The 56856-nt window shown below is 71.5% G+C and carries 49 protein-coding genes (1 of these 49 cut by a window edge); 26 read left to right on the forward strand and 23 right to left on the reverse strand.

Features of this window, described 5'->3' with window-relative positions:
* Positions 1-271 precede the first annotated feature (271 nt).
* From OG254_RS17920 to OG254_RS17930, 3 genes are all read left to right on the forward strand, one after another.
* A complete protein-coding gene (locus OG254_RS17920) occupies positions 272-622 on the forward strand; it encodes a hypothetical protein (protein ID WP_405582926.1) in 351 nt (116 codons plus the stop codon).
* Between the two features lie 63 nt (positions 623-685).
* On the forward strand, positions 686-1006 hold the full coding sequence (locus OG254_RS17925; protein WP_405582928.1) for a hypothetical protein: 321 nt from the start codon (positions 686-688) through the stop codon (positions 1004-1006).
* 63 nt (positions 1007-1069) lie between these two features.
* Positions 1070-1390 (forward strand): hypothetical protein, encoded by a 321-nt coding sequence (locus OG254_RS17930; RefSeq protein ID WP_405582930.1) that lies wholly within the window; start codon positions 1070-1072, stop codon positions 1388-1390.
* A 334-nt stretch (positions 1391-1724) separates the two neighbouring features.
* On the opposite strand, the gene OG254_RS17935 is transcribed toward OG254_RS17930, so the two are convergent.
* Complete coding sequence (locus tag OG254_RS17935; RefSeq protein ID WP_405582932.1) at positions 1725-2030, reverse strand: hypothetical protein; 306 nt, start codon at positions 2028-2030, stop codon at positions 1725-1727.
* Positions 2031-2180: 150 nt separating this feature from the next.
* Positions 2181-2843, reverse strand: coding sequence for a hypothetical protein (locus tag OG254_RS17940; protein ID WP_405582934.1), 663 nt, complete (start codon positions 2841-2843; stop codon positions 2181-2183).
* Positions 2844-3178: 335 nt separating this feature from the next.
* Between OG254_RS17940 and OG254_RS17945 the strand changes: the two genes are divergently transcribed.
* From OG254_RS17945 to OG254_RS17980, 8 genes are read left to right on the forward strand one after another with little or no spacing between them, the layout of a single operon-like run.
* A complete protein-coding gene (locus tag OG254_RS17945) occupies positions 3179-4318 on the forward strand; it encodes a glycosyltransferase (RefSeq protein ID WP_405582936.1) in 1140 nt (379 codons plus the stop codon).
* On the forward strand, positions 4315-5799 hold the full coding sequence (locus OG254_RS17950; RefSeq protein WP_405582938.1) for an exopolysaccharide biosynthesis polyprenyl glycosylphosphotransferase: 1485 nt from the start codon (positions 4315-4317) through the stop codon (positions 5797-5799). The genes OG254_RS17945 and OG254_RS17950 overlap by 4 nt, the downstream gene beginning before the upstream one ends.
* Positions 5800-5847: 48 nt before the next feature.
* Positions 5848-7173 (forward strand): O-antigen ligase family protein, encoded by a 1326-nt coding sequence (locus OG254_RS17955; RefSeq protein WP_405595052.1) that lies wholly within the window; start codon positions 5848-5850, stop codon positions 7171-7173.
* The gene (locus OG254_RS17960; protein WP_405582940.1) at positions 7170-9011 is read left to right on the forward strand and encodes a lipid II flippase MurJ; all 1842 of its coding nucleotides are present in this window, start codon (positions 7170-7172) and stop codon (positions 9009-9011) included. Before OG254_RS17955 ends, OG254_RS17960 begins: the two co-directional genes overlap by 4 nt.
* Positions 9001-9792, forward strand: a complete 792-nt coding sequence (locus OG254_RS17965) for a polysaccharide deacetylase family protein (RefSeq protein WP_405582942.1) — start codon at positions 9001-9003, stop codon at positions 9790-9792. The genes OG254_RS17960 and OG254_RS17965 overlap by 11 nt, the downstream gene beginning before the upstream one ends.
* Positions 9789-10931, forward strand: coding sequence for a glycosyltransferase (locus OG254_RS17970; protein ID WP_405582944.1), 1143 nt, complete (start codon positions 9789-9791; stop codon positions 10929-10931). Before OG254_RS17965 ends, OG254_RS17970 begins: the two co-directional genes overlap by 4 nt.
* A complete protein-coding gene (locus OG254_RS17975; protein ID WP_405582946.1) occupies positions 10928-11593 on the forward strand; it encodes a lipopolysaccharide biosynthesis protein in 666 nt (221 codons plus the stop codon). Before OG254_RS17970 ends, OG254_RS17975 begins: the two co-directional genes overlap by 4 nt.
* Positions 11590-12744 (forward strand): GNAT family N-acetyltransferase, encoded by a 1155-nt coding sequence (locus tag OG254_RS17980; protein ID WP_405582948.1) that lies wholly within the window; start codon positions 11590-11592, stop codon positions 12742-12744. Before OG254_RS17975 ends, OG254_RS17980 begins: the two co-directional genes overlap by 4 nt.
* On the opposite strand, the gene OG254_RS17985 is transcribed toward OG254_RS17980, so the two are convergent.
* Positions 12704-13948 (reverse strand): glycoside hydrolase family 26 protein, encoded by a 1245-nt coding sequence (locus OG254_RS17985; RefSeq protein WP_405582950.1) that lies wholly within the window; start codon positions 13946-13948, stop codon positions 12704-12706. The two genes, OG254_RS17980 and OG254_RS17985, sit on opposite strands and share 41 nt — an antisense overlap.
* A gap of 124 nt (positions 13949-14072) precedes the next feature.
* Positions 14073-15995, reverse strand: a complete 1923-nt coding sequence (locus OG254_RS17990; protein ID WP_405582952.1) for an AMP-dependent synthetase/ligase — start codon at positions 15993-15995, stop codon at positions 14073-14075.
* Between the two features lie 139 nt (positions 15996-16134).
* Between OG254_RS17990 and OG254_RS17995 the strand changes: the two genes are divergently transcribed.
* A complete protein-coding gene (locus tag OG254_RS17995; RefSeq protein WP_405582954.1) occupies positions 16135-16746 on the forward strand; it encodes a chorismate mutase in 612 nt (203 codons plus the stop codon).
* On the opposite strand, the gene OG254_RS18000 is transcribed toward OG254_RS17995, so the two are convergent.
* Positions 16716-17249, reverse strand: coding sequence for a winged helix-turn-helix transcriptional regulator (locus tag OG254_RS18000; RefSeq protein WP_405582956.1), 534 nt, complete (start codon positions 17247-17249; stop codon positions 16716-16718). The two genes, OG254_RS17995 and OG254_RS18000, sit on opposite strands and share 31 nt — an antisense overlap.
* A 112-nt stretch (positions 17250-17361) precedes the next feature.
* On the opposite strand from OG254_RS18000, the gene OG254_RS18005 reads away from it, so the two are divergent.
* Positions 17362-18156, forward strand: coding sequence for an SDR family oxidoreductase (locus tag OG254_RS18005; protein ID WP_405582958.1), 795 nt, complete (start codon positions 17362-17364; stop codon positions 18154-18156).
* A 26-nt stretch (positions 18157-18182) separates the two neighbouring features.
* The gene (locus OG254_RS18010; protein ID WP_405582960.1) at positions 18183-18542 is read left to right on the forward strand and encodes a nuclear transport factor 2 family protein; all 360 of its coding nucleotides are present in this window, start codon (positions 18183-18185) and stop codon (positions 18540-18542) included.
* A gap of 48 nt (positions 18543-18590) precedes the next feature.
* Here OG254_RS18010 and OG254_RS18015 read toward each other — a convergent pair whose 3' ends face one another.
* The 3 genes from OG254_RS18015 to OG254_RS18025 form a co-directional block, all read right to left on the reverse strand.
* Complete coding sequence (locus OG254_RS18015) at positions 18591-20168, reverse strand: von Willebrand factor type A domain-containing protein (protein WP_405582962.1); 1578 nt, start codon at positions 20166-20168, stop codon at positions 18591-18593.
* A gap of 148 nt (positions 20169-20316) precedes the next feature.
* Entirely contained in the window at positions 20317-21180 is an 864-nt protein-coding gene (locus tag OG254_RS18020; RefSeq protein ID WP_147999367.1) for an ABC transporter permease, read from the reverse strand.
* Positions 21177-23828 carry a CocE/NonD family hydrolase gene (locus OG254_RS18025; protein ID WP_405582964.1) on the reverse strand — a complete coding sequence of 884 codons (2652 nt, stop codon included), beginning with the start codon at positions 23826-23828 and terminating at the stop codon, positions 21177-21179. The genes OG254_RS18020 and OG254_RS18025 overlap by 4 nt, the downstream gene beginning before the upstream one ends.
* On the opposite strand from OG254_RS18025, the gene OG254_RS18030 reads away from it, so the two are divergent.
* On the forward strand, positions 23827-24225 hold the full coding sequence (locus OG254_RS18030) for a GNAT family N-acetyltransferase (protein ID WP_405582966.1): 399 nt from the start codon (positions 23827-23829) through the stop codon (positions 24223-24225). The two genes, OG254_RS18025 and OG254_RS18030, sit on opposite strands and share 2 nt — an antisense overlap.
* A gap of 25 nt (positions 24226-24250) precedes the next feature.
* On the opposite strand, the gene OG254_RS18035 is transcribed toward OG254_RS18030, so the two are convergent.
* The 6 genes from OG254_RS18035 to iolC form a co-directional block, all read right to left on the reverse strand.
* Entirely contained in the window at positions 24251-25648 is a 1398-nt protein-coding gene (locus tag OG254_RS18035) for an APC family permease (RefSeq protein WP_405582968.1), read from the reverse strand.
* Positions 25649-25852: 204 nt separating this feature from the next.
* Positions 25853-27355, reverse strand: a complete 1503-nt coding sequence (gene mmsA, locus OG254_RS18040) for a CoA-acylating methylmalonate-semialdehyde dehydrogenase (RefSeq protein WP_405582970.1) — start codon at positions 27353-27355, stop codon at positions 25853-25855.
* A gap of 103 nt (positions 27356-27458) precedes the next feature.
* A complete protein-coding gene (gene iolD, locus OG254_RS18045; protein ID WP_405582972.1) occupies positions 27459-29345 on the reverse strand; it encodes a 3D-(3,5/4)-trihydroxycyclohexane-1,2-dione acylhydrolase (decyclizing) in 1887 nt (628 codons plus the stop codon).
* Positions 29342-30190, reverse strand: a complete 849-nt coding sequence (iolB, locus tag OG254_RS18050) for a 5-deoxy-glucuronate isomerase (RefSeq protein WP_405582974.1) — start codon at positions 30188-30190, stop codon at positions 29342-29344. The genes iolD and iolB overlap by 4 nt, the downstream gene beginning before the upstream one ends.
* 7 nt (positions 30191-30197) lie before the next feature.
* Positions 30198-31088, reverse strand: a complete 891-nt coding sequence (locus tag OG254_RS18055; RefSeq protein ID WP_405582976.1) for a deoxyribose-phosphate aldolase — start codon at positions 31086-31088, stop codon at positions 30198-30200.
* Positions 31085-32035, reverse strand: coding sequence for a 5-dehydro-2-deoxygluconokinase (iolC, locus tag OG254_RS18060; protein ID WP_405582978.1), 951 nt, complete (start codon positions 32033-32035; stop codon positions 31085-31087). Before iolC ends, OG254_RS18055 begins: the two co-directional genes overlap by 4 nt.
* A gap of 629 nt (positions 32036-32664) precedes the next feature.
* Between iolC and OG254_RS18065 the strand changes: the two genes are divergently transcribed.
* Positions 32665-32865 (forward strand): MerR family transcriptional regulator, encoded by a 201-nt coding sequence (locus tag OG254_RS18065; protein WP_351199987.1) that lies wholly within the window; start codon positions 32665-32667, stop codon positions 32863-32865.
* 65 nt (positions 32866-32930) lie between these two features.
* Positions 32931-33497, forward strand: a complete 567-nt coding sequence (locus tag OG254_RS18070) for a GNAT family N-acetyltransferase (protein ID WP_405582980.1) — start codon at positions 32931-32933, stop codon at positions 33495-33497.
* On the opposite strand, the gene OG254_RS18075 is transcribed toward OG254_RS18070, so the two are convergent.
* Both OG254_RS18075 and OG254_RS18080 read right to left on the reverse strand, forming a co-directional pair.
* The gene (locus OG254_RS18075) at positions 33478-34521 is read right to left on the reverse strand and encodes a zinc-dependent alcohol dehydrogenase family protein (RefSeq protein ID WP_405582982.1); all 1044 of its coding nucleotides are present in this window, start codon (positions 34519-34521) and stop codon (positions 33478-33480) included. The genes OG254_RS18070 and OG254_RS18075 overlap by 20 nt on opposite strands.
* Before the next feature lie 121 nt (positions 34522-34642).
* Positions 34643-36886 carry an MMPL family transporter gene (locus OG254_RS18080; protein ID WP_405582984.1) on the reverse strand — a complete coding sequence of 748 codons (2244 nt, stop codon included), beginning with the start codon at positions 36884-36886 and terminating at the stop codon, positions 34643-34645.
* Positions 36887-37046: 160 nt separating this feature from the next.
* On the opposite strand from OG254_RS18080, the gene OG254_RS18085 reads away from it, so the two are divergent.
* The 3 genes from OG254_RS18085 (at position 37047) to OG254_RS18095 (ending at position 40613) form a co-directional block, all read left to right on the forward strand.
* Entirely contained in the window at positions 37047-37739 is a 693-nt protein-coding gene (locus tag OG254_RS18085) for a TetR/AcrR family transcriptional regulator (RefSeq protein ID WP_351199996.1), read from the forward strand.
* Positions 37740-37980: 241 nt separating this feature from the next.
* Positions 37981-38220: a heavy-metal-associated domain-containing protein gene (locus OG254_RS18090; protein WP_351199998.1), complete on the forward strand. Its 240-nt coding sequence runs from the start codon at positions 37981-37983 to the stop codon at positions 38218-38220.
* Positions 38221-38228: 8 nt separating this feature from the next.
* The gene (locus tag OG254_RS18095; RefSeq protein WP_405582987.1) at positions 38229-40613 is read left to right on the forward strand and encodes a heavy metal translocating P-type ATPase; all 2385 of its coding nucleotides are present in this window, start codon (positions 38229-38231) and stop codon (positions 40611-40613) included.
* A 1013-nt stretch (positions 40614-41626) separates the two neighbouring features.
* Here the strand turns inward: OG254_RS18095 and OG254_RS18100 are convergent.
* From OG254_RS18100 to OG254_RS18110, 3 genes are all read right to left on the reverse strand, one after another.
* A complete protein-coding gene (locus OG254_RS18100) occupies positions 41627-42916 on the reverse strand; it encodes a citrate synthase (protein WP_405582989.1) in 1290 nt (429 codons plus the stop codon).
* Positions 42917-43182: 266 nt separating this feature from the next.
* Entirely contained in the window at positions 43183-45438 is a 2256-nt protein-coding gene (locus OG254_RS18105) for an ATP-dependent RecD-like DNA helicase (RefSeq protein WP_405582991.1), read from the reverse strand.
* Between the two features lie 64 nt (positions 45439-45502).
* The gene (locus OG254_RS18110; RefSeq protein ID WP_405582993.1) at positions 45503-45868 is read right to left on the reverse strand and encodes a hypothetical protein; all 366 of its coding nucleotides are present in this window, start codon (positions 45866-45868) and stop codon (positions 45503-45505) included.
* A gap of 231 nt (positions 45869-46099) precedes the next feature.
* Here OG254_RS18110 and OG254_RS18115 point away from each other — a divergent pair, with 231 nt between their 5' ends.
* The 5 genes from OG254_RS18115 (at position 46100) to rbsD (ending at position 51954) form a co-directional block, all read left to right on the forward strand.
* Positions 46100-47119, forward strand: coding sequence for a LacI family DNA-binding transcriptional regulator (locus OG254_RS18115; protein ID WP_147999405.1), 1020 nt, complete (start codon positions 46100-46102; stop codon positions 47117-47119).
* Positions 47116-48645, forward strand: coding sequence for a sugar ABC transporter ATP-binding protein (locus OG254_RS18120; protein ID WP_405582996.1), 1530 nt, complete (start codon positions 47116-47118; stop codon positions 48643-48645). The genes OG254_RS18115 and OG254_RS18120 overlap by 4 nt, the downstream gene beginning before the upstream one ends.
* Positions 48635-50590, forward strand: coding sequence for a substrate-binding domain-containing protein (locus OG254_RS18125; protein WP_405582998.1), 1956 nt, complete (start codon positions 48635-48637; stop codon positions 50588-50590). The genes OG254_RS18120 and OG254_RS18125 overlap by 11 nt, the downstream gene beginning before the upstream one ends.
* 75 nt (positions 50591-50665) lie before the next feature.
* Positions 50666-51568: a ribokinase gene (locus OG254_RS18130; protein ID WP_405583000.1), complete on the forward strand. Its 903-nt coding sequence runs from the start codon at positions 50666-50668 to the stop codon at positions 51566-51568.
* Positions 51565-51954, forward strand: coding sequence for a D-ribose pyranase (gene rbsD, locus OG254_RS18135; protein ID WP_147999409.1), 390 nt, complete (start codon positions 51565-51567; stop codon positions 51952-51954). The genes OG254_RS18130 and rbsD overlap by 4 nt, the downstream gene beginning before the upstream one ends.
* A gap of 165 nt (positions 51955-52119) precedes the next feature.
* Here the strand turns inward: rbsD and OG254_RS18140 are convergent, their stop codons facing one another.
* From OG254_RS18140 to OG254_RS18150, 3 genes are read right to left on the reverse strand one after another with little or no spacing between them, the layout of a single operon-like run.
* Positions 52120-52956, reverse strand: a complete 837-nt coding sequence (locus OG254_RS18140; RefSeq protein ID WP_405583003.1) for a sugar phosphate isomerase/epimerase family protein — start codon at positions 52954-52956, stop codon at positions 52120-52122.
* Positions 52953-54104, reverse strand: coding sequence for a dihydrodipicolinate synthase family protein (locus tag OG254_RS18145; protein WP_405583005.1), 1152 nt, complete (start codon positions 54102-54104; stop codon positions 52953-52955). Before OG254_RS18145 ends, OG254_RS18140 begins: the two co-directional genes overlap by 4 nt.
* Positions 54101-55258 (reverse strand): Gfo/Idh/MocA family protein, encoded by a 1158-nt coding sequence (locus tag OG254_RS18150; RefSeq protein WP_405583007.1) that lies wholly within the window; start codon positions 55256-55258, stop codon positions 54101-54103. The genes OG254_RS18145 and OG254_RS18150 overlap by 4 nt, the downstream gene beginning before the upstream one ends.
* A gap of 335 nt (positions 55259-55593) precedes the next feature.
* Between OG254_RS18150 and OG254_RS18155 the strand changes: the two genes are divergently transcribed.
* A complete protein-coding gene (locus OG254_RS18155; RefSeq protein ID WP_405583009.1) occupies positions 55594-56640 on the forward strand; it encodes a LacI family DNA-binding transcriptional regulator in 1047 nt (348 codons plus the stop codon).
* Positions 56641-56675: 35 nt separating this feature from the next.
* On the opposite strand, the gene OG254_RS18160 is transcribed toward OG254_RS18155, so the two are convergent.
* A protein-coding gene (locus OG254_RS18160) for a hypothetical protein (RefSeq protein WP_405583011.1) crosses the window boundary here: on the reverse strand, positions 56676-56856 show its 3' portion. Its footprint extends 164 nt past the window's final position; only the last 181 of its 345 coding nucleotides appear in the window; its start codon lies off the right edge, out of view; the stop codon is at positions 56676-56678.

Genomic DNA, 56856 nt, shown 5'->3' on the forward strand with positions numbered 1-56856 from the left:
CAACTGTCCGGCCCACCGGCTCTCCCCTCGCCTGTGGGCCGGACGCATGTCCGCGCCCGGGCCGCCCGGAATCCATTCGGCCGACCGGCCGGACATTTCCAAGGGCCTTCCCGAGGAATGAACGTAAAGCCGGATCCGCCGCACGGTACCTGGCGTTGCGCCATCCGATGGAATCTGCCCAGGTTTGAATGTTCGCACCGTGACTTATGCACGCATATAGGGGTTTCCTTTTCGTAAGCGTGCGCAACCGTGAATTCAGGAAGGAACCGAGTTGCCCAAGAAGTTCGCGGTCATCACGGCCCTCGCCCTCAGCACCGTCGTCAGCACCGCAGGCATCGCCTCCGCCGGTGGCTACGGCAACGGCGGCAACAGCACCAGCGGCACCACCACGACCGTCAAGGGCGGCGACGGCTTCTCGGCGTCCCCGGTCGTTGTGAAGGCCCCTCAGCAAGGCGTTCTCGTCGTCAACGGCACCCTCGTCGACGGTCGATGCCTCGCCCCGTGGTCCAACGGATCCGTCCTCGGCGGCGTAGCCGCGCCGAACTCGAAGTACGCCTCCTGCAACACGGGCAAGGTCGAGCAGGCGCGGAACGCCGCCTACGCGGGCGGCCTGTTCTTCTGACCCCTGCTCCGAGCTATTCGGATCAGGCGAATCACCCAAACGCCACCCGGAAAGGCGCAACTCATGCTTAAGAAGGTTACGGCCATCTCCGCCCTCGCGGCAGGCATCGCTCTCGCGGCCGGGGGCACCGCAACGGCCGACACCGACACCACCACCGTCAAGGGCGGTAGCGGCTTCTCGGCGTCCCCGGTCGTCGTGAACGCGCCGCAGCAGGGAATCGCGATCGTCAACGGCACCCTCGTCGACCTGCGCTGCGCCGTGCCGTGGTCCAACGGCGCCGTCCTCGCCGGCACCGTGGCCCCGAACTCGAAGTACGCCGCCTGCAACACGGCCGACGTCGAGCAGGGACGCAACGAGATCCACAGGGGCGGTCTGTTCTTCTGACCCCTGCTCCGAGCTATTCGGATCAGGCGAATCACTCAAACGCAGCCCGGAAAGGCTCAACTCATGCGTAACAAGGTTACGGCCATCTCCGCCATCGCCGCGGGCATCGTTCTCGCGACCGGTGGCTCCGCCGCGGCCGACACCGACACCACCACCGTCAAGGGCGGTAGCGGCTTCTCGGCGTCCCCGGTCGTCGTCAACGAACCGCAGCAGGGCATCGCCGTCGTCAACGGCGCCGTCCTCGACGCGCGTTGCCTCGCCCCGTGGTCCAACGGCGCCGTTCTCGGCGGCACCGTGGCCCCGAACTCGAAGTACGCCTCCTGCAACACCGCCAAGATCGAGCAGGGGCGGGGCTCGCTGCACTTCGGCGGCCTCTTCTTCTGAGCAGTGCTTCGCCCGATGGCGGTCCGCCGGAATCCCGGTGGACCGCCATCGGCGTTTCGCCCACCACGTGTCCGGGCAAAGCCGTGGGCCCTGTCCGCATCGGAGATGCGGACAGGGCCCACAGTCATTTCGAGAGGCGCCGGCAAGGAGGAAAGAGCGCCCATTCACAGGGACCAACGCCGCCACCCCGCCTGCGGTCACCCTGAGTCGTCCATTCGGCCCAATGCGGCCGTCGAAAATCACACTCCGTCACATCCTCATGGCCGGACATGCCGAAGGGCCGGCTCCGAGGGTTCGGAGCCGGCCCCGGGCATCGAGCCGACGGGCGGTGAACTCACCTGTTGAGCGGAAGTCCGCCGAGCAGCTGGCCGTCGACGGGGTTGGGCAGCGTGCCACCGAAGACGGGGGTCTTCACCACGCCCGACTCCTTCACACCCGTCTTCACCTTGTCCGCCGTGCGCTTCACGTTGTTGCCCACGTAGCCGGTCGGCACCTTGGCGGCGGTGGGGAGACTACGGGCGACCGTCTTACCGTTGTCGACGAGGCCGTGCCCCGACATGTCCACCGCGGATGCGGGAACAGCGGCGCCGGCAATGGCAAGGGAGCCGGCGACAACGGCAGCAGCCTTCAGGTTATTCATCGTGTTCCTTTCCAGGTAAATCCGGTCCTCGTTCTCCCGGGCTAACGAGAGGGGCACCGCTCGGAAACCCCGCGGCCTCAAGTTCCTGGAACTCATACGAAAAGACCCGTTGCACCGACAACGGCCGGCACAACGGGTCGGGTCCCGCTGTCAGGCGTGGGGCAGGCCGCTGTCCTTCAGGGTGGCGGCGGAGACGTCCACCAGGGCCTTGAGCACATTGTCGGCAGAGGTGTCCACCTCCTCGGACAGGCCGGAGGTGAGCGCGCCCAGCAGGGCGTCGAGGGCCTTGCCGAGGGCGCCGAGGGCATCCTCGGCGGGTTTCCTCGACGGGGTGGCCGCCGGTGTGGTCGCAGCGGCCTCGATGTCCGCCTCGGCCTCGGCGAGCGCCTCCTTCCTGATCTCCTCGGCCTCCTTCATGGCCGCGTCGAGCTCCTTCTCGGCCTCGGCGAGGGCGTCCTTCCTGGCCTGTTCTGCCTCCTTCCGGGCCTGCTCGGCCTCCTTTCTGGCCTCGGCGACGGCTTCCTTCGCGGCGTCGGCGAGCTCCTTCGCCTCGGCAGCCGTGAGCGGGTCGTCGTCCGACTTGAGGGCGCCGTCCAACAGGCGTGTCACCGGAGTCAGCACCGTGCCGAGGCCGGCCAGCACGTGCGCCTGGTCCTGGAGCGCGGTGCGCGCCGGGACGGGGACCTCGGACACGGGGCGGGGGTCGGCGCGGCCGGAGTCGGGCGGGGCCGCGAGCGCGGGGGCGGCCATGCCCAGGAAGAGGGCCGCGCACAGGGCCGTAGTGGCGAGGTGTCGGGTGTTCGGTGAGGGCATTCAGTTCCCCTAGTACGAGTTTCGGATCGTGCGATCACCGTTAAACCGGCACGGCGTGCCCGCAACCGGTGATCTCTGCGTAAAAACACACCGGACGGCGACTCCGAACGGGTGGTCCCACGCGGGAAACAACTCGGAAAACGCTGCCGCTCCAACACTGTTGACCGGATAGAAGATAAATATGGATAAGTGGCTGGTACTGCTTATCTGCTGAACCCACGAAGCCGGTTGAAGCGCAGACCCTCTCGAACAGGCGCGGGATCTTATATCGGGAACGCGAGCCACACATCGTGTTACTGGTTCGGACTCATTTCTTCGGAAGGGCAGCTTCGGTCATGCGCATCGCGCCGCACATCCTGCATGTCGCCCAGCCCGTCGAGGGGGGTGTCGCACGGGTCGTGACGGACCTGGCCGCGGCGCAACTCGCCGCGGGGCTGCGGGTGACCGTGGCCTGTCCGAGAGGCGGCACGCTGGCGTACGACGTACGCGCGCTGGGCTGCCGGGTCCTGCGCTGGGACGCGACCCGCTCACCGGGGCACCGGCTCCCGGGCGAGGTACGGCGGTTGGCGCGGCTGGTGCACGATGCGCGGCCGGACCTGGTGCACGCGCACAGCGCGAAGGCCGGACTCGCGGCCCGGCTCGCGGTGCGCGGCGCCCTGCCCACCGTCTTCCAGCCGCACGCCTGGTCGTTCGAGGCCGCCGACGGAGCCGTCACGCGGCTGGCGCTGGCCTGGGAGCGGTTCGGCGCGCGCTGGGCGGCGCGGGTGCTGTGCGTGAGCGAGGCCGAGCGGCGTACCGGCTACCGGGCCGGCATCACCGCCCGGTGGCGGGTGGTCCCCAACGGTGTCGACACCGACCGGTTCCGGCCGGAGGGGGACAGCGCGCGGTCCGGGGCGGGTCCGCTCGTGGTGTGCGTGGGCCGGCTGTGCCGCCAGAAGGGGCAGGACGTGCTCCTGCGGGCCTGGCCCGAGGTGGTACGGCAGGTGGCCGGGGCCCGGCTGGTGCTGGTCGGTGACGGCCCGGACGCGGCGCGGCTGCGCGCGGAAGCGCCGGCGTCGGTGGAGTTCGCCGGCGGGACGCCGGACACCGCCGCCTGGTACCGGGCCGCCGATGTCGTGGTCCTGCCGTCGCGCTGGGAGGGCATGGCGCTCGCCCCGCTGGAGGCCATGGCGTGTGCCCGGCCGGTCGTCGTCACAGACGTGGACGGGGCGGCCGAGAGCCTTCCGCCCGCCCATCGGCCGGACTGCCTGGTGCCGTCGGAGGACCCCGGGGCGCTGGCGCGGGCGCTCACGGCGCTGCTGTGCGACGAGCCGCTGCGCTCGGCGCTGGGCGCGCGGGGCCGCTCGCATGTGCTCCACGCCCACGATCTGCGGCGGGCCACGGACGCAGTGACCGACGTGTACCGCGAGCTGCTCGGCGTCTCCTCCGCGCAAGCCGCCGGATCCAACGAGGGCAGGAAGTGCATCCCCACATGACCGCGGAAAGTACCGTTGCCTCGCCGGCGGGGCCGCAGCGGGCGGCCCAGGGCGCCGTCTCCGTCCTCGCCCCGCGCGGCCAGGCCGCCGGACGCCGGGGGACCGCCGGGCGGGGACCTCGCCGTCCGCAATGGACCTCCCGCGCAACCCGGGCCTCCCGGACGTCGCTGTGGCTCGTCGACGGCGCCGCGGCCCTGCTGGGCGCCCTGGTCCTGCCCGCGCCGCACCGGTACCCGCTGGTCGTCGCCCTGCTGATGCTCGGTGTGCTGTGGCTGAACCGGCGCGCCTCCCTCTACGACACCTCCGCGGCGACCGGCGTGCTCGACGAACTGCCCGCCGTCTGCGGCCGGATCGCCGTCGGCTGGGCCGTCGTCGTGGCGCTCTCCCCGCTGCGGTCGGAGACGCCGGCCCTGCCGGCCGCCGTGGTCGCCGCGCACTGCGCGGCGGCCTGCGCCGGCCGCACGGCGGTGCACGGGCTGCGGCGCCGGGCGCTGCGCCGCCGGCCCTGTCCGGCCCTGGTGGTCGGCCCCCTCGCGGCGGCCCGCCGGGTGTCGGCGGCGCTGCTGCGCCAACCCGACTGCGGGGTACGGCCGGTGGGGCTCGTCGCCGACGACCCGGAGGTCCTCGGCGAAGCCGACGACGAGCTCGGGCTGCCGGTACTCACCACCGCGCCGGCGGCGCGCCGCGCGCTCATCCAGAACGGTGTGGGCACGGTCCTCGTGGTGGGGGCCGCCACCCGGGTGGAGAAGGCCGCGGTGCTGCGGGCGCTGGCCGCGCACGGCTGCGCGCTGTGGGAGCTGGACGCGGATCCGCCGTCGTACGGCTTGGCCGGGCACCGCCCGGAGTCGGGGCATCTGGCCGGGTTCTCGCGCCGGTTGCTGCGGCCGGAGGGCGGGCGGCGCCGCGGCAGCGCGGGCAAGCGGGCGCTCGACGTGGTGCTCTCCGGGGCGCTGCTGGTGCTGGCCGCGCCGGTGCTGCTGGTGTGCGCGCTCGTGCTGCGGGTCACGGACGGGCCGGGCGTGGTGTTCCGGCAGGAGCGGGTCGGCAAGGACGGGCGGCCGTTCACGATGCTGAAGCTGCGCACCCACCGGCCCGCCAGCGCGCACGAGGCGGCGACCCGCTGGAGCGTGGCGAACGAGCAGGACATGAGCCGCTTCTGCCACTTCCTGCGCCGCACCTCGCTGGACGAGCTGCTCCAGCTGTGGAACGTCTTCCGCGGCGACATGAGCCTGGTCGGGCCCCGGCCCGAACGGCCCTATTTCGTCGCCGAGTTCAGCCAGACCCACCCCGGCTATCCGGCCCGCCACCGGATGCGGACCGGGATCACCGGGCTCGCCCAGATCCAGGGGCTGCGCGGCGACACCTCGATCGAGGACCGGTGCCGCTACGACAACGCCTACATCGACAACTGGTCGCTGTGGCAGGACGTCTGCATCCTGCTGCGCACGGCGGCCCAGTTCGTCCGGCCGACGGGGAGCTGAGCGCCGGTGAGCACTGATACGGCAGCCCCTCCCCGGCCGGCGCTCAGGATGTCGCCGTCGGCGCGGCGCCGGGTCCGCTCCGTGCGGCCCGTCCTGTCCGTGCTGCCGGTCGTCGCGGTCGTCGTCCTGCTGGGGCTGCCGGTCGTGCCGGACAGTTCCGCGAATCCCGCCGACGCCGCCTCGGCGCTCGTCGTGCTGTGGGCGCTCGTCGACACCGTGCTGCGGGCGCGGCGACCGCTGACGCGGACCGCGGCGGTGGTGTTCGGGCTGCCCGTGGTGGGCATCGCGGTCGCCGCGGCGGGTGCGGTGACCGCCTCCGACGCGATCACCGGACTGGCCCGCTATCTCCAGGTGTTCGTGCTCCTCCCGGTCGCGGTGATGCTGCTGGTGCGCGACCGGCGAGGGGCGCGGCTGCTGCTCTGGTCCCTGGTCGGCCTCGCGCTGTGGCAGGGCGCGATCGGCGTGAAGCAGTACCTCACCGGGACCGGAGCCTCGTATCAAGGGGCCTTCATCCGGGCCGTGGGCACCTTCGGGCCGTCCGACGTGATGGGCATGGCGATCGTCGTCGCCCTCGGGGCGGTGGCCGCGACCGGGCTCGCGCTCGGGGCGCCGCAGCGACGGCAGCGGATCCTGGCGACCGGATGCGCGCTGGCCCTGCTGGTGCCGCTCGCGCTGTCCTTCAGCCGGGGCGCCTGGATCGCGACGGCCCTGGCCTGCGGGGCGCAGCTGCTGACGGCGGGAGTGCGGCGGGCGGCGAAGGTGTTCGCGGCGGCCATCGCGGCCTCGGTGGTGCTGGTCGGCGGGCTCGGCGTGGGCGCGAGCGCCTTGCAGGAGCGGCTGACCAGCATCACGCAGGTCACCGACGCGCCGGACCAGTCGGTCGTCGACCGCTACACCATGTGGGCCGCGGCTGCCGGCATGTGGCGCGAGCACCCGGTGACCGGCGTGGGCCTGAAGGCGTTTCCGGCGTACCGGGACGGCCATGCCTCGCTCGCGCTGTCGTCGGGCAGCGACACGGAGGGAGCGGGCCAGGCCTACCGGCGCCAGCCCTTGCTCTCCCCGCACAACATGTATCTGCTGCTGCTGAGCGAGCAGGGCATGGTGGGCCTGGTCACGGTCGCGGGCAGCTGGCTGGCGCTGCTGGTGTGCGCGGTGCTCCGGCTGCGGCGCAGTAGCGGGCTCGCCCGGGAGTGCGCGGTGCCGATCTGCGGGCTGCTGCTGTGGCAGCTCGTCAACTTCCTGTACGCCGACATCGGCGGACCCTCCACGGTCCTGACGGCCATCTGCTTCGGCATGGCCGCGTGGTGGGGGCTGGGGCACAACGAACCGAGCGCCCCGGTGACGGCCCCGGCCACGGAATCGGGCGCACGATGAGTCCCGGCCCGGCGACGCCCGGGGACGCCCTCGCCGCGACCGCCGGCTTCCGGGCCGACGGCGCCGACGCCACGCCCCCGGCCGACGTGAGCACCCCGCACCCGACGGGCACGAGAGCCCGGGTGGGCAGGCCGCGCCCCGACCATGCGACCGACCCAAAAGCCCCCCACCCGACCGGCGAACACCCCGCTCGCCCACCCGCCCCCCACACCCGACCCCACTCCTCGACCTCCCGCCGCCCCAGCGCTCCCACCCGCCGCTTTCTCGCTCGGGCGACCCTGTTGTCCGCCGCGCTGTCGATGGCCGGGGCGGTGCTCGGGCTCGGGCGGGATCAGGTGCTGGCGCATCTCTTCGGTGCGGGTGCGCAGAGCGACGCGTTCCTGGTGGCCTGGACGGTGCCGGAGATGGCGTCCACGCTGCTGATCGAGGACGGCATGGCGTTCGTGCTGGTGCCGGCGTTCAGCCTGGCGCTGGCCCGCCGGGCGGCGCACGGACCCGGCTCCCCCGACCCCGTGCGGGCCCTGGTCGCCGCCTCGCTGCCGCGGCTGTGCCTGGCCCTCGCCGGTGCGGCGGCCCTGCTCGCGGCCGGGGCGCCGCTGCTGGTCTCCCTCCTCGCGCCGGGCCTGTCCGACCCGTCCCTGGCCGTGTCCTGCACCCGGCTCACCGCGACCTGCGTGCTGAGCTTCGGGCTGGCCGGCTACTGCAGCGCGGCGCTTCGGGCCCACCGCAGCTATCTCGCCCCCGGCGCCATCTACATCGCGTACAACATCGCGATCATCACCACGATGTTCGCCCTCGGCGCGCGCTGGGGCGTACGGGCCGCCGCTCTCGGTGTCGCGCTCGGCGGATGCCTCATGGCCGCCGTACAGGCGCCGTCGCTGTGGCGGCGCATCGCCCGGCGGCCCGAGCCTGCGGCGCCGGCGCCGGCGTCCCCGTACGAGGGGGACGGTGGCCGGACGGTCGCGCTCGGGCTGGTCTGCGCGGTGCTGCTGTTCGCCCTGTGCCGGCAGTCGCAGGTCCTCATCGAGCGGTTCCTCGCCGCCGGGCTGCCCGCCGGGGCGATCTCGCACCTCAACTACGCCCAGAAGGTCGCCCAGTTGCCGATGTCACTGTCGATGATGGTGTGCGTCGTCACCTTCCCGGTGGTGGCGCGGGCCATCGCCGAGGGCGACACACGGCGGGCCGGTGAGCGGGTCGAGCGGGACCTGGCGCTGATGGCCTGCCTCGTCCTGCTCGGCGCCGCGGTGGTCGTCGCCGGAGCCCCGCAGATCGTCCAACTGCTGTTCCAGCGCGGCGCGTTCACCGCGCAGGACACCGCCGCCACCGCCGCCGTCATGCGGGTGTACGCGCTCGGCCTGCTGGGTCAGACGCTGGTGGGGGCGCTCGTGCGGTCGTACTTCTCGACGGGCCGCACCACCTGGTTCCCGCTGGCCTCGATGGGCGCGGGCGCGCTCGCGACCGCCGGGATCGGCCTGTGGGCCGTGGACCCCTGGGGCGCGCGCGGCATCGCCGCGGCCAACGCGGCCGGCATCACCCTCACCGCGCTGCTCCTGCTGCTGGGGCTCGGGCCGCGCGCCGTGCCCGTGCGCGTTCGCCTCGTCGTCGCCGAACTGTCCCGGCCGGTGCGCGCGGCCGTCTGCGCCACCGTGGCCGGGCTGGTGTGCGCGCGGCAGTTCGACTCGCCCGCGGCCTGCGTCGCCGCCTGCTGTCTGTCCGTGACCGCCGTCTTCGTCCTGCTGGCCTGGGTCCTCGACGCGGCCGGCGCCCGCTCCCTCCTGCTTCCCGTCGCGCATTCCGTCCGTAGCTCCGTCACACGAAAGCTTCGCCATGGTCGCTGACATCACGGCCGCGCCACCCGCGGCCGAACCCCTTCCCGCCCCGGTCCCGCAGGGACGCCCGAAGCGGCCGCCCGCCGCCTGGGTGGCCATGTACCACTCCGTCTCGAACTGCCCGGACGACCCGTACGACATCACCGTCACCCCCGGGCGCCTGGAGCGGCAGTTCGCCTGGCTGGCCGCGCGCGGACTGCGCGGCGTGAGCGTCCGCGAGCTGCTCGCGGCGCGCGCCCACGGTCAGGAGCGCGGCCTGGTGGGCCTCACCTTCGACGACGGGTACACCGACTTCGTCACCACCGCCCTGCCCGTGCTGCACCGCTGGGGCTTCACGGCGACCGTGTTCGTGCTGGCGGGGCTGCTCGACGGCGAGAACGCCTGGGAGCTGATCGGCCCGCGCAAGGCCCTGCTCGACGCGGACGGCATCCGCTTCGCCGCCGACGCGGGCATGGAGATCGCCTCGCACGGGCTGCACCACATCGATCTGACCGCGGCCCACGACGAGGAGCTGGACGCCGAGGTCACCGAGAGCAGGCACCAGCTCGCCCGGATCACCGGCGACGACGTCGAGGGCTTCTGCTACCCGTACGGCCATCTCGACGACCGGGCCGTCGACGCCGTACGCCGCGCCGGCTACCGCTACGCCTGCGCGATCAAGCCCGGCCCGGCCGGCTCCGGCGACCTCGCGCTGCCCCGCATCCACATCGGCGAGGCGGACACCTCGATGCGGCTGGAGCTGAAGCGGCGCCTGGCCCGGGTCTGCGGACGCGCACTGGAGGCCGTGTGAAGGCCCTGCACGTCATCACCGGCCTCGGCGTCGGCGGCGCCGAACAGCAGCTGCGCCTGCTCCTGCGTCACCTGCCCGCGCAGTGCGACGTGGTGACCCTCACCAACCCCGGCCCGGTCGCCGCGGGGCTGACCGCCGACGGTGTGCACGTCACCCATCTCGGCATGAGCGGCAACCGCGACCTGGCTGCCCTCCCCCGCCTCACCCGGCTGATCCGCGACGGCGGCTACGACCTGGTGCACACGCACCTGTACCGGGCCTGTCTCTACGGCCGGATCGCGGCGCGGCTCGCGGGAGTTCGCACCGTCGTGGCCACCGAGCACTCCATCGGCGCCACCGGGGTGGAGGGCCGGGCGCACAACGTGGGCGTACGCGGGCTGTATCTGGCCGGCGAGCGGCTCGGCCAGGCCACGGTGGCCGTCTCACCGACGGTGGCCGAACAGCTGCGGCACTGGGGCGTGCCCGGGCAGCGCATCCGCGTCATCCCGAACGGCATCGACGCGCCCCGCTTCCGCTACGACGCGGCGCGCCGCGAGGAGGCCCGGGCGTTCCTCGGGCTGCCCGAGGGCGCGTACGTCGTCGGCGGGGTGGGGCGCCTGACGCCGGGCAAGCGCTTCGACCTGCTGCTGCGGGCGCTGGCCCTGCTGCCCGGCGACGTATGGCTGTTGCTGGTCGGCGGCGGGCCCGAAGGGGATGTGCTGCGGCAGACCGCGCGGGACCTGGGGGTCTCGAACCGGGTGCTGCTGACCGGCGAGCGGCCGTGTCTGCCGGACCCCACCGACGAGGCGCCCGACCTGATCGCCCTGCTGTCCGCGATGGACGTGCTCGCCTCGCCGTCGCCGGAGGAGTCCTTCGGGCTGGCCGTGGTGGAGGCGCTGGCGGCCGGGCTGCCCGTGCTGTACGCGAGCTGCCCCGCCGTCGAGGACCTGACGCCGGGCGCGGCGCCCGGTGCCCGGCGGGTCACGGGCGGCGCCGGGGCGTACGCGCGCGAGGTGCTGCGGCTGCGGGCGGCGGGACCGGGCGAGCGCAGCGCCCCGGACGCCGTACGCCGCTACGACATCGCGGCCACCGCACGGCAGCTGATGGATCTGTACACGGCCGCTCTGTCCGGTTCGAACCTGGAAGTGAGTTCCTCATGACAGACAACCCCGCTGGGCGTGACCCGCTGTTCGACCGTGCGCGCATGCGGCGGCTGCCCTTGTGGTGGTGGCTGCCGGCCGGTGCGCTGATCGGTGCCGTGGCCGGTGGCGCCTACGGCCAGCTGAGGCCGCCGCAGTTCACGGCGACGAGTTCCGTCGTCGCCGTGCCCAACGGCCGGACCGACGCCGACTGCACCGACGCGCTCGGCTTCGCGCAGGCGTACGGCCGGGTGGCCAAGCAGCTCGCGGTGCTCGGCGACGCGCAGGTGTGGGCGGGTGTGCCGGTCTCGACGCTGCGCGAGAGCGTGGACGTCGCGACGTCGCCGGACGCGCCGATGGTCGCGGTCTCGGCGACCTCGCCGGACCCGGGTGAGGCGGTGGACATCGCCAACGCCGTGTCCCGGGCGCTGCTCACCCAGGCCGACCACACCAAGGACGACACCGGCATCAAGCTGGAGCGCCTGTCGCGGGCCGCGCGGCCCACCGAGCCGTCGTCCGCGTCCCCGGCGCTGACCGGCCTCGTGGGCGCGAGCGCCGGGGGTCTGCTGGGCGGCCTCGGGCTGCTGGCCCGGCCGCGGCGGACCGAGGACGACGACGACACGGGCCGGGCATCGGTACCCGGCCCGGCCAATGCCGCCGACGCCCACGGGACGCGTGGATGACCGGGTCGGGCAGCGCGCTGTCGGTGGAGGTGTGCACCGACGGGCATACCTTCGCCGCTCTGGCCGAGGACTGGGAGCGCCTGTACCGGGCGTGCCCGTCGGCGACGCCGTTCCAGAGCCACGCCTGGCTGCACTCGTGGTGGCTGTCGTACGGCAGAGCGGGCGCGCTGCGGCTCGTCCTGGTGCGCCGGGGCGGTGAACTGGTGGCCGCGGCACCGCTGATGCGGGTGCGCCGGCCGTTGCCGGCGCTGGTGCCGATCGGCGGCGCCATCACCGACTTCTGCGATGTGCTCCTCGACGAGGAGGTGGGCGTTCCCGGTGCCGCGGCGCTGGCGGACGGCCTGGCCGGGCTCGCCCGTACCGCTCTCGTCGACTTCGGCGAGGTGCGGCCGGGCGGCGCGATGGAGCGGGTCTACCTCTGCTGGCGCGGCCCGCGGCACCGCACCAGCGACTCGGTGTGCCTGGACCTGCCGGCCGTTCCGATGGGCGAGCTGGTGGGGCGGCTGCCGGTGGGGCGCGCCCGGCGGATCCGCAGCAAGGTGAACCAGCTCGGCCGGCTCGGCCTGGAGTGGCGCGTCGTACCCCACGACGAGACCGAGGCCGCGGTGCGCCGACTCCTCGAACTGCACCGGCTGCAGTGGGAGGGCAGACGGGTCTCGGCGGAGCATCTGCGGCCACGGTTCCTGGAGCACCTGGTCCGGGCGGCGGTCCCGCTGGCCCGGACCGGGAAGGCCGCGACGACGGAGTTCGTGCTCGAAGGCTCGGTGGTGGCGGTCAACATCACGCTGCTGTCGGGGCAGTTGGCGGGCATGTACATGTACGGCTTCCACCCGCAACTGCGGGACCGGAAGGTGGACGTGGCGACGATGCTGCTGCACGCGGCCAGCGGGCACCTCGAGTCCGCCGAGCACCCGTTCCCCCGCCAGGTGCGGACGCTGAGCATGCTGCGCGGCGACGAACCGTACAAGTACCGCTGGTGCCCTCGGACGGCCGTCAACCAGCGCTTCCTGCTGGCCCGGCGCCGCACCCTCCCGCTGCTGGCGGCCGCCGTCGCCGAGGACGCCGCCCGGCGCCGGGCCAAGAAGCTCCTGCGCGCCCCCTCCGGCTCCGCTAGCGCCGATGGCGCTCCCCCCACTGCAGACACACGGTGAGCTTGCCGCCGGCCCGGTGCTTCAGCCACTCGTCCAGGTCGACCGGCGTGCACCGCGGCAGCTTGGAGGGTCGGGCCGTGGGCGTCGACGCCGGTTTCGGGTCCGGCTCGGCGGCGGCCTGGGGCGAGGTCGGCGCGTCGACCGCGGGCCCGGGTTTCGGGTGCGGCAGGACGGGAGTGGAGGACAGCAGCACGCGGTACAGGGCGGAGGCGCGGGGGTTGTCGGAGCACAGCCACACGCCGTGCGGGCAGTAGTCGGTGATGGTGTTGTACAGCGGCTTGTGCTCGTCCATCCAGGCCAGCATGCGCAGCATGTACGTGATGTTGTCGCCGTTGCGGAACAGGCCCCACTCGGGATACGAGATCGGCTTGCCGTGCTTGCGTGCGAAGTCCACGTGGTGCCGCAGGCCGTAGGGCTCGGCGACCTGGTCGTCGAAGCCGAGTCCCTGCGGCTGGTCGTAGGCGTCCATGCCGATGATGTCGACGACGTCGTCGCCGGGGTAGCACTCGGGCCAGGGGATCGCGTCCATGCCCCGGCTCGGGGCGAAGTCGAACTTGAACCGCTGCCCGTCGACCGAGCGCATCACGTCGACGACGCGCCGCCAGTACCGCTTCCAGCTGTCCGGGTCGGGGCCGCAGCGGTGGGTGTAGGTGATGCCGTTCATCTCCCAGCCGAGCACGATGACCGTGTCCGGCACACCCAGGTCGACCAGCCGCTCGGCGAGCACCTCGAAGTGCTTGTCGAACGCGCCGGCCGCGGCGCGCCGCAGCAGCTTGCGGACGGAGGCGTCGGGGAGGTTCGCCTCGTTGCGTTCCATCATCGGCACGTTGAGCACGAGCATCCGGTCGGACTTGGCGCGCCGCCACTTGGCCCAGCTGTCGAGGAAGCCGTGCGCGCCCTCGATGTTGTGCCACAGGTCCCCCGGCAGATACGTGTGCCCCACGCGCGGCTCCTGGCCGCCGAGCCAGCGGGCGAGCTCCTGCATGCGCTTCACCCCGGTGGGGCCGTAGTGCAGGTACGCGCCGAACGCGGGGCTGCGCGCGGGCACGCCCTGCGGGGAGTGCGCGCCGCCCGAGGGTGGCGGGGACGGGGCGGGGGCCGACGTCGCGAATGCCGTGCCGGGGGCGAGGGCCGCCGCGGCGACCACCGCGACGGTGAGGAACGCCGGCCCTCTGAGGGCGGACCGGCGACGGTCAGGGGCCATGCGTCCTCCTTGGTGCGCTGCTCGGTGCGCTCCTCTCACGTAGTGATACGTAGTCATATCCGCGTCGGCCGCACCATTGGAGTGCGGCCGAACGGGCACGCGGCGGGTGCGGCCGAACGGGCCGTCAGCTGCCGTACAGCGTCTCGATCTCGTCCGCGTACGCCTTCGTCACCGCGTGCCGTTTGACCTTCAGGGACGGGGTGAGCATCCCGTTGTCCTCGCTGAACTCGCCCTCGACCAGGACGAAGGCGCGGATCGACTCGGCCCGGGAGACGGCCTCGTTGGTGTAGTCGACGGCCCTTTGGACGTCCGCGCGCATCCGGGGGTCCTGGATCACTTCGGACAGCGGGGTGTCGGCGGGCATCCTGCGCACCGCGAGCCAGTGGGTGACGGCGTCCGGGTCGAGGGTGATGAGGGCGCCGATGAAGGGTCGGTTGTCGCCGACGACGAGGCACTGGCCGATCGGCGAGCGGCTGCGCAGGCGGTCCTCCAGGACGGCCGGGGAGACGTTCTTGCCGCCGGAGGTGACGAGGATGTCCTTCTTGCGGCCGGTGATGGTGAGGTAGCCGTCCTCGTCGAGGGCGCCGAGGTCGCCGGTGGCGAACCAGTCGCCCTGGAGGACGGCGTCGGTGGCGGCGGGGTTGTTCCAGTACGAGCCGAAGACGATGCCGCCCTTGATGAGGACCTCGCCGTCGTCGGCGATACGGACGGCGGTACCGGGGACGGGCCGGCCGACGGTGCCCGGGCGGGGGCTCAGGGGCGGGACGATGGTGGCGGCGGCCGTCGTCTCGGTCAGGCCGTAGCCCTCGTAGACGAGGATGCCGGCGGCGTAGAAGAACAGGTTGAGGTTGCGGTCCAGCGGGGAGCCGCCGCTGATGGCGTAGCTCATGCGGCCGCCGAGTTCCTTGCGGACGCGGCGGTAGACCAGCAGGTCGTACAGCGCCCAGGCGGCGTAGAGGCCGGGGCCGGGGCCCTTGCCGCTGCCGAGGAACTTGTGCAGGTAGGCCTCGCCGAAGCGGACGGCGACGCGGTCGGCGCGGTCGAAGGAGGCGGCGCGGCCCATCTTCTCGGCGGTCGCGCGGCCGGTGTCGTGGATCTTCTCGAAGAGGTACGGGACGCCGACGAGGAAGGTGGGGCGGAACTCCCTGAGCGCCGGGCGGAGTTCGTCCGGCTTGATGCTCGGGCAGTGGCCGATCTCGATACGGGCCATCAGGCACGCGATCTGGAGGCTGCGGCCGAGGATGTGGGCGAGCGGGAGGAAGAGGAGGGTCGAGGCGGTCTGGCGGGTGACCTCCTTGAAGATCGGGTGCAGCAGCTCGACCGTGTTGGCGGCCTCGGCGTGCAGGTTGGCGTGGGTGAGGACGCAGCCCTTCGGTTTGCCGGTGGTGCCGGAGGTGTAGCAGAGGGTCGCGATGGTGTCGGGGGTGAGGGCCGCACGGCGCTTGGTGACCTCGTCGTCGGGGAGGTGCCGGCCGAGGGTGGTGAGGGTGCCGAGGGCGTCGTCAGTCTCCAACTGCCAGATGTGCGGCGCCTGTTCGTGTCCGGCCGTACCAGTCATGACCGTCTCGGTGTTCTCCTTCGTCTCCGTGACGACGTGACGGGCGCCCGAGTCGCGGACGATCCACTCGACCTGGTCGGCGGAGGACGTGGCGTAGATGGGGACGGTCTGGCCGCCGGCGGCCCAGATGGCGAAGTCCAGGACCGTCCACTCGTAGCGGGTGCGGGACATCACGGCGACGCGCCCGCCGGGTTCGAGCCCGGCGGCGATCAACCCCTTGGCGACGGCGGTGACTTCGCGGGCGAAGGCGGTGGCGGTCACCGGCTGCCAGGCGCCCTGCTGCTGGCGGCGTAGGACGACCGCGGTGGGGTCCTCGGCGGCGTTGGTGAAGGGGAGGTCGGCGATGCTTCCGGTGGTGGGCGTCGAGGCGAGGGGTGGGGTGCGGGCCTCGCGGACCACACCGTCGTCGTCCTTGGTGATCTCGACTCTGGTGCGATCCATCAGGTCGGTCCGCTGCTTCGCCCGCTTCAGATCCTTGCGTACGCCCATGTCGGCTCCCGGTGCCAGTCGGACTTACTGAAGGGTCAACTTACTCACGCGTAAGGGAAGGTCAATGGGTCGGGACGCGGTGAGGATGTGCGCGTCTGTACGTTGCTGTACGACCGCCCCCCCCCACGGAAGGAACCCCGTGCACTCCCGACGTCTCCGGTCCGCCCTGGTCGCTGTCTGCGCAGCCGCGGCCGTATCCCTCACGGGCGCCGCACCGGCCGCCGCCCACACCTCGACTCCCCTACCGGCGGCCTCCGTTGCGCCTGTCACCGCCGGACTCACCGCGCTGACCGACCTGTTCGCGGAGCGGCTGCTGGTCGCCGACAAGGTGGCCGCCGCCAAGTACGGCACCGACAAGCCGATCGACGACCCGGTGCGCGAGCAGCAGATCCTGGACGACGTCGCCGCGCGGGCGACCGGGCTCGGGCTGGACCCGGAGGCCGTACGGGCCGTGTTCCGGGACCAGATCGAGGCGAACAAGGTGGTGCAGCGCGGCCTGTACGCACGCTGGGACGCGCACCCCGAGGAGCGGCCCACCGAGCGTCCTGACCTGGTCAAGGAGGTACGCCCGCTCCTCGACCGCATCACCACCGAGCTGCTGACCACCCTGAAGGACACGCAGCGGCTGCGGACGTCACCGTCGTGCGAGCCTCGGCTGTACGTCGCGGCTGCCTTGTCGGCGTACGGCCATCAGCTGGACGTCCTGCATCTGAAGGGGCTTCAGCGGGCGGTGCCGTCGGTGTGCGGGTGACTCGGTGGTGTCGTTGACGTGGTTCGGGTGTAGCGGGCGCGCATGGCGTCGCCGGCGGCGGGGCCGGCCGTGAACACGTAGGCCTGGCTGTCGTCGAGGCGGCGGCCGGTCTTGGCGTCAACGACCACGGGTTCGACCTCTTCACCGCTGCCGGTGTCGACCAGGATCATGCTGCGCCGTTCGGGGGTGAGACGGGAGTTGCCCCAAGCGGCGAGTGTGACGATCACCGGGCGCAGGGAGCGGCCCAGGTCGGTCAGGACGTACTCGTGGCGGACCGGGCTGGTCTGGTAGGGGCGGCGTTCCAGCAGGCCGTCGGCGACGAGGGTTTTCAGGCGTGCGGTGAGCATGCTGGTGGAGATGCCCAGGTTCTCCTGGAACTGGTCGAAGCGGGTGTAGCCGTCGAAGGCGTCGTGGAGGATCAGCAGCGTCCACCATTCGCCGACGTGCTGCACCGTCGTGGACAGCGGGCATTCGAGGTCTTCTGCCCTGATGCGGCTTGCCAAGGTTGACCACCTCCGAAGAGTTACTGCTAAAGTCGAAGTTACTAGCTTCTATTTTAGCAGTAACGACGGGTGCGGCGCTCACGCCTGCCCGCAGCCGGGAACGGAACTCGCCATGACCACCCCCGTCAGAGCAATCAGCGAATCCCTGAAGGGTCGGCGCGCCCTGGTCACCGGTGGCACGAAGGGGGTCGGCGCGGCCGTCGCCCGACGCCTGGCCCACGCCGGTGCCACCGTGCTGGTGACCGCCCGCAGCCGCCCCGACGACGTCGCGGCACCGGACATGATCACCGCGGACCTGGGCACCCCCGAGGGGGCCGCCACGGTCGTCGAGGAAGCCCTCCGCCGCCTGGGCGGAATCGACATCCTGGTCAACAACCTGGGCGGTTCTCAGGCGCCCTCGGGCGGATACGCGGTCCTCGAAGAGGACGACTGGGCCATGGAGCTCAACGTCAACCTCCTCGCCGCTGTCCGCCTGGACCGCGGCCTGCTGCGCGGCATGATCGAGGCCGGCCGGGGCGTCATCGTCCACGTCTCCTCGATCCAGCGCCGCATGCCGCTGTGGAACGGCACTCTCGCCTACGCCGCCGCCAAGGCAGCCCTGACCACCTACAGCAAGGGCCTGGCCAACGAGGTCGCCCCGCACGGCGTCCGCGTCAACACCGTCGCCCCCGGTTTCGTCCGCACCACCGCGGCTGACCAGCTCGTCGCCCGTATCGCCGAGAACGCCGGCATCGCCCACGAGGCGGCGCTGAAACAGCTCATGGACTCCCTCGGCGGCATCCCACTGGGCCGCCCCAACCACCCCGAGGAAGTCGCCGAACTCATCGCCTTCCTCGCCTCCGACCGCGCCCGCGCCATCGTCGGCGCCGAGCACGTCATCGACGGCGGCACCGTCCCCACCGTGTGAACCCCCGCCACCATCAGGAGACCGGCATGCGCACCAACCAGCCCCAGGACATCGCTCCCGACGCCCTGCCCCAGGTGATCACCCGCTATCTGGACGCCCACCGCGCCCATGACACCGCCACCGCACTCGGCGCCTTCCACTCGGACGCCACCGTGACCGACGAAGGCAAGACCCACCGGGGAGCCCCGGCGATCGAGACGTGGCTGACCCATGCCGCCGGCGAGTACACGTACACGATCGAACTCACCGGCGCGGAGAAGGTCGACACGGACCACTACGTCGCCACCCACCACCTGGAGGGCAACTTCCCGGGCGGGGTGGTGGACCTGCACTACCGCTTCACCCTCAGCGACGGCCTGATCGAGGACCTCGTCATCGAACCCTGACCGGCGTCCACGCAAGCCGCCCCGGGCGGGACCCACGGCACTCGCCGCTCAACGCCGCTCAGCCATCAACCCGCCCGCCCGGCCGATCGCCTCGGCCAACTGCGACACCTCCCCGTCCTCCGTCTCCCTCGCCAAGTCCTCGGCGTGTTCCTCCAGGTCGCGCAGGGACGGAGCGGCGGGGAGGGAGCTCCAGCGGTCGTCGCCCGAGCGCAGGGCGTCTGCGAAATAGGCCGCCGTGGCCGTGACCTGGAAGCGGGGGCTTGCGCTCCAGACCGAGTCCTGGAGGGAGCTCGTCTCCACGCGGCCCGACTCCTCGTGCGGGGCGCGGGAATCGGGGTCGAGCCAGCGGACGCTCGCCGTGGCGAGGTGGCCCTCGGTGCCGGGCTTGGTGTGGACGGCGTAGAGGGCGGTGACGGTGTGGCCGGGGCCGGTCTCGCCGCCGTCGACGCTGTCGTCACGGAAGTCCTCGTCGGCGACCTGACGGTTGTCGTAGCCGATGAGGCGGAAGTCGGAGACGGTCGCCGGGTCGAAGGCGATCTGGGCCTTGGCGTCGCGGGCGGTCAGGTCGATGTTGCGCGGGAGGTCCTCGCAGAAGACCTTGCGGGCGTCGTCCTCGGTGGAGACATAGGCCGTGTGGCCGTCGCCCTTGTCGGCGAGGCGTTCCATCAGGGCGTCGCCGTAGTCGCTGCCGACTCCCACGCCGAACAGGGTGATTCCGTGCTCGCGGCGCTGGGACGCGATGCGTTCGAGGATCGTGTCCGCGTCGGTGTCGCCCGTGTTGGCCAGGGCGTCGGAGACCAGGACCACGCGGTTCGTGGCGCCCTCCCTCATGCCTTCCACAGCCGTCTCGTAGCCCGTCTCCACTCCCGCGCCGAGGTTGGTGGAGTCCGTGGGTTCCAGGGTGGCTATCGCGTCGTGGACCTCGTCCCGGTTGCCGCCCAGGCGCGTCATCGGCAGGACCGTCTCCGCCTCGTCGCTGAAGGTGACGAGGGCGACCGAGTCGTCGTCGCGCAGCCGGTTGGTCATCACGCCGAGGGAGCTCTTCGCGAGGTCGAGGCGGCCCGGTTCGGCCATGGAGCCGGAGATGTCGATGACGAAGGTGAGGGCGGCGGGCGGGCGTTCACCGAGGTCGGAGGCGGGGCGGGTGGCCAGGCCGACCCTTACAAGGGACCAGTCCTCGCGGTCGGTGCGGGCGCCGTCCACGGTGACCGAGAAGCCGTTGCCGTCGGGGCGGACGTAGTCCTGGCGGAAGCTGTTGACGAACTCCTCGGGGCGGACCGTCGAGGGGTCGGGCAGGCGGCCCTCGGCGAGGGTGCGGCGGGCGTAGCCGTAGGACGCGGTGTCGACGTCCAGGGCGAAGGTGGAGAGGTAGTCGGGGGCGGGTGCGAACTCCCGCGATTCGGAGTCCGACTCGTCGCCGTTCTTCTGCTCGCCCGTGCCGCCCGTACCGCCCGTACTTCCGCCGCCGTTGGCGTAGCCGGGGGCCGGGCGGCCGCTGGGGTAGGTGCTGTTGTCTGCCGAGGAGTGGCCGCCGTCGCCCCCGCCACAGCCCGTGAGCAGCAAGCCGCCCGCCGTGGTGAGCGCGAGCAGCACTCCGCGCAGCCGTCGTATTCGGTACCGCTCCATCTTCCGTGCCCCCTTGGTCCGTTCACGTCGACTTTCTGTGACTGTGACGGGCCAGGGGGCCGGAACGTGCGCTACGGAGCGTTGCGGATGAGTCTCGAAGAGGCCACGGGGGACGGGTGTCGAGACCGGTGGGTGATCTTCCGGTGACCTACGACACCACGTCCTTGCGGGCAAAACCGCGGAAGGCCAGCGCGAACAGGACCAGGGCGTACGTTATGGAAATCGCCGTGCCCTGGATCATGCCGGACCACTCGGGAGTGGGCTGGACCGCGTCCGCCCACGCGAACTGCCAGTGCGCGGGCAGGAAGTGGCGCCAGTCGCCGAGCGCCGTCACCGCGTCGAGGACGTTGCCGACGATCGTCAGACCGACCGCGCCGCCGACCGCGCCGAGCGGGGCGTCCGTCTTGGTCGACAGCCAGAACGCCAGGCCCGCGGTGACCAGTTGGGACACGAAGACATACGCCACGACCACCAGCAGGCGCTGCGCCGCCGTCCCCGAGTCCAGCGAGCCGCCGGTGGGGATCTGCAGCGGGCCCCAGCCGTAGGCCGCCGTGCCCACGGCGAGTGCGACGAGCGGCAGCAGGACCATCGCGGCCAGGCTGAGCCCCAAGCCCACCACGAGCTTGGACCACAGCAGGCGGATCCGGGGCACGGGCGCCGCGAGCAGATAGCGCAGGGAGGACCAGCTGGCCTCCGACGCCACCGTGTCCCCGCAGAACAGTGCGACGGGGATCACCAGCAGGAAGCCCGCGGAGACGAACAGGTTCACGGCGGCGAAGTTCGCGCCGGACGCCGTGGCCGTGTCCATCAGGGTGATCCGGTTGCCGCCGGCGTCCGGCTCGCCGCCGATCGCGAACGCCGCGACCAGCACGAACGGCAGGACGGCGAGGATGCCGAACATGACCAGCGTGCGGCGCCGCTTGAGCTGGCGGACCAGCTCGACCCGCAGGGGCAGGGTGCGGCCCGCCCGGTAGCCGGAGGCGACCTCGGTGCGCTCGGTGAGCGTGCTCATGCGGAGCCTCCGATCAGGGTGAGGAAGGCGTCTTCCAGGCGGCGGTGCGGGCCCACCGACTGAACGGGGACTTCCAGCCGTACGAGTTCGGCGACCAGGCGCGTCGCGCTGCCGTCGGCGTCGAGGCGGACCAGGAGTCCGTCGTCGGTGCGCACGGCCGAGGCCACGCCCGGCAGGGCGGCGACCTTCTCGGCGACCGGCTCCTCCACGGCCGTGGCCGTGCCGACCAGCAGCGTGTCCCCGGAGCCGATGATCTCGGCGACCGGGCCCGCCTGCACGAGGCGGCCGCGGTCCATCACCACGAGGTGGGTGCAGGACTGCTCGACCTCCGCGAGCAGATGGCTGGAGACGATCACCGTGCGGCCGGCGGCCGCGTAGCGGATCATCACCTCGCGCATCTCGCGGATCTGGGGCGGGTCGAGACCGTTGGTCGGTTCGTCGAGGATCAGCAGGTCCGGCATGCCCAGCATCGCCTGCGCGATGGCCAGGCGCTGGCGCATGCCCTGGGAGTACGTGCGCACCGCGCGGGCCAGCGCGTCGCCGAGCCCGGCGATCTCCAGGGCCTCGTCGAGGTGGGCGTCCTCGGCGGGGCGGCCGGTGGCCTGCCAGTACAGCTCCAGGTTCTCCCGGCCCGACAGGTGCGGCAGGAAGCCCGCGCCCTCGACGAAGGCGCCGACCCGGGACAGGACGGGCGCTCCGGGCCGGATCGCGTGGCCGAAGACGCGGATCTCGCCGACGTCCGGCTTGATCAGGCCCATCAGCATGCGCAGGGTCGTCGTCTTGCCGGCGCCGTTCGGGCCGAGGAGTCCGAGGACCTGGCCCTTCTCGACGCGGAAGGACAGGTCCCGTACCGCGTACCGGTCCTGCGAGCCCGCGTACCGCTTGCTCAGGTCGGTGATCTGCAGCGGGACCTCGGCCAGCTCGGGGTCGGGCGCCGGGGTCGCGGTGCGGCGGCGGGCCGTCAGCAGCAGGGCCAGGGCGATGCCCGCACTCGTGAGCGGCAGCCACCACACCCAGGACGGCAGCGGGGCGGCGGCGGTGCTCACACCGGGCGCGGTCGGGACCGTCAGGTCGCCCTTCAGGGAGATCGTGTACGTCGCCGGCGCGACCGGCGAGGCGTAGCCGAGGTCCGTGGAGGAGACGACCAGGCGCAGCCGGTGGCCGCTCTCGATGTCGTGGTCGACGGCGGGGAGCGTGAGCGTGACGTCCTTGCCGGCCTTGGCGTCCTGGACGCGCAGGGGCGTGACCAGCTGGGACGGCAGCACCTGCTGGGTGCCGTCGGCGCCGACGTCGTAGACCTTGGCGAAGAGCACCGCGTCCTCGCTGGTGGACTTCACGTGCACGGTCGCCGTCGGGGAGCCGGTGATGCGCAGGTCGTCGGTGACCGGCGCCGACTCGAAGGCGGCGAACTGGCCGGGGAAGTCCAGGGACACCCCGACGCCGAGCGAGGACAGCTGGGCGAGGCCGCCGGCGCCGCCGAGTCCGGGCAGGGCCGAGACGGCGGGCGGGCTGGCGCCGGCCGGGTTGGCGAAGCTCTGCTCGCGGCCAGTGAGGGCGATGGACTTCGTGCCGCTGTCCAGGCCCGGGTAGGAGTCCGCGCTCGCGCCCCGCAGCAGGGCCTGGCCGTCGGTGGAGTCGACGCCTCCGGTGCGGGTGACCCGGAAAGCCGGGCCGGTGTCGGCGCCCTTGTCGTCCTTGAGGTAGCGGTCGAACCAGGACTGGACGCGGGCCTGGATCCGGTCCGTCTCCATGTCGCCGCCGTCATGGCCGCCGGAGATCCAGTCGACGTCGACGGGGGCGCCGTTGGCCTTGATCGCCTTCGCCGCCTGGTCGGCCTGGCCGAGCGGGAAGAGGGAGTCGGACTGGCCCTGCATCAGCAGGGTGGGCACCTTGATGCGGTCGCCGACGGCCGACGGCGAGCGCTCTTCCAGCATGCTGCGGGCCTGCGCGTCCGGGGTGCCGGACTCGGCGACCCGCTCGTACATCTCGCAGATCTGCTTCTCGAACTTGTCGCAGCCGCCCGCCGAGTTGACGAAGATGCCCGCCCAGAGCTTCTTGAACACGCCGTTCGGGAACAGGGCGTCCGCGAGGTTCCAGTACGTGATCGCCGGGGCGATGGCGTCCACGCGGTCGTCGTATCCGGCGGCCAGCAGGGAGATCGCGCCGCCGTAGGAGCCGCCCGCCATGCCGACGCGCGGGTCGCCGGTCTTGTCGAGCTCGACCTGGGGCTGCTTCGCCAGCCAGTCGAGCAGCCTGGAGACGTCGGCGACCTCGCCCTTCGGGTCGTTCAGGCCGACCTCGCCGGTCGACTTCCCGAAGCCGCGGGCGGACCAGGTCAGGACGGCGTACCCGTCCCGGGCGAGGTCCTCGGCCTGCTGCCGTACGTCGTCCTTGCTGCCGCCGAAGCCGTGCGCGAGCAGCACGGCCGGGCGGCGGCCGCTCGCGGCGTCCGTGAAGTACGAGGTGTCGACGCGCACCCCGTCACCCATGTCCATGACCCGGTCGGCGCGGCGCACCGCGGGCGCGTCGTCGTCGGCCGACGCGACAGTCCACGTACCGGCACCGGCTATGACGACGACAGCGGCCGCGGCGGCCAGCAGCCGCCGCGGCCCCCGTAGTGCGCGAAGCCCGGGCAATCGAAGATCCATGGTTCAACGGTACGGGGCGAACCTGTCGGGGAGTTATCTACCGCAGGCCGAACCACGGCCCCTCCCACGGAAGTACGAGCCCCCTCCCGTGTACACCAGCCGTGGTACGAAGGCACATGGACATCCGTCGGCCGGCCACGCTTGCGGGGTCGAGACCGTGCACCCCGACAAGGGCGCCGAGATGTTCCTGTACGAGCTGGGGGTGGCCGAGCCATTTCGGCGGCGGGGCATCGGGCGGGCGCTGGTGGGGCGGCTCGACGCGCTGGGGCGGGAGCTGGGGTGCTACGGGATGTGGGTGCTGGTCGACTCCGACAACGACGTCGCCCTCGCCACCTACCGGAGTGCGGGTGGCAAGGACGACGGGTCGTGCTCGGTGGTGACGTGGGACTTCGGCTGACGGCCGGGCGGCCGTCCGCCGGCGGTCAGTCCCGCGCGTCCTGCGGGACCGTCACCAGCCAGCGCGTCGCGCGGCGTGGGCGCAGGTACAGGGCCCAGTAGACGGTGGCCGCGGCCGTGATGCCGCCGGTCCACAGCAGATGCGCGGTCTCCTGCTGGGTGAGGATGTAGCCGAGGACCACGATCAGCAGGACGGGCATCGCCGGCCACAGCGGCATCCGCCAGGCGCGGGTGTGCCGGTGCGCGCCGCGCCGGGAGAGCAGCGCGGCGACCGCGACGAGCAGGTACATGCCGGTCACCGAGACACCCGTGACGCCGTACAGGGTGTCGAGGTTGACGAAGCACAGGGCCGCGCCGGGCACGCCGACCGCGAGGGTGGCGACCCACGGTGAGCCGAAGCGGCCGAGCTTGGCCAGGACGTTGTTGACCGGCTCGGGCCAGGCCTTGTCGCGGGCCGAGGCGAACAGCACGCGGGAGTTCTGGATGACCATCACGATGCCGGCGTTGATGATCGCGAGGGCCACGCAGAGGCTGACGAAGGTGCCGACCGCGGAGTTGGACCAGGCGGTGACCATGGTGGAGATGTCCCCGCCGGTCAGCTCCTGGAGGTTCGACGCGCCGAGGGTGATGGCGACGACCGGGACCAGGATGATCACGGCGGAGATGCCGAGGGTGACCAGCACCGTGCGGGCGACGTTGCGGCGCGGGTTCTCCATCTCCTCGGAGAGGTAGACGGCGGTCGAGAAGCCCTGGGTGACGAAGAGGGCGATGGCGAGCCCGGAGACGATCAGCAGAGCCGTCACGGCGTCCGTACGGCCGTCCGCGCCGGCCACGTCCATCGAGACCAGGCTGCCGGGGCCACGCTCGGCGTGGGCGAAGCCCAGGACCGCCACGACGGCCGCGGCGATGACCTCCAGGACCAGGAAGACGCCGGTGATCCAGGCGTTGGCGCGCAGGTCCAGCAGGCCGGCGAGGGTGGCGAGGAGCATGACGCCGGCGCCGGTCATGGCCGGGTCGAGGTGGACGATCGGGGCGAGGTAGTCGGCCGTGCCCATCGCGATCACCGGCGGGACGACCATGACGACCAGCAGGGAGAGCACGAACACGAGCCAGCCCGCCAGCCGTCCGGCCAGCGTGGAGACCATCGCGTACTCGCCGCCCGCGCTGGGGATGAGGGTGCCCAGCTCCGAGTAGCAGAACGCCACGGCGACGCACAGCAGGGAGCCGATGGCGATGGTGAGGGCGGTGGCGGTGCCGAGCGAGCCGAACAGGTCGGGGACGACCACGAAGAGGGTGGAGGCGGGGGTCACGCAGGAGAGCGTGAGCAGGGTGCCGCCGACCACGCCGATGGAGCGCTTGAGCTTCTGGGGGCCGTGAGACGCCTCGACGACGGCGCCCTCGACGGGGGTGAGGGTGTCGGTCACGAGGGGGATGCAACATCGACGGAAACCATCGCGTCAATGGGTGTTCACCTACGGAATTCGTGGCGAGAGTCCATCCCGGCGCGCGTTAACGTCGCGTCAAGGCCGCGTACTGGGCGCCTTCCGGGCGTGCGGGAACCGCAGCGCGGGCGCACAAAAAAATGGGGCCGTCCGCGATGCGGACGGCCCCTGACGCTCGGCTCGGCGTCAGTGGTTGCGCGGGAACCCGAGGTCGACGCCGGTGGGGGCGTCGGCGGGGTCGGGCCAGCGGGTGGTGACGACCTTGCCGCGGGTGTAGAAGTGCGTGCCGTCGTTGCCGTAGATGTGGTGGTCGCCGAAGAGGGAGTCCTTCCAGCCGCCGAAGCTGTGGTAGCCGACGGGGACCGGGATCGGGACGTTCACGCCGACCATGCCGGCCTCGATCTCCAGCTGGAAGCGGCGGGCGGCGCCGCCGTCCCGGGTGAAGATCGCGGTGCCGTTGCCGAACGGGGAGGCGTTGATCAGCGCCACGCCCTCCTCGTACGTCTCGGCGCGCAGCACGCACAGCACCGGGCCGAAGATCTCGTCCTGGTACGCCTTCGCGCTGGTCGGGACCTTGTCGAGGAGCGAGAGGCCGATCCAGTGGCCGTCCTCGAAGCCGTCGACCGTGTAGCCGGTGCCGTCCAGGACGACCTCGGCGCCCTCGGCCGCGGCGCCGGTGACGTAGGAGGCGACCTTGTCGCGGTGGACCTTGGTGATCAGCGGGCCCATCTCGGAGGTCGGGTCGTTGCCGGGACCGATCTTGATCTTCTCGGCGCGCTCGCGGATCTTCTCCACCAGCTCGTCGCCGATCGCACCGACCGCGACGACCGCGGAGATGGCCATGCAGCGCTCGCCCGCGGAGCCGTAGGCGGCCGACACGGCGGCGTCGGCCGCGGCGTCCAGGTCAGCGTCCGGGAGGACCAGCATGTGGTTCTTCGCGCCGCCGAGCGCCTGGACGCGCTTGTGGTTCGCGGCGGCGGTGGTGTGGATGTAGCGGGCGATCGGGGTCGAGCCGACGAAGGAGACCGCCTTGACGTCGGGGTGCTCCAGGAGCCGGTCGACGGCCACCTTGTCACCGTGCACGACGTTGAACACACCGTCCGGCAGACCGGCCTCGGCCAGCAGCTCGGCGAGCTTCATCGACGCCGAGGGGTCCTTCTCGGACGGCTTCAGCACGAACGTGTTGCCGCACGCGATGGCCAGCGGGAACATCCACATCGGCACCATCGCCGGGAAGTTGAACGGCGTGATGCCCGCGACCACGCCCAGCGGCTGACGGATCGAGGACACGTCCACCCGGCTGGCGACCTCGGTCGACAGCTCGCCCTTCAGCTGCACGGTGATCCCGCACGCCAGGTCCACGATCTCCAGGCCGCGCGCGACCTCACCGAGCGCGTCCGAGTGCACCTTGCCGTGCTCGGCGGTGATCAGCTCCGCGATCTCGTCCCGGTGCGCGTCCAGCAGCGCCCGGAACTTGAACAGGATCGAGGTACGCCTGGCCAGCGAGGACTGGCCCCAGGAGACGTAGGCGTCCTTCGCGGCGGCGACCGCCGCGTCCACCTCGTCGACCGAGGCGAAGGCGACCTTCGTGGTGACCGCGCCGGTCGCCGGGTCGGTAACCGGCCCGAACGTGCCCGACGCGCCTTCGACGGACTTGCCGCCGATCCAGTGGTTGACGATCTTCGTCATGACCGGTTACTCCTTCACTCAGGTTTGCCTCACGATGTCCGCGCCGGTCATGCGGGCCAACCTGCTTTTCTGCTGGGGGTCCGGGGGTTATCCCCCGGGAGATTCAGCACAGATGGCGGCGTCGGGTCGAGACGTGCCGTTCGTACAGCTCCCGTGCCTTGACCGCCGACGGTCGCGTCGCGGTCTCGGCCACAGGAACATCCCACCAGGCCTGCGCGGGTGGCGGGCCCGACACTGTGTCTGCCGTTTGGGTCTCGACGTAGACACATGTGGGAGTGTCCGCGGCGCGGGCCTCGGCGAGCGCCTCCCGCAGATCGCTCACGGTCTTCGCACGCAGCACCCGCATGCCCAGGCTGGCGGCGTTGGCGGCCAGGTCGACGGGGAGCGGGGCACCCGTGAACGTGCCGTCGTCCGCGCGGTGGCGGTACGCCGTGCCGAAGCGCTCGGCGCCCGTCTCCTCCGACAGGCCGCCGATGGACGCGTACCCATGGTTCTGCACGAGCAACACCTTGATCGCGACGCCCTCCTGCACGGCGGTCACGATCTCCGTCGGCATCATCAGATACGTGCCGTCGCCGACCAGCGCCCAGACGTGGCGCTCGGGAGCGGCCAGCTTCACGCCGATCGCGGCCGGGATCTCGTAGCCCATGCAGGAGTAGCCGTACTCCAGGTGGTACTGGTCCCGCGAGCGTGCCCGCCACATCTTGTGCAGGTCGCCGGGGAGGGAGCCGGCCGCGTTGATGATCACGTCCGACTCGTCCACGATCGCGTCCAGCGCGCCCAGGACCTGCGGCTGCGTCGGCCGTACGTCGGGCTCGTCGGCCTCGTAGCAGGCGTCGACGCGCTGCTCCCAGCGTTCCTTGTCCTCGATGTACTCGGCGCTGTAGCTGTCGGCGACCCGGTACGCGTGCATGTCCAGGGCCGCGGTCAGCTCCATCAGGCCGCTGCGGGCGTCCGCGATCAGCGGCATACCGGCGAGCTTGTGGCCGTCGAAGGGCGCGATGTTGAGGTTGAGGAAGCGGACGCCGTCGGCGGCGAAGAGGGTGCCGGAGGCGGTGGTGAAGTCGGTGTACCTCGTCCCCACTCCGATCACCAGGTCGGCGGTGCGGGCGAGTTCGTCGGCGGTGGCGGTGCCGGTGTGGCCGACGCCGCCCACGTCCTGGGGGTGGTCGAAGCGCAGGGAGCCCTTGCCTGCCTGGGTGGAGGCGACGGGGATGCGGGTGACCTCGGCGAACTCGGCGAGGGCCTCCTCGGCGCGGCTGTGGTGGACACCGCCGCCCGCGATGACGAGCGGCCGACGGGCGCCGCGGATCGCCCGTACGGCCTCGGCGAGTTCGGTCGGGTCGGCGCCCGGCCGGCGGACCACCCAGGTGCGCTCGGCGAAGAGGCCGTCGGGCCAGTCGTACGCCTCGGCCTGCACGTCCTGCGGGAGCGCCAGCGTCACGGCGCCGGTCTCGACGGGGTCGGTGAGCACCCGCATGGCTTGGAGAGCCGACGGGATCAGGGCTTCGGGGCGGGTGATCCGGTCGAAGTACCTCGACACCGGGCGCAGACAGTCGTTGACGCTGATGTCGCCCGCGTACGGCACTTCGAGCTGCTGGAGGACCGGGTCGGCGGGGCGGGTGGCGAAGACGTCGCCGGGGAGGAGCAGGACCGGGAGGTGGTTGACGGTGGCGAGGGCGGCGCCGGTGACGAGGTTGGTCGCGCCGGGGCCGATGGACGTGGTCACCGCGTGGGTGGACAGCCGGTTGGACTGCCGGGCATAACCGACGGCCGCGTGCACCATCGCCTGTTCGTTGCGGCCCTGGTGGTACGGCATGACATCGCCGTACTCGATGAGCGCCTGGCCGATCCCGGCGACGTTGCCGTGGCCGAAGATGCCCCAGGTCGCGTCGATCAGGCGCCGGCGTACGCCGTCGCGCTCGGTGTACTGGGCGGACAGGAAGCGGACGAGCGCCTGTGCGACCGTGAGCCTCGTCGTTGAGGTCATCGGTACCCCTCTGTGCTCTCTACGTGGTCCGGATGGAAGCAGATCCGCCACTCCCGGGTCTCCCCCGGACCGGCCATGACATTGAGGTAGTACATGTCGTGGCCGGGTTGAGCGATCGACGGGCCGTGCCAACCGTCGGGGACCAGCACGGCGTCACCGGAGCGGACCTCCGCGAGGACATCGGATCCGCCCTCACGCGAGGGGAATACGCGCTGATAGCCGAGACCGTTCGGGCCGTCGATCTCGAAGTAGTAGATCTCCTCCAGCTCGGATTCCTCGCCGGGCCGCGTCTCGTCGTGCTTGTGCGGCGGGTACGACGACCAGTTGCCGCCGGGAGTGATCACCTCGACGGCGATCAGCCGGTCGCAGTCGAAGGCGTCGGCGGAGGCGAAGTTACGGACCCGTCGCAGGCAGGTGCCGCTGCCGCGTTCCTCGACGGGTACCTCCGGCGCGGGGCCGTAGCGGGCGGGGAGTCTTCGCTCGCACTTCGCTCCTGCCAAAGCAAAGCGGCCACCCGCGCCGGAGGCGATCTGTGCCCGGGCGTCACGGGGCACGTAGGCGAAGTCGGTGACTCCACTGAATACGCTGCCCCTGCCCAGGAGTTGGTATTTCTCGTATCCGATGTCCACGGTGCATCCGCCGTTCAGCGGAAGCACGATCCATTCACTGTCGCCGGTGGTGAACATGTGCGTGCCACCTGGCTCCAGTTCCACGATCCGCAGGCTGCTGTGGGTCCACCCGGCCCGCTTGGGGTCGATGTCGAGCACGTAGTTGACATCGGCGGTGGTGCCCCTCGGGACGTACAGCGCGTTGCTCGTCCCGGTGCGCGGCTCGCGGTTCGTCATCAGGCCCTCACAGCAGTCCTACGGCGGTGTCGACGGCGGCGGCCACATCCCCGTCCGCCGGGTAGAGCAACGATCGGCCCACCACCAGGCCCCGCACGGTGGGCAGTTGGAGGGCACCCCGCCACTTCTCGTATGCCCCGGCTTGTTCCTCGATGGAGCCGCCGACCTCGCCGCCGAGCAGGACCGCCGGCAGCGTGGAGGTCTGCATGACCTCGGCCATGTCGTCAGGGTTGTCGGTGACCGGGAGCTTCAGCCAGGTGTAGGCCGAGGTGCCGCCGAGGCCGGAGGCGATGGCGATGGACCTGGTGACGGCCTCGGCGGACAGGTCGTTCCTGACCTTGCCCTCGGCGGTGCGGCTGCTGATGAACGGCTCGACGAAGACCGGGAGTCGGCGTGCGGCCATGTCGTCGATGGCGCGGGCGGTGGACTCCAGCGTGGTGAGGGAGCCCGGGTCGTCGTAGTCGACGCGCAGCAGCAGCTTGCCGGCGTCGAAGCGCAGCCGCTCGATGTCCTCGGCGCGGTGGCCGGTGAAGCGGTCGTCGAGCTCGAAGCTCGCGCCCTGCAGGCCGCCGCGGTTCATCGAGCCCATGACGACCTTGCCGTCGAGGGCGCCGAGCAGCAGCAGGTCGTCGAGGATGTCGGCGGTGGCGAGGACGCCGTCGACCCCGGGGCGGCCGAGCGCCAGGCAGAGGCGTTCGAGCAGGTCGGCGCGGTTGGCCATGGCCAGCCCCCGGCCGCCGACGCCGAGGGCGCCGCGGGCCGGGTGGTCGGCGGCGACGATCATCAGGCGGCCGTTGTCGCCCAGGAGCGGCCGGCGCGGGCGGCGGGCGGCGGCCTCCGCGACCGCCTCGGGGCGCTGGGTGCGCAGGCGGACCAGTTCGGCGATGTCGACGCTCACTTGACGGCCCCCACGGCGATCGCGGCCTCGATCTCGTCGGGCGTCGGCATCGCGGAGGAGCACTCCAGGCGGGAGGCGACGATGGCCCCGGCGGCGTTGGCGTGCCGCATGATCTTCTCCAGGTCCCAGCCTTCGAGGAGCCCGTGGCAGAGGGAGCCGCCGAAGGCGTCACCGGCGCCGAGACCGTTGAGCACGTTCACGGGCAGCGGTGGCACCTCGGCCTGGTCGCCCTTGCTGTTGACGGCGAGAACGCCCTTGGGGCCCTGCTTGACGACGGCGATCTCGACTCCGGCGTCGAGGAGCGCACGGGCGGCGGCGTGGGGCTCGCGGACGCCGGTCGCGACCTCCACCTCGTCGAGATTGCCGACGGCGACGGTGGTGTGCTTGAGCGCTTCCGCGTAGAAGGGCCGGGCGGTGTTCGGGTCGTTCCAGAACATGGGGCGCCAGTCGAGGTCGAAGACCGTGATGCCGGACTTGGCGCGGTGGGCGAGGGCGGCGAGCGTCGCCGTACGGCTGGGCTCCTCGCTCAGGCCGGTGCCGGTGACCCAGAAGACGCGGGCGTCGCGGATGGCGTCCAGGTCCAGCTCGTGGGCGTCGATCTCCAGGTCCGGGGCCTTGGGCTGCCGGTAGAAGTACAGCGGGAAGTCGTCCGGCGGGAAGACCTCGCAGAAGGTGACCGGGGTGGGCAGGCCGGGGACCGGGGTGACCCAGCGGTCGTCGACGCCGAAGCCCTGGAGGGCCTCGTGGAGGTAGGTGCCGAAGGGGTCGTCGCCGGTGCGGGTGATCACCGCGGTCTGCCGTCCCAGGCGGGCGGCGGCGACCGCGACGTTCGTCGCCGAGCCGCCGAGGAACTTGCCGAAGGACGTGACCTGCGGCAGCGGGACGCCGGTCTGCAACGGGTAGAGGTCCACTCCGATCCGCCCCATGGTGATCAGGTCGTACGCCATCGGCTTCCCTTGTCTCCCTTGTCACGGCTCTCGTGTCACGGCTCTCGCGCCGACGCCGGCGCGCGCTCGACGTGCGTCGGGCTCTCTCCGGCTTTGTAGCCCTGGTCGGGGAGGCCTGTCAATGTTTTGTCCAGACATTCGAACCAGGTCCTCCGGGGAGAAGCCGGGCGCCCAGGGGGGTGGAGGGTTCCGTTAGTGGGCGGGTGCGGGTTTGTGTGTGGCTTGTCGCTCCCCCAAGTTTCTCGACTTCGCTCGAACAGGGGGGACCCCCATCGCGGCGGAGCCGCAAATCGATAACAGCCCCGCGCCCCTGTGGGGGCGTTGCAGGATGGGTGGGTGACGAGTGCCGTGCGGTCGGGGGCAGGGGAGCCGGGCGGCCGCTGGTTGTCGATGCGCCGCACCCTCACGCCCGCGCACGCCATTGCGTCGCCTGTGTAACAAAGGCACGTTTCCCGTCACGCATGTCCCAAGTACGCGGGGTTTGCGTCACACCCCGTGCACAGGCCCTATCGCCTTCTCACTCTGCGTCGTTGACCGGACACAGGCTTTGTGATCGCCAGCGCAGCGCACGGTCCCCCCGACGACCAGCCCCCGGTCGCCGCCGCGGCGCGCGCGGGGAGGTGCAACTGATGACCGACCGAAGGCTCTGGTCGTACAAGGAGATCGCCGCGCACATCAAGGTGCAGCCCGACACCGTCCGGTCCTACCGCAAGCACGGGCTGCTGCCGCCGCCGGACCATGTCGAGGGCGGCAAGCCCTTCTGGTACGCCGACACCGTCCGCGCCTGGGTGGCCTCCCGGCCCGGCAACCGCGGCCGAAGAGTGGACTGACCTCGTGGACTGACCTCCCGGAAAACCACCTGTGCCCCACCCGGTGTGTGGGGCACAGTCGTGCCATGAGCGACTTCTCCGTCAAGCCCGTACTCACCGGCGACCGGACCGTGCTGCGCCCCTTCACCGAGGCCGATTCCGAGACGATGTGGGAGATCATCGGCGACCCCGAGGTGGAGCGCTTCACCGGGGAGTCGCCCGCCGAGCTCACCCCCGAGCGGGTGCGAGCCTGGTACGGATCCCGCAGCGCCCAGCCTGACCGCCTCGACCTCGCCGTCACCGACCGGGCCACCGGCGAACTGGTCGGCGAGGTCGTGCTGTACGCGTGGGATCCGCAGGCCCGCAGCTGCACCTTCCGCACCCTGATCGGCCCGGGCGGTCGCGGCCGGGGAATCGGCACCGAGGCGACCCGCCTCATCATCGGCCACGGTTTCGGTCAACTCGGGCTGCATCGGATCCAGTTGGAGGCGTACTCCTACAACCGCCGCGCCCTGCACGTCTACGAGAAGGTCGGGTTCGCGACGGAAGGGATACGGCGGGAGATCGAGCTGAGGGACGGCGAGTGGGTCGACGAGGTCATGATGGCCCTCCTCGACCACGAGTGGGCCGCCCTCAGCTCCACGGCTCGATGACCGTCACCCCCGCACCCGGCGCCGTCCCGAGTGCGGTCAGCGCAGCCGGCACCGCGTCCAACGGGATCGTCGACGTCACCAGCAGATCCGGCCGCAGCACCCCCGCGCGGACCAGCTCCAGCATCGCCGGGTAGGTGTGGGCGGCCATGCCGTGGCTGCCCAGGAGTTCGAGCTCCAGGGCGATCGCGCGGGCCATCGGGACCGGGGTCGTGCCGGACTCCGAGGGCAGCAGGCCGACCTGGATGTGCCGGCCCCGGCGGCGCAGCCCGTTGACGGAGGCCGCGCAAGTGGCGGGCGAGCCGAGGGCGTCCAGGGAAAGATGGGCTCCGCCGCCGGTGAGGTCGTGGATCGCCGCCGCCGTGTCGGGCACGCTCGACGCGTCCACGCACTGCGCGGCCCCGAACTTCCGCGCCAGGTCCAGGGCCCGGGGTGAGACGTCCACCGCGACGACCCGCGCGCCCGAGGCCGCCGCGATCATCACCGCCGACAGGCCCACCCCGCCACAGCCGTGTACCGCGACCCACTCCCCCGCAGCGACCCGGCCCTGCTGCACGACCGCCCGGAACGCGGTGGCGAACCGGCAGCCCAGCGAGGCCGCCGTCGCGAAGGACATCTCCTGCGGTACGGCGACGAGGTTGACGTCGGCGTGGTCCAGCGCGACGTACTGGGCGAAGGAGCCCCAGTGGGTGAAGCCGGGCTGGGTCTGGCGCTCGCACACCTGCTGATCGCCCGCCGCGCACGCCGGGCAACTCCCACAGGCGCACACGAAAGGCACGGTGACCCGGTCGCCGGGGCGCCAGCCGGTCACCCTCTCGCCCACCGACTCGACGACACCGGCGAGTTCATGGCCGGGCACATGCGGCGGCGTGATGTCCGCGTCGTGCCCCTGCCAGCCGTGCCAGTCGCTGCGGCACAGTCCCGTCGCCTCGACCCGGACCACGACCCCGTGCTCCTTCGGCTCCGGATCGGCGACCTCCCGCACCTCGGCCGGCTCCCCGAACCGCTCGAACACGACAGCACGCATCCGCCTCACCTCACCTTCCGGCCCGCCCGGCAATCCCGGCACCGCATGGAGGTGATCCCCATGCGGCCCGGGGGTGATCCCCGCGCCGCCCGGCACAGAGATCACCCGTCCGACGGGAACGCTAGCCGGGCACCGCCACCTTGTCCCGCTCCTGCGCATCCGCCGGCTCCGGCTCCCCGCCCGACTCGCTCAGCCCGAACCTGTCATGGAGCCGCCTGAGCGGTCCCGGCGCCCACCAGGTCGCCCGCCCCGTCAGACGCATCACCGCAGGGACCAGCAGGCTGCGGACGATCATCGCGTCCATGACCACCGCCAGGGCGATGCCGAGGCCGAGCATCTTGGTGTTGGTCACCCGGGAGGTGCCGATCGCGACCATCACCACCGCGAGGATCACAGCGGCCGCGGTGATCAGGCCGCCCGTGCGCTGCAGGCCGTGCCGCACCGCCTGGTCGTGGTCGCCCGTCGCGTCGTACTCCTCCTTGATGCGGGACAGCAGGAACACGCCGTAGTCCATCGACAGACCGAAGGCGACGCAGAACATCAGCACCGGCAGGGTCGTCTCGATGGAGCCGGGACTGGTGAAGCCGAGCAGGCCGGAGAGATGGCCGTCCTGGAAGACCCAGACCACCGCGCCGAACATCGCCGTCAGGCTGAGCGCGTTGAGCACCACCGCCTGGATCGGGATCAGCACGCTGCCCGTCAGCAGGAACACCAGCAGCAGGGTGACGATCGTGATGAACGCGGCCGCGAGCGGCAGACGCTCGGCTATCGCGTCCTTGGAGTCGACCAGGACCGCCGCCGCGCCGGTCACCTTGGTGTCGAACGGCGCCTCGGTGGCGCGCAGATCGTCGACCAGGCCCTGGGCCGGGTCGTCCACCGCCTCGCCCTTCGGTAGCACCGTGAAGTACGCCGACTCGCCCTTCACGAGCGGCCCGTCGACCCGGAGCACCTCCGGGAGCGCGGCGATGCGTTCCTTGTAGTCGGCGTACTGCGCCTGGGTGGCCCGCCCCTCGGCGAGCACCTCCAGGCCGCCGCCGGGGCTGCCAGGGAAGCCGTCGCGGATGTGCTGCTGCACGACATGGGACTCGGCGCTCGACGGCAGCTGGCGGTCGTCCGCCGTGCCGAACTTCACGCCCAGGAAGGGCAGTCCGAGCAGGACCAGGACGGCGGTGGTGCCGAGGGCGAAGAAGGGGGCGCGGCGCATGACGAGGCTCGCCGTGCGGGCCCAGGCCCTGCCCTCCGTCGCACCGGCCGCCTGACCGGAGTCCTGCTGAGCGGCGTCCTTCGCCCGCCCGCGCCGGAACAGGCGCCGCAGGTCCAGGGCGTTGACGCGGTGGCCGAGCAGGACCAGGGCCGCCGGCAGCAGGATCAGTGCGGCCGCGGCGGCGAGCAGCACCACCGCGATCCCGGCGTAGGCGAAGGACCGCAGGAAGTACTGCGGGAAGAGCAGCATCGCCGCCAGTGACACCGCGACCGTCAGGGCCGAGAACAGGACCGTGCGTCCGGCGGTGCGCAAGGTGGTGCCGACCGCCGGCAGGGGTTCGGCGCCGGTGGCGAGTTCCTCCCGGAAGCGGCGGACGATGAACAGTGCGTAGTCGACGGCGAGGCCGAGGCCGAGGGCCGTGGTGAGGTTCATCGCGAAGACCGACACGTCGGTGAGCTCGGTCAGGCCGCGCAGCACCGCGTTCGTGCCGAGGATCGCGACGATGCCGATGCCGAGCGGCAGCAGGGCCGCGACCGCGCTGCCGAAGACCATCACCAGCAGCACCAGGGTGACCGGCAGCGCGATCACCTCGGCCCGGATCAGGTCCTCCTGGATGGTCGTCTGCATCTCGTGCCGCACCGCGACCGGGCCGCCGACGCTCACCTCCACCGGGCCGTGCGCGCCCCGGAACTCGGGCGCGATGCGGTCCAGGGTCTCCCCCATCTGCTTCTCTTCGCCGGTGATCCGGGCGGCGATCAGCGCCTCATGGCCGTCCTCGGCGCGCAGGGCCGGGGCCGCCGAGGGGGCGGCCTGCCAGTAGGAGCCGACGCCTATGACGCCCTTCTCGCCGGCCAGGCGGGCCACGAGGCGCCGCGCCTCGGCGGCGACCGCCGGGTCGTCCACCGATGCGTCGCCCGCGTCCACGAGGAGCAGGAGATTGGGCTGGGAGGCGGGGAACTCGCGCTCCAGTGCCTTGGTCGCGTAGGTCGACTCGGCGTCCGGGTCCTCCCAGCCGCCGCTGCCCAGCCGGTCGGCGACGCCGCTGCCGGCCAGCACGGCGAGCGCGGTGATCACCAGGGCCACCAGCAACGACAGCCGAGGGCGTGCCGTCACGAAGCGGGTCCAGCCTCCCACTCGGGGTGGCCTGTTGACTTCGGTCATTGTGCGGTGTCCCCTTCACCCTGATCCGTGCCGTGCAAGCGAGGCGGCATGGAGCCGCCACTGCCATAGACTGGCAAACACGAGACATCGCTCGCGTTTCTCTAGAATGCGAGCGACCACTCGCGTTTGTCAATCGCGTTCGGAAAGCTGGGGATAACTCGTGTCCGCCAACCGGGAGAAGGACAGCCAGGGCAACCAGGACCGCCAGGAGAAGGAGCAGCCGCGCCGCCGTCAGGCCCGCGGTGAGCGCCGTATCGCCCAGCTGCTCGAGGCCGCGGCCACCGTCTTCAGCACCACCGGCTACACCGCCGCCAGCACCAACGCCATCGCCCGCGAGGCCGGCGTCTCACCCGGCACGCTGTACCAGTTCTTCCCGAACAAGGAAGCGATCGCCATCGAGCTCGGCGACCGGCTCATGCACGAGATGCGTGAGATGTACGGCGAGGCGCTCGCCCCGGTCGATCCCGCGACCCCGCTGGATGAGGCCGTCACCGCGGCCGTCGACCGGTTCATCGCCTTCAACTGCGCGCACCCGGTGTTCTTCGCGCTGATGCACGGCCCCGACATCCCCGGCCGCATGGCCGAGGAGCACGACGCCCTGCACGCGACCCTGCTGTCCCGGATCGAGGGCCTGCTCCTGTCGTTCCTGCCGGACGCCGACCCGGCCGTCCTCGCCCGGACCGCCCACATGTGCCTGGGCCTGTACAAGGCGGGCCTGGAGCTGGTGCTCGCCCACGAGGGCGCGGAGCGCGACGCCTACGTCCAGGAGCTGAAGAACGCCCTGATCCGCTATCTCGACCCGCTGGTGGGCGAGAGCCTCGGCCAGGGCGAGGCGGCCCGTACCGCGACGTGATGGGCCGGTACCGATAGGTGTGCATGGATCAGCTCCCGGATTCGGGGGGGACCCCGCGACCCACTGTCTCCCGCCCCGGGCACACCCGCATCCCGGAGCGAGGACGCGGTACACGCCGAACGCGCGTGCTGTACCGACAGGGGCCACCCCTCTTTGAGCAGTACCCCGTAGGGGTATACCGTTGAGGCGAAGGGACCCCCCGGGTCCCCTCAGCCCCACATGCCTCGACGAGGAGAACCACATGACCGCCCAGACCGACACCTCGGGTTCCGTCACCGCCGTCTACAAGGTGAGCGGCATGAGCTGCGGGCACTGCGAAGGGGCCGTCTCCGGCGAGATCTCCGAACTCCCCGGCGTCAGCTCGGTGAAGGCCGTCGCCTCGACCGGTGAGGTCACCGTCGTCTCCGCGGCCGCGCTCGACGAGGAGACCGTGCGCGCGGCCGTCGACGAGGCCGGCTTCGAACTGGTCGGCAAGGCCTGACTCTGGTCATGACCAGCACCACGGACGAACCGCCGATAGCCGGGCCGACCGGCGCGACCGACACGGCCGGGACGACGCCTGCACCCGGCAGGACCGCGACGACGCCCGCGCCCGGCCCGGCCGACAGCGCCGCCCCCTCGGACGTCGAGCTGCTCATCGGCGGGATGACCTGCGCCTCCTGCGCGGCACGCGTCGAGAAGAAGCTCAACCGCATGGACGGCGTGACCGCCACGGTGAACTACGCGACGGAGAAGGCCAAGGTCAGCTACCCCGCGGGCATCGAGGTCGCCGACCTGATCGCCGTCGTGGAGAAGACGGGGTACACCGCCGAGGAGCCCGCTCCCCCGCACCCCGCGACGCACGAGCCGCAGCAGGCTCCGGAAGACCCCGAACTGACGGGCTACCGCCAACGCCTCACCGTCTCCGTGCTGCTCGCCGCCCCCGTGATCGCGCTGTCGATGATCCCGGCCCTCCAGTTCGACAACTGGCAGTGGCTCGCGCTCACCCTCGCCTCGCCGGTCGTCGTCTGGGGCGGACTGCCCTTCCACCGGGCCGCGTTCACGAACGCCCGGCACGGCGCGGCCACCATGGACACGCTGATCTCGATGGGCACGCTGGCGGCGTTCGGCTGGTCGCTGTGGGCGCTCTTCTTCGGCGACGCGGGCATGTCCGGCATGCACGACACCTTCGAGTTCACCGTCTCGGGCACGGACGGCGCCTCGCAGATCTACCTCGAAGTGGCTTCCGGCGTCGTCACTTTCCTCCTCCTCGGCCGCTATCTGGAGGCCCGCTCCAAGCGCCGCGCGGGTGCGGCCCTGCGCGCCCTGATGGAGCTGGGCGCGAAGGACGTCGCCGTGCTGCGATACGAGGGGGGCGAGCGCGAAGCGCTCCCGGTTGAGGGCGGTGGTGGGAGACGGGCGGGCGGACGCGAGGTCCGCGTTCCGGTCGACCGGCTGGCCGTCGGGGACCGGTTCGTCGTACGGCCCGGCGAGAAGATCGCCACCGACGGCACCGTCGTCGAGGGTGCCTCCGCGGTGGACGCCGCCCTGCTGACCGGCGAGTCGGTGCCGGTGGACGTCGCGGTCGGGGACGCGGTCACCGGGGCCACGGTCAACGCGGGCGGGCGGCTCGTCGTCGAGGCGACCCGGATCGGCGCCGACACCCGGCTCGCGCGGATGGCGAGGCTGGTGGAGGACGCGCAGAACGGCAAGGCCGAGGTGCAGCGGCTCGCCGACCGGATCTCCGCGGTCTTCGTCCCGGCGGTCATCGTCCTCGCGGTCGCCACCTTCGGGGCCTGGCTCGGCCTCACCGACGACACGGTCGCCGCGTTCACCGCGGCCGTCGCGGTACTGATCATCGCCTGCCCGTGCGCCCTGGGCCTGGCCACCCCCACGGCCCTCATGGTCGGCACCGGACGCGGCGCGCAGCTCGGCATCCTCATCAAGGGCCCCGAGGTGCTGGAGTCCACGCGCCGGGTCGACACCGTCGTCCTGGACAAGACCGGCACGGTCACGACCGGCCGTATGAGCCTCCAGAAGGTGTACGTCGCCGAGGGCGCCGACGAGGAGCAGGTGCTGCGGCTCGCGGGCGCCGTGGAGCACGCCTCCGAGCATCCCTTGGGCCGGGCGGTCGCCGCCGGCGCCGACCACCGGTTCGGCCCCCTGCCGGAGGTCGAAGGGTTCGAGAACGTCCCCGGCCGGGGCGTTCGCGGGCGCGTGGAGGGCCATGACGTGGCCGTGGGGCGCCTCTTCGACGCGCTGCCCACGGAGCTGGCCCGGGCCCGGGACGAGGCCGAGAGGGACGGTCGTACGGCTGTCGTGGTCGGGTGGGACGGAGCGGCGCGAGGTGTCGTGGCCGTCGCGGACACCGTCAAGGAGACCAGCGCCGAGGCGGTGCGCGAGCTGCGTGCGCTGGGGCTGACGCCGGTGCTGCTGACCGGGGACAACCGGCTGGTCGCCGAGGCGGTGGCGGACGCGGTCGGTATCGATCAGGTGATCGCGGAGGTCCTGCCGGAGGAGAAGGTCGAGGCGGTACGGCGGCTGCGGAGCGAGGGGCGCTGCGTGGCCATGGTCGGCGACGGCGTCAACGACGCGGCCGCGCTCGCCACCGCCGATCTGGGGCTGGCCATGGGGACGGGCACGGACGCGGCGATCGAGGCGAGCGATCTGACGCTGGTGCGCGGCGATCTCCGGGTGGCGGCGGACGCCATCCGGCTGTCCCGGCGGACGCTGGCCACGATCAAGGGGAACCTCGTGTGGGCCTTCGGGTACAACGTCGCCGCGTTGCCACTGGCCGCGGCGGGGTTGCTGAACCCGATGATCGCGGGGGCCGCGATGGCGTTCTCCTCGGTGTTCGTGGTGTCGAACAGCCTTCGACTCCGGACGTTCCGGTGAATTCATAGTAAGAACCCCGCTAAGCACCTCTGGAGTCCGACGCCCGGCTCACATAAGCTCTTCACAAGGCTCGCGCATCATCCTTACGCTTGGGTCCCGATCGCCATATCGGGTCTCTTGCGTATCTAACGGACATATGCAAGAGACGCAGATCACAGTGATGTGAACGTAACCATCGAAGGGGTTCGAAGGTCTAAGTTGACGATGTCAGGGAGCGTCTTGGGGGGCGCCAACTGGCATCTGAGGATGTCTTGGGGGACTTCCTCAGAGTTGCGTTGCCGGGGCACGTACGTCGGGAAGCTTTGAGCGGCCCTCCCGACCGTGCGCTGTCCCGGCAGACCGCACTCAACCATGAGTACGACGAGTTTTGCTCGTTCTGCTCAACGCAATACCGAAAGACAGCGATTCAGGCGCTGCTCTCTCAGACGCCCGGCCGGATCCCGTGGGGGGAATCCGCACCGGGACATGGGAAGGCGCCCTGGACGTCGGCCCGTGGGGGGACCGGCGCCAGGGCGCCTTCCTTCTTTTTACCTACGGCGTGCGTGCGCGCCCCAAGGGGCGCGGGACGGTATCCATGTGCGGCTCCGACGCGATGGGGGTCCCCCTGCCCGAGCGAAGCCGAGAGCTTGGGGAGCGACCAGCCACGACGAACCCGCAGCCGACGAACAACCCCCGGACCCCCGGCCGACCTCGCAACCCCGCGGCCACGAGGCCCTGCCCCGAGCGAGCCCTGCCATCGCGCGGCCGAAGCCCGAAACACACCACCACCGACCGAGCACCGACAAGCGGCGCCCCCTCAGCGGAGCGTCTAGCGCTCCTCCACCGGCACGAAGTCGCGCTCGACGACGCCCGTGGCCGTGCCGCCCGGGGGCAACCCCCGGACCCCCGGCCGACCTCGCAACCCCGCGGCCACGAGGCCCTGCCCCGAGAAAGCCCGGCCGCCACGCGACCGAAGCCCGAAACACACCACCACCGACCGAGCACCGCCAAGCGGCGCCCCCTCAGCGGAGCGTCTAGCGCTCCTCGACCGGCACGAAGTCGCGCTCGACGACGCCCGTGTAGATCTGGCGCGGGCGGCCGATGCGGGAACCCGGCTCCTTGATCATCTCGTGCCACTGGGCGATCCAGCCCGGGAGGCGGCCCAGGGCGAACAGGACCGTGAACATCTCGGTCGGGAAGCCCATGGCCCGGTAGATCAGGCCGGTGTAGAAGTCGACGTTCGGGTAGAGGTTGCGCGAGACGAAGTAGTCGTCGGAGAGCGCGTGCTCTTCCAGCTTCAGGGCGATGTCCAGCAGCTCGTCGGACTTGCCGAGGGCGGAGAGGACGTCGTGCGCCGCGTCCTTGATGATCTTCGCGCGCGGGTCGAAGGACTTGTACACCCGGTGGCCGAAGCCCATCAGGCGGACGCCGTCCTCCTTGTTCTTCACCTTGCGGATGAAGGAGTCGACATCGCCGCCGTTGGCCTGGATGCCCTCGAGCATCTCCAGGACGGACTGGTTGGCGCCGCCGTGCAGCGGGCCCCAGAGCGCGGAGATACCGGCGGAGATCGACGCGAACATGTTCGCCTGCGACGAGCCGACCAGGCGGACCGTCGACGTCGAACAGTTCTGCTCGTGGTCCGCGTGCAGGATCAGCAGCTTGTCGAGGGCGGCCACGACGACCGGGTCCAGCTCGAACTCCTGCGCCGGCACCGAGAAGGTCATCCGCAGGAAGTTCTCGACGTAACCGAGGTCGTTGCGCGGGTAGACGAACGGGTGGCCGATCGACTTCTTGTACGCGTACGCCGCGATCGTCGGGAGCTTCGCGAGCAGGCGGGTCGTCGAGAGGTTGCGCTGCGTCTCGTCGAACGGGTTGTGGCTGTCCTGGTAGAAGGTGGACAGCGCCGAGACGACCGACGACAGCATGGCCATCGGGTGGGCGTCGCGCGGGAAGCCCTTGTAGAAGTTCTTGACGTCCTCGTGCAGCAGGGTGTGCTGCGTGATGTCGTTCTTGAAGGTCGAGAGCTCGTCGACGGACGGCAGCTCACCGTTGATCAGCAGGTAGGCCACCTCCAGGAAGGTGGAGCGCTCGGCCAGCTGCTCGATCGGGTAGCCGCGGTACCGCAGGATGCCCGCCTCGCCGTCGAGGTAGGTGATGGCGGATTTGTAGGCGGCGGTATTGCCATAGCCGCTGTCCAGCGTCACCAGGCCGGTCTGGGCCCGGAGTTTGCCGATGTCAAAGCCCTTGTCGCCGACGGTGCTGTCAATCACCGGGTAGGTGTACTCGCCGTCGCCGTACCGCAGTACTACAGAGTTGTCGCTCACGTCTTCCCTCACCGACGTTGTGCCTCATCTTCGAGGTTGCCCTGACTGTCTCTAGCCTCCCCCATTCGGCTCAGGTGAGTGCACTCGGGGTCGACCATTGGGCCTATTGGCGGCACTGAGTGCCGCCAACCTGCCATCCTGCCCCCTGCTTTCCCCATCTGGAAGTGCTCTGTGACCTTCACGACTCATTTGATCGATCATTTTTTTCACTGCCTCACGAAACGGCAGGTCACAAGGGGGCCCGGCGGGGGGCCGAAAAGCAGCGTTCAGGAGCCCGCGAGCCGGAAGTCGAGCGCCGTGCAGCGGCGCCCGGCCGACACCGTGCGCACCGCCTGGCCGATGGCCTTGCGTGAACCCACGAGGACGACCAGTTGCTTGGCCCGGGTGACCGCCGTGTAGAGCAGGTTCCGCTGGAGCATCATCCATGCTCCCGTGGTGACGGGGATCACCACAGCGGGATATTCACTCCCCTGTGAACGGTGGATCGTCACCGCGTACGCATGCGCCAGTTCGTCCAGTTCGTCGAATTCGTACGGAACCTCCTCGTCCTCGTCCGTCAGCACGGTGAGGCGCTGGTCGACCGGGTCGAGCGAGGTGACCACGCCCACGGTGCCGTTGAAGACACCGTTCTCGCCCTTCTCGTAATTGTTGCGAATCTGGGTGACCTTGTCGCCGACGCGGAAGACCCGGCCGCCGAACCGCTTCTCCGCGAGATCGGGGCGTCCCGGTGTGATGGCTTGCTGGAGCAGGCCGTTGAGCGTGCCCGCGCCGGCCGGGCCGCGGTGCATGGGAGCCAGCACCTGGATGTCCCGGCGCGGGTCGAGTCCGAATTTGGCCGGAATCCGACGGGCCGCCACGTCCACGGTGAGCCGTCCGGTCTCCTCCGTGTCGTCCTCGACGAAGAGAAAGAAGTCCTTCATGCCGTCGGTGACGGGGTGCTGCCCGGCGTTGATCCGGTGCGCGTTGGTCACCACGCCGGACTGCTGGGCCTGGCGGAACACGCGCGTGAGGCGCACCGCCGGGATCGGGCCGCCGTCGGCGAGCAGGTCGCGCAGGACCTCCCCCGCGCCGACGCTGGGCAGCTGGTCCACGTCCCCCACGAAGAGCAGGTGGGCGCCCGGCGGTACGGCCTTGACCAGCTTGTTGGCCAGCAGCAGGTCCAGCATGGACGCCTCGTCGACCACCACCAGGTCGGCCTGGAGCGGCCGGTCCTTGTCGTAGGCCGCGTCTCCGCCGGGCTTGAGCTCCAGCAGGCGGTGGACGGTGGAGGCCTCGGCGCCGGTCAGCTCGGCGAGGCGCTTGGCGGCGCGGCCGGTGGGGGCGGCCAGCACGACCCTGGCCTTCTTCGCGCGGGCCAGCTCCACGATCGAGCGCACGGTGAAGGACTTGCCGCAGCCGGGGCCACCGGTCAGCACGGCGACCTTCTTCGTCAACGCCAGCTTGACAGCGGCCTCCTGCTCGGGCGCGAGGTCCGTGCCCGTACGGCCCTTCAGCCACCCCAACGCCTTGTCCCAGGCCACGTCATGGAACCCCGGCATCCGGTCCTCGTCGGTGCGCAGCAGCCGCAAGAGCTGGGCGGAGAGGGAGAGTTCGGCGCGGTGGAAGGGGACGAGGTAGACGGCCGTGACGGGGTCGGAGTGGCCGTCCGGGCCTGGCACCTTCTCCCGTACGACCCCCGGGTCGCCGCCGTCCTCCGGGACCTGGGCGAGTTCGGCCAGGCACTCGATGACCAGGCCCGTGTCGACCTGGAGCAGCTTGACCGCGTCCGCGATCAGCCGCTCCTCGGGGAGGTAGCAGTTGCCCTGGTCGGTGGCCTGCGACAGGGCGTACTGGAGGCCGGCCTTCACGCGCTCCGGGCTGTCGTGCGGGATGCCGACGGACTGGGCGATCTTGTCGGCGGTGAGGAAGCCGATGCCCCAGACGTCGGCCGCCAGCCGGTAGGGCTGGTTCTTCACGACGGAGATGGACGCGTCGCCGTACTTCTTGTAGATCCGCACGGCGATGGAGGTGGACACCTCGACGGTCTGCAGGAAGAGCATGACCTCCTTGATCGCCTTCTGCTCCTCCCAGGCGTCGGCGATCTTCTTGGTCCGCTTCGGGCCGAGGCCGGGGACCTCGATGAGGCGCTTGGGCTCCTCCTCGATGATCTTCAGGGTGTCCAGGCCGAAGTGCTGGGTGATCCGGTCGGCGAACACCGGGCCGATGCCCTTGACCAGGCCGGAGCCGAGATAGCGGCGGATGCCCTGGACGGTGGCCGGCAGGAGGGTCGTGTAGTTCTCGACGGTGAACTGCTTGCCGTACTGCGGGTGGGAGCCCCAACGCCCCTCCATCCGCAGGGACTCGCCGGCCTGGGCGCCGAGCAGCGCGCCGACGACCGTGAGGAGGTCGCCGCCGCCCCTGCCGGTGTCGACGCGGGCGACCGTGTAGCCGTTCTCCTCGTTGGCATACGTGATCCGCTCCAGGACGCCTTCGAGCACCGCCAGTCGCCGCTCGCCCGTGGAAGTCCCCGCCTGATTGGACATGATCCGACGCTACCGGTCGGGTACGACAACGCGGCAAGACTGTGGACAAGGCTGCCGGCAGCCGTCACCCCGCCTGCGACTTCACGTGGTCGATGACCTTCCCGAAGTCCTCCGTCGGCGAGAACTCCACGAGTTCGCAGTCCTCCAGGGCCACGGGGACATGGCCGGGACCCCAGTAGTACGCCTGACCCGCCTCGTACTGCTCCTCGCCCTGGGGTGTGAGCATCCGGAGCCGGCCCTTCAGCAGGTAGCCCCAGTGCGGGCATGGGCAGGCGTCGCCCTCCAGGCCCTTGAGGGCGGGGCCCATGTCCGTGCCCTCGGGCAGGCTGATGTAGCCGACGGACATGCCGCCGCCGATGGGCTTGGTGCGCACCTCCACGCCGTCGCCGCCGAGGACGACGGGCACGTCGTCGCGAGTCGCTGCCGTCATGAGTCCTCCACTCCGGCCCGCGAGGGCCCTGGGGAAACGCCCCCGCACTTCCAGGCTGCACCGCCGCGGAGCGTGCCGCGACAGCGCAGGGACGACATCACGATCCGGTCTCGGGATGTGGTTGAGGGGTTGATTAACTCCCGTGTAATCGATTCCAATCCTCCGTACACGTCGATGTAATCGATTCCACGACCATCGACCACGAACGATCCACAAGGAGGTGGAGCGGCGATGGCGAGCATCAAGGACGTCGCTGCCGAGGCGGGGGTATCCGTCGCCACGGTTTCGCGCGTCCTGAACGACCATCCGTCGGTCAGCGCCGAGGCACGCGCACGCGTGCTGGCCGCCGTCGAGACCCTGGGCTACCGCCCGAACGCCGTCGCCCGCTCCTTGCGCACCGACCAGACCCGCACCCTCGGCCTGGTCATCAGCGACGTGATGAACCCCTACTTCACCGAGCTGGCCCGCTCCGTCGAGGAGGAGGCCCGCGCGCTCGGCTACAGCGTCATCATCGGCAACGCCGACGAGCGGCCGGACCTCCAGGACCATCACGTGCGGACCCTGCTGGACCGCCGTATCGACGGACTCCTCGTCTCCCCCACCGACGGCGGCTCCCCGCTGATGCTGGACGCGGCGCGGGCGGGGACGCCCATGGTGTTCGTGGACCGTTGGATCCCGGGCGTGGACGTGCCGGTGGTGCGGTCGGACGGGCGCGGTGCCGTACGGGATCTCGTGGCGCATCTGCACGGGCTCGGGCACCGGCGGCTCGCGATCATCGCGGGACCCGCCGCCACCACGACCGGACGCGAGCGCGTGGAGGCCTTCCGGGAGGCACTCGGCGCGTACGGCCTCGAACTCCCCGACGCCTACATAGGCCAGGGCGACTTCCAGGCCGAGAGCGGCCGGCAGGTCACCGAGGGCTTCCTCGACCTGCCCGAGCCGCCCGAGGTCGTCTTCGCGGCCGACAACCTGATGGCACTCGGCGCGCTGGACGCCGTACGCGCGCGTGGTCTGCGCGTACCGGACGACCTCGCGCTCGCCGCGTTCGACGACATCCGGTGGTTCGTGCACACCGATCCGCCGATCACCGCCATCGCCCAACCGACGGGCGAGCTGGGCCGGGCCGCCGTACGGGCCCTGGTGGACCGCATCGAGGGACGGCCCGGCGAGTCCGTCACGCTCCCCGCCCGCCTCGTCGTACGCCGCTCCTGCGGCGAGAACCCCACCCCAGTGCAAAGGAGCACGTCGTGAGCAACCAGGACGAGTTGCTGCGGATCGAGGGCATACGGAAGACCTTCCCGGGCGTGGTCGCGCTGGACGGCGTCGACTTCGATCTGCTCCGGGGCGAGGTGCACGTCCTTCTCGGTGAGAACGGTGCCGGCAAGAGCACCCTCATCAAGATGCTCTCCGGCGCCTACACACCGGATGCCGGGCGCATCCTGGTCGACGGCAAGGAGACGCGCATCCACGGTGCGCAGGACTCCGGGCGCCTCGGGATCGCCACCATCTACCAGGAGTTCAACCTCGTTCCGGATCTGACGGTCGCCGAGAACATCTTTCTGGGGCGCCAGCCGCGCCGCTTCGGGATGATCGACCGGAAGCGGATGGAGGCCGATGCCGCCGTTCTGCTGGAGCGGGTCGGCGTCAACGTGTCGCCCCGCGCGCGGGTGCGTGAACTCGGCATCGCGCGCCTGCAGATGGTCGAGATCGCCAAGGCGCTCAGCCTGAACGCGCGCGTGCTCATCATGGACGAGCCGACCGCCGTGCTCACCTCCGAGGAGGTCGACAGGCTCTTCGCCATCGTGCGCAAGCTGCGCGAGGACGGCGTCGGGATCGTCTTCATCACGCATCACCTGGAGGAGATCGCCGCCCTGGGCGACCGGGTCACGGTCATCCGGGACGGCAAGAGCGTCGGGCAGGTCCCGGCTTCCACTCCGGAGGACGAGCTCGTCCGGCTGATGGTGGGCCGCTCCATCGAGCAGCAGTACCCGCGTGAACGGGCCGACAAGGGCGCCGCGTTGCTCTGCGTCGAGGGCCTGACCCGCGACGGCGTCTTCCACGACGTCGGCTTCGAGGTGCACGCCGGGGAGGTCGTCGGCATCGCCGGGCTCGTCGGCGCCGGACGTACCGAGGTCGTGCGAGCGGTGTTCGGGGCGGACCCGTACGACAAGGGTGCCGTGAAGGTCGCCGGGACGGCCCTCAAGGGGCATGACGTGGGCGCCGCCATGGCGGCCGGCATCGGGCTGATCCCCGAGGACCGCAAGGGCCAGGGCCTGGTCCTTGACGCGTCCGTCGAGGAGAACCTCGGTCTGGTGACCATGCGCGCCGCCACGCGCGCGGGGCTCGTCGACCTCAAGGGCCAGCGGGAGGCCGCCGCGAGGATCGCCGGGCAGTTGGGCGTGCGGATGACCGGGCTCGGCCAGCATGTGCGCACCCTCTCCGGCGGCAACCAGCAGAAGGTCGTCATCGGCAAGTGGCTGCTCGCCGACACCAAGGTGCTCATCCTCGACGAGCCGACGCGCGGCATCGACGTCGGCGCCAAGGTCGAGATCTACCAGCTCATCAACGAACTCACCGCCGCCGGCGCCGCCGTACTGATGATCTCCAGCGATCTGCCGGAGGTGCTCGGCATGAGCGACCGGGTGCTGGTGATGGCCCAGGGCCGGATCGCGGGCGAACTGTCCGCCGACGAGGCCACTCAGGACTCCGTGATGGCACTCGCCGTCAGCAACCCCACCCCTCGGAAGACCGGAACGGAGGCCGCTCGTGGCCACTGACACGCTCAAGAGCACGTCGGGCGCCGGTGCCGCCACCGGCGGCCTGCGCCGACTGCTCCTCGACAACGGCGCGCTCACCGCGCTCATCGTCCTCGTCATCGCCATGTCGGCGCTGTCCGGCGACTTCCTGACCACCGACAACCTGCTCAACGTCGGCGTCCAGGCGGCCGTGACCGCCATCCTCGCCTTCGGCGTCACCTTCGTGATCGTCTCGGCGGGCATCGACCTGTCGGTCGGTTCGGTGGCGGCCCTGTCGGCCACCGTCCTCGCCTGGACCGCGACTTCGCACGGCGTGCCGGTCGTCATAGCGGTGCTGCTGGCCGTCGCGACCGGCATCGTGGCCGGTCTCGTCAACGGCTTCCTCATCGCCTACGGCAAGCTCCCGCCGTTCATCGCGACGCTCGCGATGCTCTCGGTGGCCCGCGGTCTGTCGCTGGTGATCTCCGAGGGCTCCCCGATCGCCTTCCCCGACTCCGTCTCCCACCTGGGTGACACGCTCGGCGGCTGGCTGCCGGTGCCGGTCCTCGTGATGATCGTGATGGGCCTGATCGCCGCGTTCGTGCTCGGCCGGACCTACATCGGCCGCTCGATGTACGCGATCGGCGGCAACGAGGAGGCCGCGCGCCTGTCCGGCCTGCGGGTGAAGAAGCAGAAGCTCGCCATCTACGCCCTGTCCGGCGTGTTCGCCGCCGTCGCCGGCGTCGTGCTGGCCTCGCGCCTGTCCTCGGCGCAGCCCCAGGCCGCCGACGGCTACGAGCTGGACGCGATCGCCGCGGTCGTCATCGGCGGCGCCTCGCTCGCGGGCGGCACCGGCAAGGCGTCCGGCACGCTGATCGGCGCGCTGATCCTGGCGGTGCTGCGCAACGGCCTGAACCTGCTCAACGTGTCCGCGTTCTGGCAGCAGGTCGTCATCGGTGTCGTGATCGCGCTGGCGGTCCTCTTCGACACGCTGCGCCGCAAGGCCGGGGCGACCCCGGTGGCGGGCGGCACTTCTGCGGGCGGCAAGGGCAAGCAGGCGGGGACGTACGCCCTCGCGGCGGTCGTCACCGTGGCGATCGTGGGGGCGACCTCTTTCCTGCACAACGGTTCCTCCTCCGCATCGGCCGACCGGAAGATGGGCCTGTCCCTGTCGACGCTCAACAACCCCTTCTTCGTGCAGATCCGGGCGGGCGCCCAGGCCGAGGCGAAGAAGCTGGGTGTGGACCTGACCGTCACGGACGCCCAGAACGACGCCTCCCAGCAGGCCAACCAGCTGCAGAACTTCACCAGTTCCGGCGTCGGCGCGATCATCGTCAACCCGGTGGACTCGGACGCGGCGAGCAACTCCGTGAAGGCCGCCGACAAGGCGGACATCCCGGTCATCGCCGTGGACCGCGTGGTCAACAACGCGAAGACGAGCGCCCTGGTCGCCTCCGACAACGTGGCCGGTGGTGAGCTCGCCGCCAAGTCGATCGCCGAGAAGCTCGGCGGCAAGGGCAAGATCGTGATCCTCCAGGGCCAGGCGGGCACGTCCGCCGCCCGCGAGCGCGCGCAGGGCTTCGCGAACGGCCTCAAGGCCTTCCCCGGCATCCAGGTCGTCGCCCAGCAGCCCGCCGACTTCGACCGGACCAAGGGCCTCGACGTGATGTCGAACCTGCTCCAGGCCCACCCGGACGTCCAGGGCGTCATCGCGGCCAACGACGAAATGGCGCTCGGCGCGGTCAAGGCGCTGGGCTCCAAGGCCGGCACGTCGGTTCAGGTCGTGGGCTTCGACGGAACTCCGGACGGCCTCAAGGCCGTTGAACAGGGGACGCTCTACGCATCCGTGGCGCAGCAGCCCTCGCAGCTGGGCAGGATCGCCGTGGACAACGCGCTCAGGGCGCTTCAGGGCAAGAAGGTCGAGGAGACGGTGAAGGTGCCGGTGAAGGTGGTCACGAAGGAGAACGTGGCCGGCTTCAGCGGCTGACGACGGGGAACGGGTGGGCGGGTCGGGGGGACTGCCCACCCGAGGCAGACAGCAGAAAACTGGGGAGTGCTTCTCATGTACGACTACGACCTGCTGGTCGTGGGATCGGCCAACGCCGACCTGGTGATCGGCGTCGAGCGTCGGCCTGGTGCCGGCGAGACCGTGCTCGGCTCCGATCTGGCCGTCCACCCGGGCGGCAAGGGCGCGAACCAGGCGGTCGCGGCCGCCCGGCTCGGTGCCCGCACGGCCCTGCTGGCCCGGGTCGGCGACGACGCGCACGGCAGGCTGCTGCTCGACTCGCAGCGTGAGTCCGGCGTCGACACGGTGGGCGTCCTGGTCGGCGGCGCACCGACCGGCGTCGCGCTGATCACCGTGGACCCGTCCGGGGACAACAGCATCGTCGTCTCGCCGGGCGCGAACGGCCGGCTCGCCCCGGGCGACGTCCGGGCCGCCGCGAGCCTCTTCCACGCCTCCCGGGTGGTCTCGGCCCAGCTGGAGATCCCGCTGGAGACGGTCGTCGAGGTGGTCCGCAGCCTGGCGGAGGGCAGCCGGTTCGTGCTGAACCCGTCCCCGCCCAGGCCGCTGCCCACCGAGGTGCTGACGGCCTGCGACCCGCTGATCGTGAACGAGCACGAGGCGAAGGTGATCCTCGGCAACTCCGCGGTGGGCGAGACCCCCGAGGACTGGGCGCGGATCCTGCTGGCCAAGGGCCCTCGCTCGGTGGTCGTGACCCTCGGCGCGCAGGGCGCGCTGGTGGCCACCGCACACGGCATGACGCGGATCGCGGCCGTGAAGGTGGACGCGGTGGACACGACGGGCGCGGGCGACGCGTTCACGGCCGCGCTGGCGTGGCGGCTCGGCACGGGCGCGCCCCTGGCCGAGGCGGCGGCGTACGCGGCGCGGGTCGGTGCGGTGGCCGTGACCCGGCAGGGCGCGCAGGTGTCCTTCCCCACGGCGGCGCAGGTCGACGCGCTGTGAAGAGGGCCGGAATCCTGAACCGCCACCTCAGCGGCGCCCTCGCCGAGCTGGGCCACGGCGACGGCGTCCTCGTCTGCGACGCGGGCATGCCGATACCCGACGGGCCCCGGGTCGTGGACCTGGCCTTCCGGGCGGGCGTGCCGTCGTTCGCCGTGGTGCTGGACGGGCTGCTGGCCGAGCTGGTGGTGGAGGGCGCGACGGCCGCGAAGGAGGTCCGCGACGCCAACCCCGCGGCGGCCGCGCTGCTGGAGGGCGAGTTCCCCGAACTGGAGCTGGTCCCGCACGAGCGGCTCAAGGAGCTGTCGGCCGGGGCGCGGCTGATCGTACGGACCGGCGAGGCACGGCCGTACGCGAATGTGCTGCTGCGCTGCGGGGTGTTCTTCTGACACGTTTCGAGGGGCTCGGTCGGCCGACCGAGCCCCTCGGGTTTTCCCTCCCCATCAGGACCCCCGCGATCCCCCCAGATCCCCCTCCAAGAGTCCTGATGCCAAGTACGACCGGCGAGGTGGCGGGAGGGTTGTACGGGTGCCGCAGATTTTTTCAGGTTCTTTTCAGCGGATCGCGTGCTCCACGAAGCGCCGGGCCGTCTCGGCCAGCACCTCCCGGCCGTCCCGGGCCCACAGCCCGTCGTTGAACAGCTCCACCTCGATGGGCCCGTCGTACCCGGCCGCCTCCACGTACCCCTTCCACTCCCGCATGTCGATCGCCCCGTCCCCGATCTGCCCGCGCCCGGTGAGGACGCCCTCCGGCAGCGGGGTCGTCCAGTCGGCGAGCTGGAAGGTGTGGATACGGCCGCCCGCGCCCGCCCGGGCGATCTGCGCCGGCGCGGTGTCGTCCCACCAGATGTGGTACGTGTCGACGGTGACGCCGACCTGGTGGGCCGGGAAGCGTTCGGCCAGGTCGAGGGCCTGGGCCAGGGTCGACACCACGCAGCGGTCGGCGGCGTACATCGGGTGCAGTGGCTCGATGGCCAGCTTCACGCCCCGCTCCTCGGCGTACGGGCCCAGCTCGCCGAGCGCGTCGGCGATCCGCTCGCGTGCGCCGTGCAGGTCCCTGGAGCCGGCGGGCAGGCCGCCGGAGACCAGCACCAGCACGTCCGTGCCCAGCGTGGCCGCCTCGTCGACGGCCCGGCGGTTGTCGTCCAGCGCCTTCGCCCGCTCGTCCGGGTCGATCGCCGTGAAGAAGCCGCCGCGGCACAGGGTGGTGACCGTCAGGCCCGCGTCGCGGACCAGCTTGGCCGTCGCCTCCAGGCCGTACGACTGGACGGGCTCGCGCCACAGGCCGACGCCCGGGACGCCCAACTCCAGGCAGGCGTGTGCCAGTTCCGGCATCGACAGCTGTTTCACCGTCATCTGGTTGATGGAGAAGCGGGACAGGTCACCGGTCATGGAGCCACTCCGTACAGGGCGAGCAGGTTCCTCATCCGCTCCTCGGCGAGCTTCGGGTCCGGGAACAGGCCCAGTCCGTCGGCCAGTTCGTAGGCGCGGGCGAAGTGCGGGAGGGAACGGGCCGACTGAAGGCCCCCGACCATCGTGAAGTGCGTCTGGTGGCCGGCCAGCCAGGCCAGGAACACCACGCCCGTCTTGTAGAAGCGGGTGGGCGGCTGGAAGAGGTGCCGGGACAGTTCGACGGTCGGGTCCAGCAGGGCCCGGAAGCCCGCCACGTCCCCCGTGTCGAGCACCCGCACCGCCTGAGCCGCCAGCGGGCCGAGCGGGTCGAAGATGCCGAGCAGGGCGTGGCTGAAGCCCTGCTCGTCGCCCGCGATCAGCTCGGGGTAGTTGAAGTCGTCGCCCGTGTAGCAGCGCACGCCCTGCGGGAGCCGGCGGCGGATGTCGATCTCCCGCCCCGCGTCCAGCAGCGAGACCTTGATGCCGTCCACCTTGTCGGGGTGGGTGGCGATGACCTCCAGGAAGGTGTCCGTCGCGGTGTCGAGGTCGGACGACCCCCAGTAGCCGTCCAGCGCAGGGTCGAACATCGGGCCCAGCCAGTGCAGGATCACCGGCTCGGCGGCCTGGCGCAGCAGATGGCCGTAGACCTCCAGATAGTCCTCGGGGCCCTTCGCCGCCGCGGTGAGCGCCCGCGAGGCCATCAGGATCGCCTGCGCCCCGCTCTCCTCGACGACGGCGAGCTGCTCCTCGTAGGCCGCCCGGACCTCCGCGAGCGACCCGGCGGCGATCTGGTCCGTGCCGGCCCCGCAGGCGATCCGGCCGCCGGCCGCCTTCGCCTCGGCGGCGCTGCGCCGGATCAGCTCGGCCGCGCCCGCCCAGTCCAGGCCCATCCCGCGCTGGGCGGTGTCCATGGCCTCGGCGACGCCGAGTCCGTGGGACCACAGATGGCGGCGGAAGGCGAGGGTGGCGTCCCAGTCGACGGCTGCGGGCGCGTCGGGGCTGGTGTCGGCGTACGGGTCGGCGACGACATGCGCCGCCGAGAAGACCGTACGGGAGGTGAAGGGCGCGCCCGAGGTGAGCGCGAGGGGCTCGGCGCGCGGCTCGTACGCCCGCAGGCCGCCCCGGAAGTCGGGCAGTCGGATGGTCACGGCTGGATCTCCGGTACGTCGATACGGCGGCCCTCGGCCGAGGACTTCAGGCCCAGCTCGGCGAGCTGGACGCCGCGGGCGCCGGCGAGGAGGTCCCAGTGGTAGGGGGCGTCGGCGTAGACGTGGCGCAGGAACAGCTCCCACTGGGCCTTGAAGCCGTTGTCGAAGTCCGCGTTGTCCGGGATCTCCTGCCACTGGTCGCGGAAGGAGTAGGTGGCCGGGATGTCGGGGTTCCAGACCGGCTTCGGCGTCGTGCTGCGGTGCTGGACACGGCAGTTACGCAGGCCCGCGACGGCCGAGCCCTCGGTGCCGTCGACCTGGAATTCCACCAGCTCGTCGCGGTTGACGCGCACGGCCCAGGACGAGTTGATCTGCGCGATGGCGCCGCCGTCGAGCTCGAAGATGCCGTAGGCGGCGTCGTCGGCGGTGGCGTCGTAGGGCTTGTCGTTCTCGTCCCAGCGCTGCGGGATGTGGGTGGTGGCGATGGCCTGGACGGACTTCACGCGGCCGAAGAGCTCGTGCAGCACGTACTCCCAGTGCGGGAACATGTCGACGACGATGCCGCCGCCGTCCTCGGCGCGATAGTTCCAGGACGGGCGCTGCGCGCTCTGCCAGTCGCCCTCGAAGACCCAGTAGCCGAACTCGCCCCGGATGGACAGGATCCGCCCGAAGAAGCCGCCGTCGATGAGCCGCTTCAGCTTCAGCAGCCCCGGGAGGAAGAGCTTGTCCTGGACGACGCCGTGCTTGATGCCGGCCGCGCTCGCGAGACGGGCCAGCTCCAGGGCGCCCTCCAGCCCGGTGGCCGTCGGCTTCTCGGTGTAGATGTGCTTTCCGGCGGCGATCGCCTTCCTGATCGCCTCCTCGCGGGCGGAGGTGACCTGCGCGTCGAAGTAGATCTCGACGCTCGGGTCGGCGAGGACCGCGTCGACGTCGGTCGAGACGTTCTGCGGATCGAGGCCGTGCTGTTCGGCGAGCGCCTTCAGGGCGTGCTCGCGGCGGCCGACCAGGACCGGCTCCGGCCACAGCACGGTGCCGTCGCCGAGGTCGAGGCCGCCCTGCTCGCGGATGGCCAGGATGGAGCGGACCAGGTGCTGGCGGTAACCCATGCGCCCGGTCACACCGTTCATGGCGATACGCACCGACTTGCGTGTCACGTCATTCCCTTCGTAGGCCTCTGCCCAACGTTCGTGCGTGTCTCGTACGCGGATGTGCGCGCCGCGTACGCCCTACCCCGCCAGCGACACAGCAAGCGCTTTCTATCTGATGAGAAGCTAGCCTCTGAGCAGCGGTGGAGACAAGACCGTGACGGGGTTGAGTTGTTCGAGGGGACGAACAACCGGGGTTCTTGGCCTTAAGGTCTGCTCGACATACACGGAACCGTGACCGCGGATGACCTGTCTACGAGGGGGCAGGCCTGTCCGTGAAACACGTGGTGAGCACGTACGTACGACAGGTGGTACGACGAGATGCGCGACCGGAGGACGACGAGATGACGGTGACCCTTGCGGACGTGGCGGCACGCGCCCAGGTCTCGCCCGCGACGGTGTCGCGCGTGCTGAACGGGAACTACCCCGTGGCCGCCTCCACGCGTGAGCGGGTGCTGCGCGCGGTGGACGAGCTGGACTACGTCCTGAACGGTCCCGCGAGCTCGCTGGCCGCGGCCACCTCCGATCTGGTGGGCATCCTGGTCAACGACATCGCCGACCCCTTCTTCGGGATCATGGCGAGCGCGATCCAGTCCGAGATCGGGGGCCCCGGCGGCCGGGCGGGCGGCGAGCGGCTGGCGGTCGTCTGCAACACCGGGGGTTCGCCGGAGCGCGAACTGACCTATCTGACCCTGCTCCAGCGGCAGCGGGCCGCGGCGGTGGTGCTGACCGGCGGCGCCATGGAGAACGCCCCGCACGCGGCGGCCGTCTCGGCGAAGCTGCGGAAGCTGGCGGACGCCGGGACGCGCGTGGTGCTGTGCGGTCGGCCGCCGGCGCCGGACACCGGCGCGATCGCCCTGACCTTCGACAACCGCGGCGGCGGACGCGAGCTGACCGAGCACCTGATCGGCCTCGGCCACCGGCGCCTGGGCTACATCGCGGGCCCGGAGGAGCGCACGACGACCCGGCACCGGCTGGAGGGCCACCGTGCCGCCCTGGAGGCGCACGGCATCGAGGAGGACGCCGGCTGGACCGTCCACGGCCGCTACGACCGCCAGTCCGGCTACGAGGCGACGCTGGAACTGCTGCGCCGGGACGCGTCGTTGACCGCGGTGGTGGCGGCGAACGACTCCGTCGCGCTGGGAGCGTGCGCGGCCCTGCGGGACTCCGGCCTGCGGATCCCCGAGGACGTCTCGGTGGCGGGCTTCGACGATCTGCCGTTCAGCATCGACGCGGTGCCTTCGCTGACGACGGTGCGGCTGCCGTTGTCGGAGGCGGGGGCGCGGGCGGGCCGGATCGCGATGGGGCGGGAGGAGCCGCCGCCCGGGGGGATCGCCACGATTCGGGGGGAGTTGATGGTTCGGGGGTCGTCCGGGGGGCCTCGGGGGTAGGGGCGGGTGCCGGACGGGGTGAGTCCGGCTCGGGCTCATGGGGTGACGTCCGGCTCGGGCTCATGGGGTGACGTCCGGCTCGGGCCCATGGGGTGACGTCCGGCTCGGGCCCATGAGGTGACGTCCGGCTCGGGCCCATGGGTGACGTCCGGCTCGGGCCCATGGGTGACGTCCGGCTCGGGCCCATGGGTGACGTCCGGCTCGGGCCCATGGGTG

Source organism: Streptomyces sp. NBC_01092 (assembly GCF_045039535.1).
Taxonomy (GTDB): domain Bacteria; phylum Actinomycetota; class Actinomycetes; order Streptomycetales; family Streptomycetaceae; genus Streptomyces.

Excerpts from the sequence above, each read along its gene's own strand:
- OG254_RS17930 (WP_405582930.1), top strand. The coding sequence starts at position 1,070 with ATGCGTAACAAGGTTACGGCCATCTCCGCCATCGCCGCGGGCATCGTT.
- OG254_RS18105 (WP_405582991.1), bottom strand. The coding sequence starts at position 45,438 with ATGTCCAATCAGGCGGGGACTTCCACGGGCGAGCGGCGACTGGCGGTG.
- iolD (WP_405582972.1), bottom strand. The coding sequence starts at position 29,345 with ATGACCTCAACGACGAGGCTCACGGTCGCACAGGCGCTCGTCCGCTTC.
- OG254_RS17985 (WP_405582950.1), bottom strand. The coding sequence starts at position 13,948 with ATGGCCCCTGACCGTCGCCGGTCCGCCCTCAGAGGGCCGGCGTTCCTC.
- OG254_RS18080 (WP_405582984.1), bottom strand. The coding sequence starts at position 36,886 with ATGACCGAAGTCAACAGGCCACCCCGAGTGGGAGGCTGGACCCGCTTC.
- OG254_RS17975 (WP_405582946.1), top strand. The coding sequence starts at position 10,928 with ATGACAGACAACCCCGCTGGGCGTGACCCGCTGTTCGACCGTGCGCGC.
- OG254_RS18065 (WP_351199987.1), top strand. The coding sequence starts at position 32,665 with ATGACCGACCGAAGGCTCTGGTCGTACAAGGAGATCGCCGCGCACATC.
- OG254_RS18095 (WP_405582987.1), top strand. The coding sequence starts at position 38,229 with ATGACCAGCACCACGGACGAACCGCCGATAGCCGGGCCGACCGGCGCG.
- OG254_RS18090 (WP_351199998.1), top strand. The coding sequence starts at position 37,981 with ATGACCGCCCAGACCGACACCTCGGGTTCCGTCACCGCCGTCTACAAG.
- OG254_RS18130 (WP_405583000.1), top strand. The coding sequence starts at position 50,666 with ATGTACGACTACGACCTGCTGGTCGTGGGATCGGCCAACGCCGACCTG.
- OG254_RS18025 (WP_405582964.1), bottom strand. The coding sequence starts at position 23,828 with ATGGATCTTCGATTGCCCGGGCTTCGCGCACTACGGGGGCCGCGGCGG.
- OG254_RS18015 (WP_405582962.1), bottom strand. The coding sequence starts at position 20,168 with ATGGAGCGGTACCGAATACGACGGCTGCGCGGAGTGCTGCTCGCGCTC.
- OG254_RS17945 (WP_405582936.1), top strand. The coding sequence starts at position 3,179 with ATGCGCATCGCGCCGCACATCCTGCATGTCGCCCAGCCCGTCGAGGGG.
- OG254_RS17925 (WP_405582928.1), top strand. The coding sequence starts at position 686 with ATGCTTAAGAAGGTTACGGCCATCTCCGCCCTCGCGGCAGGCATCGCT.
- OG254_RS18110 (WP_405582993.1), bottom strand. The coding sequence starts at position 45,868 with ATGACGGCAGCGACTCGCGACGACGTGCCCGTCGTCCTCGGCGGCGAC.
- OG254_RS17980 (WP_405582948.1), top strand. The coding sequence starts at position 11,590 with ATGACCGGGTCGGGCAGCGCGCTGTCGGTGGAGGTGTGCACCGACGGG.
- OG254_RS18115 (WP_147999405.1), top strand. The coding sequence starts at position 46,100 with ATGGCGAGCATCAAGGACGTCGCTGCCGAGGCGGGGGTATCCGTCGCC.
- mmsA (WP_405582970.1), bottom strand. The coding sequence starts at position 27,355 with ATGACGAAGATCGTCAACCACTGGATCGGCGGCAAGTCCGTCGAAGGC.
- iolC (WP_405582978.1), bottom strand. The coding sequence starts at position 32,035 with ATGGCGTACGACCTGATCACCATGGGGCGGATCGGAGTGGACCTCTAC.
- OG254_RS17960 (WP_405582940.1), top strand. The coding sequence starts at position 7,170 with ATGAGTCCCGGCCCGGCGACGCCCGGGGACGCCCTCGCCGCGACCGCC.
- OG254_RS18005 (WP_405582958.1), top strand. The coding sequence starts at position 17,362 with ATGACCACCCCCGTCAGAGCAATCAGCGAATCCCTGAAGGGTCGGCGC.
- OG254_RS17950 (WP_405582938.1), top strand. The coding sequence starts at position 4,315 with ATGACCGCGGAAAGTACCGTTGCCTCGCCGGCGGGGCCGCAGCGGGCG.
- OG254_RS17940 (WP_405582934.1), bottom strand. The coding sequence starts at position 2,843 with ATGCCCTCACCGAACACCCGACACCTCGCCACTACGGCCCTGTGCGCG.
- OG254_RS18010 (WP_405582960.1), top strand. The coding sequence starts at position 18,183 with ATGCGCACCAACCAGCCCCAGGACATCGCTCCCGACGCCCTGCCCCAG.
- OG254_RS17955 (WP_405595052.1), top strand. The coding sequence starts at position 5,848 with ATGTCGCCGTCGGCGCGGCGCCGGGTCCGCTCCGTGCGGCCCGTCCTG.
- OG254_RS18140 (WP_405583003.1), bottom strand. The coding sequence starts at position 52,956 with ATGACCGGTGACCTGTCCCGCTTCTCCATCAACCAGATGACGGTGAAA.
- OG254_RS18070 (WP_405582980.1), top strand. The coding sequence starts at position 32,931 with ATGAGCGACTTCTCCGTCAAGCCCGTACTCACCGGCGACCGGACCGTG.
- OG254_RS17935 (WP_405582932.1), bottom strand. The coding sequence starts at position 2,030 with ATGAATAACCTGAAGGCTGCTGCCGTTGTCGCCGGCTCCCTTGCCATT.
- OG254_RS17990 (WP_405582952.1), bottom strand. The coding sequence starts at position 15,995 with ATGGGCGTACGCAAGGATCTGAAGCGGGCGAAGCAGCGGACCGACCTG.
- OG254_RS17965 (WP_405582942.1), top strand. The coding sequence starts at position 9,001 with ATGGTCGCTGACATCACGGCCGCGCCACCCGCGGCCGAACCCCTTCCC.
- OG254_RS18155 (WP_405583009.1), top strand. The coding sequence starts at position 55,594 with ATGACGGTGACCCTTGCGGACGTGGCGGCACGCGCCCAGGTCTCGCCC.
- OG254_RS18030 (WP_405582966.1), top strand. The coding sequence starts at position 23,827 with ATGGTTCAACGGTACGGGGCGAACCTGTCGGGGAGTTATCTACCGCAG.
- OG254_RS18020 (WP_147999367.1), bottom strand. The coding sequence starts at position 21,180 with ATGAGCACGCTCACCGAGCGCACCGAGGTCGCCTCCGGCTACCGGGCG.
- iolB (WP_405582974.1), bottom strand. The coding sequence starts at position 30,190 with ATGACGAACCGCGAGCCGCGCACCGGGACGAGCAACGCGCTGTACGTC.
- OG254_RS18075 (WP_405582982.1), bottom strand. The coding sequence starts at position 34,521 with ATGCGTGCTGTCGTGTTCGAGCGGTTCGGGGAGCCGGCCGAGGTGCGG.